Origin of the sequence: Streptomyces sp. NPDC005791 (assembly GCF_042871485.1) — a bacterium.
Taxonomy (GTDB): domain Bacteria; phylum Actinomycetota; class Actinomycetes; order Streptomycetales; family Streptomycetaceae; genus Streptomyces.
On the sequence record NZ_JBIAIP010000007.1, the window covers coordinates 246865 to 302913 of the forward strand.

General features: G+C 70.8%; 52 protein-coding genes, 1 tRNA gene and 2 pseudogenes (1 of these 55 only partly in view). 28 read left to right on the top strand and 27 right to left on the bottom strand.

Going from position 1 to position 56049, the window contains the following annotated elements; translation table 11 throughout:
- The first annotated feature begins 157 nt into the window (after positions 1–157).
- Positions 158–718 (top strand): RcpC/CpaB family pilus assembly protein, encoded by a 561-nt coding sequence (locus ACFYSH_RS16440; RefSeq protein ID WP_388753136.1) that lies wholly within the window; start codon positions 158–160, stop codon positions 716–718.
- Between the two features lie 295 nt (positions 719–1013).
- On the opposite strand, the gene ACFYSH_RS16445 is transcribed toward ACFYSH_RS16440, so the two are convergent.
- The gene (locus ACFYSH_RS16445; protein WP_359470109.1) at positions 1014–1241 is read right to left on the bottom strand and encodes a hypothetical protein; all 228 of its coding nucleotides are present in this window, start codon (positions 1239–1241) and stop codon (positions 1014–1016) included.
- Positions 1242–1379: 138 nt separating this feature from the next.
- Here ACFYSH_RS16445 and ACFYSH_RS16450 point away from each other — a divergent pair, with 138 nt between their 5' ends.
- On the top strand, positions 1380–2456 hold the full coding sequence (locus ACFYSH_RS16450) for a P1 family peptidase (RefSeq protein WP_388753139.1): 1077 nt from the start codon (positions 1380–1382) through the stop codon (positions 2454–2456).
- Positions 2457–2610: 154 nt separating this feature from the next.
- Positions 2611–3357 carry a DUF6227 family protein gene (locus tag ACFYSH_RS16455; protein ID WP_359470114.1) on the top strand — a complete coding sequence of 249 codons (747 nt, stop codon included), beginning with the start codon at positions 2611–2613 and terminating at the stop codon, positions 3355–3357.
- A 102-nt stretch (positions 3358–3459) separates the two neighbouring features.
- Here ACFYSH_RS16455 and ACFYSH_RS16460 read toward each other — a convergent pair whose 3' ends face one another.
- Positions 3460–5031 (bottom strand): MFS transporter, encoded by a 1572-nt coding sequence (locus ACFYSH_RS16460; RefSeq protein ID WP_388753142.1) that lies wholly within the window; start codon positions 5029–5031, stop codon positions 3460–3462.
- A gap of 61 nt (positions 5032–5092) precedes the next feature.
- Between ACFYSH_RS16460 and ACFYSH_RS16465 the strand changes: the two genes are divergently transcribed.
- A complete protein-coding gene (locus ACFYSH_RS16465; protein WP_359470119.1) occupies positions 5093–6103 on the top strand; it encodes a YafY family protein in 1011 nt (336 codons plus the stop codon).
- 115 nt (positions 6104–6218) lie between these two features.
- On the opposite strand, the gene ACFYSH_RS16470 is transcribed toward ACFYSH_RS16465, so the two are convergent.
- Positions 6219–7220: a sigma-70 family RNA polymerase sigma factor gene (locus ACFYSH_RS16470; protein WP_359470122.1), complete on the bottom strand. Its 1002-nt coding sequence runs from the start codon at positions 7218–7220 to the stop codon at positions 6219–6221.
- Between the two features lie 147 nt (positions 7221–7367).
- On the opposite strand from ACFYSH_RS16470, the gene ACFYSH_RS16475 reads away from it, so the two are divergent.
- Positions 7368–7949: a GNAT family N-acetyltransferase gene (locus tag ACFYSH_RS16475; protein ID WP_388753145.1), complete on the top strand. Its 582-nt coding sequence runs from the start codon at positions 7368–7370 to the stop codon at positions 7947–7949.
- On the opposite strand, the gene ACFYSH_RS16480 is transcribed toward ACFYSH_RS16475, so the two are convergent.
- The gene (locus ACFYSH_RS16480) at positions 7897–8679 is read right to left on the bottom strand and encodes a class III extradiol ring-cleavage dioxygenase (RefSeq protein WP_359470127.1); all 783 of its coding nucleotides are present in this window, start codon (positions 8677–8679) and stop codon (positions 7897–7899) included. The two genes, ACFYSH_RS16475 and ACFYSH_RS16480, sit on opposite strands and share 53 nt — an antisense overlap.
- A gap of 183 nt (positions 8680–8862) precedes the next feature.
- Between ACFYSH_RS16480 and ACFYSH_RS16485 the strand changes: the two genes are divergently transcribed.
- A complete protein-coding gene (locus ACFYSH_RS16485) occupies positions 8863–9375 on the top strand; it encodes a MarR family transcriptional regulator (RefSeq protein ID WP_359470130.1) in 513 nt (170 codons plus the stop codon).
- 36 nt (positions 9376–9411) lie between these two features.
- On the opposite strand, the gene ACFYSH_RS16490 is transcribed toward ACFYSH_RS16485, so the two are convergent.
- Together ACFYSH_RS16490 and ACFYSH_RS16495 are read right to left on the bottom strand one after the other, a co-directional pair.
- Entirely contained in the window at positions 9412–10932 is a 1521-nt protein-coding gene (locus ACFYSH_RS16490; RefSeq protein WP_359470133.1) for an MFS transporter, read from the bottom strand.
- 192 nt (positions 10933–11124) lie between these two features.
- Positions 11125–11742, bottom strand: a complete 618-nt coding sequence (locus ACFYSH_RS16495) for a TetR/AcrR family transcriptional regulator (RefSeq protein ID WP_388753325.1) — start codon at positions 11740–11742, stop codon at positions 11125–11127.
- A 308-nt stretch (positions 11743–12050) separates the two neighbouring features.
- Between ACFYSH_RS16495 and ACFYSH_RS16500 the strand changes: the two genes are divergently transcribed.
- Positions 12051–13328 (top strand): M6 family metalloprotease domain-containing protein, encoded by a 1278-nt coding sequence (locus ACFYSH_RS16500; RefSeq protein WP_388753149.1) that lies wholly within the window; start codon positions 12051–12053, stop codon positions 13326–13328.
- On the opposite strand, the gene ACFYSH_RS16505 is transcribed toward ACFYSH_RS16500, so the two are convergent.
- Together ACFYSH_RS16505 and ACFYSH_RS16510 are read right to left on the bottom strand one after the other, a co-directional pair.
- Entirely contained in the window at positions 13315–15063 is a 1749-nt protein-coding gene (locus ACFYSH_RS16505; protein ID WP_388753152.1) for a class I adenylate-forming enzyme family protein, read from the bottom strand. The two genes, ACFYSH_RS16500 and ACFYSH_RS16505, sit on opposite strands and share 14 nt — an antisense overlap.
- Before the next feature lie 164 nt (positions 15064–15227).
- On the bottom strand, positions 15228–15794 hold the full coding sequence (locus tag ACFYSH_RS16510) for a TetR/AcrR family transcriptional regulator (protein WP_388753155.1): 567 nt from the start codon (positions 15792–15794) through the stop codon (positions 15228–15230).
- A gap of 348 nt (positions 15795–16142) precedes the next feature.
- On the opposite strand from ACFYSH_RS16510, the gene ACFYSH_RS16515 reads away from it, so the two are divergent.
- Together ACFYSH_RS16515 and ACFYSH_RS16520 are read left to right on the top strand one after the other, a co-directional pair.
- Complete coding sequence (locus tag ACFYSH_RS16515; protein ID WP_388753158.1) at positions 16143–17051, top strand: MBL fold metallo-hydrolase; 909 nt, start codon at positions 16143–16145, stop codon at positions 17049–17051.
- Between the two features lie 271 nt (positions 17052–17322).
- Positions 17323–17395: transfer RNA gene (locus ACFYSH_RS16520), tRNA-Arg, on the top strand.
- A 353-nt stretch (positions 17396–17748) separates the two neighbouring features.
- Here ACFYSH_RS16520 and ACFYSH_RS16525 read toward each other — a convergent pair.
- Positions 17749–18021 (bottom strand): annotated as a pseudogene (locus ACFYSH_RS16525) (hypothetical protein); the annotation flags it as partial.
- Between ACFYSH_RS16525 and ACFYSH_RS16530 the strand changes: the two are divergent.
- Positions 17908–18666 carry a MerR family transcriptional regulator gene (locus ACFYSH_RS16530; protein ID WP_388753161.1) on the top strand — a complete coding sequence of 253 codons (759 nt, stop codon included), beginning with the start codon at positions 17908–17910 and terminating at the stop codon, positions 18664–18666. The pseudogene ACFYSH_RS16525 and the gene ACFYSH_RS16530 overlap by 114 nt on opposite strands.
- Positions 18667–18909: 243 nt before the next feature.
- Here the strand turns inward: ACFYSH_RS16530 and ACFYSH_RS16535 are convergent, their stop codons facing one another.
- Complete coding sequence (locus ACFYSH_RS16535; protein WP_388753164.1) at positions 18910–19347, bottom strand: NUDIX domain-containing protein; 438 nt, start codon at positions 19345–19347, stop codon at positions 18910–18912.
- Between the two features lie 30 nt (positions 19348–19377).
- A complete protein-coding gene (locus tag ACFYSH_RS16540) occupies positions 19378–19668 on the bottom strand; it encodes an SDR family oxidoreductase (RefSeq protein WP_388753167.1) in 291 nt (96 codons plus the stop codon).
- Positions 19669–19841: 173 nt separating this feature from the next.
- Between ACFYSH_RS16540 and ACFYSH_RS16545 the strand changes: the two genes are divergently transcribed.
- The 5 genes from ACFYSH_RS16545 (at position 19842) to ACFYSH_RS16565 (ending at position 25900) form a co-directional block, all read left to right on the top strand.
- Positions 19842–20156, top strand: a complete 315-nt coding sequence (locus tag ACFYSH_RS16545) for a hypothetical protein (protein ID WP_388753170.1) — start codon at positions 19842–19844, stop codon at positions 20154–20156.
- Between the two features lie 328 nt (positions 20157–20484).
- Positions 20485–23178: a LuxR C-terminal-related transcriptional regulator gene (locus ACFYSH_RS16550; protein ID WP_388753173.1), complete on the top strand. Its 2694-nt coding sequence runs from the start codon at positions 20485–20487 to the stop codon at positions 23176–23178.
- Between the two features lie 208 nt (positions 23179–23386).
- Positions 23387–25018, top strand: coding sequence for an MFS transporter (locus ACFYSH_RS16555; protein WP_388753176.1), 1632 nt, complete (start codon positions 23387–23389; stop codon positions 25016–25018).
- Positions 25019–25036: 18 nt separating this feature from the next.
- Positions 25037–25570 (top strand): hypothetical protein, encoded by a 534-nt coding sequence (locus tag ACFYSH_RS16560; protein WP_359470173.1) that lies wholly within the window; start codon positions 25037–25039, stop codon positions 25568–25570.
- Between the two features lie 132 nt (positions 25571–25702).
- Positions 25703–25900: a hypothetical protein gene (locus tag ACFYSH_RS16565; RefSeq protein ID WP_359470176.1), complete on the top strand. Its 198-nt coding sequence runs from the start codon at positions 25703–25705 to the stop codon at positions 25898–25900.
- A 47-nt stretch (positions 25901–25947) separates the two neighbouring features.
- Here the strand turns inward: ACFYSH_RS16565 and ACFYSH_RS16570 are convergent, their stop codons facing one another.
- Positions 25948–27366, bottom strand: coding sequence for a DUF2252 domain-containing protein (locus ACFYSH_RS16570; protein WP_359470178.1), 1419 nt, complete (start codon positions 27364–27366; stop codon positions 25948–25950).
- Between the two features lie 482 nt (positions 27367–27848).
- Between ACFYSH_RS16570 and ACFYSH_RS16575 the strand changes: the two genes are divergently transcribed.
- On the top strand, positions 27849–28112 hold the full coding sequence (locus ACFYSH_RS16575; RefSeq protein WP_359470181.1) for a hypothetical protein: 264 nt from the start codon (positions 27849–27851) through the stop codon (positions 28110–28112).
- A 122-nt stretch (positions 28113–28234) separates the two neighbouring features.
- Here the strand turns inward: ACFYSH_RS16575 and ACFYSH_RS16580 are convergent, their stop codons facing one another.
- Complete coding sequence (locus ACFYSH_RS16580) at positions 28235–28657, bottom strand: arsenate reductase ArsC (RefSeq protein ID WP_359470184.1); 423 nt, start codon at positions 28655–28657, stop codon at positions 28235–28237.
- A 93-nt stretch (positions 28658–28750) separates the two neighbouring features.
- Here ACFYSH_RS16580 and ACFYSH_RS16585 point away from each other — a divergent pair, with 93 nt between their 5' ends.
- Positions 28751–29059 (top strand): metalloregulator ArsR/SmtB family transcription factor, encoded by a 309-nt coding sequence (locus tag ACFYSH_RS16585; protein WP_359470187.1) that lies wholly within the window; start codon positions 28751–28753, stop codon positions 29057–29059.
- Positions 29056–30156: an ACR3 family arsenite efflux transporter gene (gene arsB / locus ACFYSH_RS16590; protein ID WP_388753181.1), complete on the top strand. Its 1101-nt coding sequence runs from the start codon at positions 29056–29058 to the stop codon at positions 30154–30156. Before ACFYSH_RS16585 ends, arsB begins: the two co-directional genes overlap by 4 nt.
- Before the next feature lie 24 nt (positions 30157–30180).
- Here arsB and ACFYSH_RS16595 read toward each other — a convergent pair whose 3' ends face one another.
- On the bottom strand, positions 30181–30546 hold the full coding sequence (locus ACFYSH_RS16595) for a metalloregulator ArsR/SmtB family transcription factor (protein WP_359470192.1): 366 nt from the start codon (positions 30544–30546) through the stop codon (positions 30181–30183).
- A 104-nt stretch (positions 30547–30650) separates the two neighbouring features.
- On the opposite strand from ACFYSH_RS16595, the gene ACFYSH_RS16600 reads away from it, so the two are divergent.
- From ACFYSH_RS16600 to ACFYSH_RS16610, 3 genes are all read left to right on the top strand, one after another.
- Entirely contained in the window at positions 30651–32048 is a 1398-nt protein-coding gene (locus ACFYSH_RS16600) for an FAD-dependent oxidoreductase (RefSeq protein ID WP_359470194.1), read from the top strand.
- 58 nt (positions 32049–32106) lie between these two features.
- Positions 32107–32514 (top strand): ArsI/CadI family heavy metal resistance metalloenzyme, encoded by a 408-nt coding sequence (locus tag ACFYSH_RS16605; protein WP_359470197.1) that lies wholly within the window; start codon positions 32107–32109, stop codon positions 32512–32514.
- Between the two features lie 133 nt (positions 32515–32647).
- Complete coding sequence (locus ACFYSH_RS16610; protein ID WP_359470199.1) at positions 32648–33397, top strand: ATP-grasp domain-containing protein; 750 nt, start codon at positions 32648–32650, stop codon at positions 33395–33397.
- Positions 33398–33425: 28 nt separating this feature from the next.
- Here ACFYSH_RS16610 and ACFYSH_RS16615 read toward each other — a convergent pair whose 3' ends face one another.
- Together ACFYSH_RS16615 and ACFYSH_RS16620 are read right to left on the bottom strand one after the other, a co-directional pair.
- Positions 33426–35249, bottom strand: a complete 1824-nt coding sequence (locus ACFYSH_RS16615; protein WP_359470201.1) for an MFS transporter — start codon at positions 35247–35249, stop codon at positions 33426–33428.
- Between the two features lie 202 nt (positions 35250–35451).
- Complete coding sequence (locus tag ACFYSH_RS16620; protein ID WP_388753186.1) at positions 35452–38139, bottom strand: D-alanyl-D-alanine carboxypeptidase; 2688 nt, start codon at positions 38137–38139, stop codon at positions 35452–35454.
- A 194-nt stretch (positions 38140–38333) separates the two neighbouring features.
- Here ACFYSH_RS16620 and ACFYSH_RS16625 point away from each other — a divergent pair, with 194 nt between their 5' ends.
- The 4 genes from ACFYSH_RS16625 to ACFYSH_RS16640 all read left to right on the top strand — a co-directional run bounded on the left by ACFYSH_RS16625 (position 38334) and on the right by ACFYSH_RS16640 (position 42679).
- Positions 38334–39053, top strand: a complete 720-nt coding sequence (locus tag ACFYSH_RS16625; RefSeq protein ID WP_359470206.1) for a GPP34 family phosphoprotein — start codon at positions 38334–38336, stop codon at positions 39051–39053.
- Between the two features lie 238 nt (positions 39054–39291).
- The gene (locus tag ACFYSH_RS16630) at positions 39292–40149 is read left to right on the top strand and encodes a helix-turn-helix transcriptional regulator (protein WP_359470208.1); all 858 of its coding nucleotides are present in this window, start codon (positions 39292–39294) and stop codon (positions 40147–40149) included.
- A 190-nt stretch (positions 40150–40339) separates the two neighbouring features.
- Positions 40340–40546 carry a DUF397 domain-containing protein gene (locus tag ACFYSH_RS16635; RefSeq protein WP_359470211.1) on the top strand — a complete coding sequence of 69 codons (207 nt, stop codon included), beginning with the start codon at positions 40340–40342 and terminating at the stop codon, positions 40544–40546.
- A 549-nt stretch (positions 40547–41095) separates the two neighbouring features.
- Positions 41096–42679, top strand: coding sequence for a sodium:solute symporter family protein (locus ACFYSH_RS16640; protein WP_359470214.1), 1584 nt, complete (start codon positions 41096–41098; stop codon positions 42677–42679).
- A gap of 100 nt (positions 42680–42779) precedes the next feature.
- On the opposite strand, the gene ACFYSH_RS16645 is transcribed toward ACFYSH_RS16640, so the two are convergent.
- From ACFYSH_RS16645 to ACFYSH_RS16655, 3 genes are all read right to left on the bottom strand, one after another.
- Entirely contained in the window at positions 42780–43895 is a 1116-nt protein-coding gene (locus tag ACFYSH_RS16645) for an ADP-ribosylglycohydrolase family protein (RefSeq protein ID WP_359470217.1), read from the bottom strand.
- 182 nt (positions 43896–44077) lie between these two features.
- On the bottom strand, positions 44078–44551 hold the full coding sequence (locus ACFYSH_RS16650) for a carboxymuconolactone decarboxylase family protein (RefSeq protein WP_359470219.1): 474 nt from the start codon (positions 44549–44551) through the stop codon (positions 44078–44080).
- Between the two features lie 274 nt (positions 44552–44825).
- A complete protein-coding gene (locus ACFYSH_RS16655; protein WP_359470221.1) occupies positions 44826–45932 on the bottom strand; it encodes an alkene reductase in 1107 nt (368 codons plus the stop codon).
- 58 nt (positions 45933–45990) lie between these two features.
- Here ACFYSH_RS16655 and ACFYSH_RS16660 point away from each other — a divergent pair, with 58 nt between their 5' ends.
- Positions 45991–46365 (top strand): MerR family transcriptional regulator, encoded by a 375-nt coding sequence (locus ACFYSH_RS16660; RefSeq protein WP_359470424.1) that lies wholly within the window; start codon positions 45991–45993, stop codon positions 46363–46365.
- A 33-nt stretch (positions 46366–46398) separates the two neighbouring features.
- On the opposite strand, the gene ACFYSH_RS16665 is transcribed toward ACFYSH_RS16660, so the two are convergent.
- Entirely contained in the window at positions 46399–46620 is a 222-nt protein-coding gene (locus tag ACFYSH_RS16665; protein WP_388753193.1) for a hypothetical protein, read from the bottom strand.
- Between the two features lie 200 nt (positions 46621–46820).
- Here ACFYSH_RS16665 and ACFYSH_RS16670 point away from each other — a divergent pair, with 200 nt between their 5' ends.
- On the top strand, positions 46821–47747 hold the full coding sequence (locus ACFYSH_RS16670; RefSeq protein ID WP_359470224.1) for an SDR family oxidoreductase: 927 nt from the start codon (positions 46821–46823) through the stop codon (positions 47745–47747).
- Positions 47748–47784: 37 nt separating this feature from the next.
- On the opposite strand, the pseudogene ACFYSH_RS16675 reads toward ACFYSH_RS16670, so the two are convergent.
- Together ACFYSH_RS16675 and ACFYSH_RS16680 are read right to left on the bottom strand one after the other, a co-directional pair.
- Positions 47785–48315: pseudogene (locus ACFYSH_RS16675) on the bottom strand (hypothetical protein); the annotation flags it as partial.
- A gap of 77 nt (positions 48316–48392) precedes the next feature.
- On the bottom strand, positions 48393–50969 hold the full coding sequence (locus ACFYSH_RS16680) for a bifunctional FO biosynthesis protein CofGH (protein WP_388753196.1): 2577 nt from the start codon (positions 50967–50969) through the stop codon (positions 48393–48395).
- 120 nt (positions 50970–51089) lie between these two features.
- Here ACFYSH_RS16680 and ACFYSH_RS16685 point away from each other — a divergent pair, with 120 nt between their 5' ends.
- Entirely contained in the window at positions 51090–51848 is a 759-nt protein-coding gene (locus ACFYSH_RS16685) for an HAD family hydrolase (protein ID WP_359470426.1), read from the top strand.
- 11 nt (positions 51849–51859) lie between these two features.
- Here ACFYSH_RS16685 and ACFYSH_RS16690 read toward each other — a convergent pair whose 3' ends face one another.
- From ACFYSH_RS16690 to ACFYSH_RS16710, 5 genes are all read right to left on the bottom strand, one after another.
- Positions 51860–52597, bottom strand: coding sequence for a FadR/GntR family transcriptional regulator (locus ACFYSH_RS16690; protein WP_388753199.1), 738 nt, complete (start codon positions 52595–52597; stop codon positions 51860–51862).
- Between the two features lie 214 nt (positions 52598–52811).
- Positions 52812–53588, bottom strand: a complete 777-nt coding sequence (locus ACFYSH_RS16695) for an ABC transporter permease (RefSeq protein ID WP_359470232.1) — start codon at positions 53586–53588, stop codon at positions 52812–52814.
- On the bottom strand, positions 53585–54631 hold the full coding sequence (locus ACFYSH_RS16700) for an ATP-binding cassette domain-containing protein (RefSeq protein WP_359470235.1): 1047 nt from the start codon (positions 54629–54631) through the stop codon (positions 53585–53587). Before ACFYSH_RS16700 ends, ACFYSH_RS16695 begins: the two co-directional genes overlap by 4 nt.
- Before the next feature lie 68 nt (positions 54632–54699).
- Positions 54700–55542 (bottom strand): DUF4097 domain-containing protein, encoded by an 843-nt coding sequence (locus tag ACFYSH_RS16705; protein ID WP_388753204.1) that lies wholly within the window; start codon positions 55540–55542, stop codon positions 54700–54702.
- Between the two features lie 128 nt (positions 55543–55670).
- Positions 55671–56049: the 3' portion of a toxin-antitoxin system HicB family antitoxin gene (locus ACFYSH_RS16710; RefSeq protein WP_359470429.1), read on the bottom strand. The gene runs 134 nt beyond the window's last position; the window shows 379 of its 513 coding nt (coding positions 135–513); its start codon lies off the right edge, out of view — the gene reads right to left on this strand; it ends in the stop codon at positions 55671–55673.

Here is a 56049-nt window from a genome sequence, read left to right on the forward strand (position 1 = left end):
CTCCGGCCGTCTCCCGCCGGCTCGTACGGGTGACCGGGTTTTCCACATCATGCGGGTCGTCCACAGACCGGAGCGGGATCTGTGCGGCAGGTGGATCGTGAGGGGGTCCGGCGGGAGATCCTCGTGGGGCGTCCACTCACGGCAGGTGGTGTCAGCCATGTCCTCTTCGGTGCCCGATTCACGTCCCACGCCTCCCGCACCGTGCGCGGTCCCGCTTTTCGGGCCGTTACGTGTGCGGGGCGGCGGCAGGCAACGACTCCGGCGGGTGCTGCGCGGACAGCGCCGGGCGCTGGCCGCGGGGTTCGCGCTGACCTCCGCCGTGCTCGCGGCGTCGGGGATGGGCGGTGAGGGAGGGGCGGCAGCCGTGCCCGGAGGCGCGCCACCGGGGCCTGAGCGGCCGGCCGTCCGGCTGGTGTCCGCTCCGGTGCGGATCGCCGACGCGGCCACGGTCGGGCTGCTGCGGCCGGGCGACCGCGTCGACGTGATCGCCGCGGTGGACGGGGCCACCGAGGCGAGGGTGGTGGCACGCGACGTTCGGGTGGCGAAGGTTCCGCGCGGTGCGGGTGACGGGCAGGCGTCGCTCCCGGAGGCCGGCGTCGGGGCGGACGCGGGAATCGGCGCCCTGGTGGTCCTGTCCGTGGAGCGGGACACCGCGACGGCCCTGGCGGGGGCGGGCGCCTCGGGGCGGCTCGCGGTGGCGGTGTCCCATGCCGCCTAGGGTGTGTTTCGAAAGTAGCGCCGTCCGCCCGAAGGGCGGGCCTGGCGGCGTCTGGTGCGTGCGATCGCAAGGCGGAGGGTCGCCCCGATACTGGATGTATCGGGGTGATCCCGACAACGCGGCGAGCGTGCGTGCCAGGCGTCGCCAGGCAGGCGGGACTTTCGAAACACGCCCTAGAACGCTTACGGCGTCGACACCGGTCGCTCAGTCGGCGGCCGGACCATGCGCGGCAAGCCGCACAGTCGGCCTTCCGGCCAGCCGCACGGTGAGCCGGAGCCCTCGCCGTCCTCCGGTGTCAGAGGTGATGGGGCGGTTTCTCGTCGAGGAAGCGCGCCAGATCGGCCGCGCCACCGCCGGCCGGAGCCCGCTCGCCCCACCCCTGATCCGTATCGTCCGAGGACTGCCGGTCCAGCGGATCGTCGAAGATCAGGGTCGGCGGCTTGGGCCGGGACTCCTGGGGCGGCCGCTCCTGCGGCGGCTGCGGCTTCGATTCTCGCGGTCCGGGGGTGGGGGCGGTACTCATACGTCCAGGGTACGGCCGGGCTCAGCGGTCCTTCGGATCGAGCAGCCACAGCCCCAGCACGACGAGGAACGACAGGCACAGGAAGCCGGCGCCCCACCATGCACGGCGCCACCGCACCCACGAGGAGCTGAACCCGACATGACCGAGGAACTTCCCGCCCCTGGCCCGATGGACGCGCTGACGGATGTGGCCGGGATCCGCGTCGGGCACGCTCGGGTGCCGGGCCGGACCGCCCTGACCGGGACCACCGTCGTCCTGGCCCCCGAGGGCGGGGCCGTGGCTGCCGTCGATGTACGCGGAGGGGGCCCCGGCACCAGGGAGACGGACGCGCTCGATCCGCGCAATCTGGTCCAGCGGATCGACGCGGTCGTCCTCACCGGCGGCAGCGCGTACGGTCTCGACGCCGCGTCCGGCGTGATGGCCTGGCTCGAGGAGCAGGGCCGTGGGGTCCCGGTCGGCGAGGATCCCTCACAGGTGGTGCCGGTGGTCCCGGCGGCCTGCCTCTTCGACCTGGGCCGGGGCGGTGACTGGCGGGCCCGCCCGGACGCGTCGACGGGCCGTGCCGCCGTGGAGGCGGCAGCCGCCTCCGCCACGGGCACCCGGGTCGCCGAGGGCACGGTGGGCGCCGGGACGGGAGCGGTGGCCGGGCAGCTCAAGGGCGGTGTCGGCACGGCGAGCGTGCGCCTGCCTTCGGGGGCCACGGTCGCCGCTCTGGCCGTCGTCAACGCGGCGGGTTCCGTCGTCGATCCGCGGACCGGGGTGCTGTACGGGGAGTACGGCGAGGGAGACCCGCCCGCGTACCCCACGCCCGCGGTGCACGACGCCGCGCGCCGGCGGCTGGCGGAGAGCCGGGGCGCGCGGGGAGACAAGGCGGAAGAGGCCGGCGATGTCTTCAACACCACGCTCGCCGTCGTCGCCACCGACGCCGACCTCACCCCGGCCCAGGCCCAGAAGCTCGCGGGCACGGCCCACGACGGGATGGCGCGCGCCATCCGGCCGGTCCACCTGCTCACCGACGGGGACACGGTCTTCGCGCTCTCCACCGGTCGGCGGCCACTGCCCCCGGAGCCCACCGCCGCCGCACTCAACGCCGTTCTGGCGGCCGGGGCCGACGCTCTGGCCCGCGCCATCGTGAAGGCCGTCCGAGCAGCCGAGGGCGTCGACGGCCCTGGAGGCTCGTTCCCCTCGTACAACGAGCTCTACGGCACGTCCTGAAGGAGCCGGGAACCTTTCGCACGGCGTCTCGAACAGGGCGGGAACTTTCTGCGTGCGCGGTACGTTTTTTGCGAACCCCGGTCACGATGTCAGACCCAGGGACTACGTTATGCACGCATCAGGTAACACGCGGCGACGGCCTGGAGACAGCACCTTGAGCGATCCGTACGAGACAACCGAGCAGCACCTCGAGCGACTCCTGCGATGCGCCCTCAACTCCTTCGACCTGTCCGATGCCACGGTCGACCGGCTCGGGACGGCACTGGCGCACAGCAGTGCCCTGCACTCGTCACACCACAGTGCGGTCCTGCACCGCGAGACCTACCGGCACAGCTATCTCCTCTCCGACGGCACCACGCTCACCCTGTGGGAGCTGGTGCACGGCGGCGCCAGGGAGGCCCCGTCCCCTGTCCGGCACGAGCTGTACGACGACGAGGGCGACGCACGGATCGCCGCCGCGCGCCTCACCGGCAGCTCCTGGGACGCACCCGCCCTCGGCGACGACAGCCTGCGGGAGGACCTGGAGGCGTTCACCCTGCTCCTGAGCGTCCCTCCGGCCCCACTCCCCCGCACGTACGCCCCGGACAATTCGGCGGACCACGCCCGCCGCGTCCTGCGTCGCGCGGAGAACGGCGACCGGCCGGGCGCCGGCACGGCAGGGCTGCTGCGTGCGGCGTTCGCCCACCACATCACCCAGGTCTTCGGCCGCCAGTACCGCGTTGACGGACGCGACGCCGGCTTCACGCTCTACGAGCACGCCTTCCTCCTCCTGGACGGCAGCGAAACGAGCCTGTGGGAGGTCGAGCACACGGCGACTCCGGACGGTCGCCACATGTGCGAGGTCTACGACGACGAGCAGACCGCACGCCTGGCCATGGAGAACCGCACCAGGATCTGCTGACCGTCCTCGCCTCACGCACGGCGCCCGGCCGGCACGGCCCGGAGGTTTCCGGGGCCGCGCCGGCCGGGCGCCGGAGGCGGTCCCCCCGTGACCGTCTACGGTTCAGCCGTTCAGCGCGGGCTCCTTCGAGAGCGGGCCGCCCTCGGTCCGCGTGGGCGGCAGGTCGTCCTCTCCGCCCTCCAGATGCACCTGGGGCCTGGCGGGCAGGGCGAACATCACGAGGAAGATCACCGCGAGCACCCCGGCCACCCACCACAGCGACTGCTGGAACGCGTCCACGAACGCCGCACCCATCGCTTCCGGCGGCAGCAGGTCGCTGATCGAGCCGAAGAAGACGACCGAGACGAGGCCGAGCCCCAGCGCGGTGCCCATCTGCTGCACGGTGTTGATCAGCCCGGACGCCGACCCGGAGTGCTCCTTCGGCACCCCTGAGAGCACCGCGTCCGTCAGCGGAGCCACGATCAGCCCCATGCCGACGCCCATGATGACGAGCGGGAGCGCCATCTGCCAGGGGCTGATGTCCAGTCCGTAACGCCCGGCCTCCCAGATGTAGAGCAGCAGCCCGGCGATCATCAGCAGCGCACCGGCCTGCAGCACCTTGCGGCCGAAGCGGGGCACCAGCTTCTGCACGGAGACCCCGGCGGCGCACGAGACGGCGATCGAGAACGGGATCCCCGTCGAACCCGCCCGCAAGGCGCTCCAGCCCAGCCCCATCTGCAGGTACAGCGTCCAGACCAGGAAGAAGATGCCCAGGGCGACACCGAAGGTCAACTGCACGGCGATGCCGGCGGCGAAGCTCTTCACCCGGAACAACGACAGCTCGATGAGTGGTGAACCGTCCCGGCTCGCCTTCCGGCGCTCGAACACCACGAGCGACGCGAAGACCAGGAGACTGGCAGCCATCGACACATGGCCCCACAGCGGCCAGTCCAGCTCGCGTCCCCGGGTCAGCGGGTAGAGCAGCATGAGGAGGCCGAGTGTCACCAGGGCCACACCGGTCATGTCCAGCCGGAGCGCCTTCGGCGCTTTGGACTCGCTGATGTACTTGCGCCCCAGCACCAGTCCGGCGATGCCGACCGGCAGGTTGATCAGGAAGATCGGGCGCCACTCGAGGCCGAAGAAATTCCACTCGGTGAGCAGCGCGCCCAGCAGGGGCCCGGACACCGCACCCAGCCCCACGATCGCGCCGAAGAGCCCGAAGACCTTGCCGCGCTCGTGCGCCGGGAAGGTGGCGTGCACGATCGACAGCACCTGCGGCACCATCAGCGCGGCCATACCGCCCTGCAGGATGCGCGAGGCGACCAGCATCTCCGGATTCACGGCGAAGCCGCAGAGCGCCGAGGCGATCGTGAAGCCGGCGATCCCGATGAGGAACAGCCGTTTGCGGCCGTGGATGTCACCGAGCCGGCCGCCGGTGATCAGACCGGCCGCGAAGGCCAGCGCGTATCCGGCGGTGATCCACTGGATCGATGTGAACGAGGCTCCGGTGTCCCGCGTGATGCTCGGGATGGCGATGTTGACGATCGTGACGTCGACCAGGTCCATGAAGGCCGCGGTCATCACGATCGCGAGTGCGATCCAGCGACGCCGGTCCGCCGGGTCCTGCGGCGTGGCCGGCCCTGTCGACGCCGTGCGGACGGCTGTCGTGGGCGGCAGAGATTCGGATGAGGACATGAGAGAAAGCTAGAGGCCCAACAGGTCAGGTATTGACCTGATGGACCGGCATTCTGGACCCATGACCGACACTCCGGCACGACTGCTGAATCTGCTGTCGCTCCTCCAGACACCGCGCGAGTGGCCGGGCAGCGAGCTTGCGGCGCGGCTCGACGTCACCCCGCGCACCATCCGCCGCGACATCGACCGGCTGCGCGAACTCGGCTATCCGGTCGAGGCCTCGCGCGGCTCGATCGGCGGCTACCGCCTGGTCGCCGGCACCGCCATGCCGCCGCTCCTGCTGGACGACGAGGAGGCGGTGGCCATCGCGGTGGGGCTGCGAGCCGGGGCCGGCCACGCCATCGAAGGCGTCGACGAGGCGTCCGTACGGGCCCTGGCCAAGCTCGAGCAGGTTCTCCCCTCGCGGTTGCGGCACCGGGTCTCAACCCTGCAGAACGCCACTGTGCCGCTCACTCGCGGCGACGGATCGACCATCGACCCCCGCACGCTCACGGTGATCGCCTCGGCTGTCACCGGGCGGGAACGGCTGCGCTTCGCCTACCGCTCGGGGGACGGCACCGCCTCCAAGCGGCGGACCGAGCCGTACCGGCTGGTGAGTACGGGCAGCCGCTGGTACCTCGTCGCGTACGACCTGGACCGCGAGGACTGGCGCACCTTCCGGGTGGACCGGGTGAGCGAGCCGTTCGCCACCGGGTCCCGTTTCACCCCGCGCGAGCTCCCCACCGAGAGCGGCGACGCGGAGGAGTTCTTCACCCGGTCGATGTCGCGCACGCAGCCCGAGCTGCGCCTCGACGTGACGTTCCGGGCCCCGGCGGGCTTCGTGACGGCACGGCTGCCCTCGACGCTGGGCCCGGTGGAGCCGACGGGTGAACGGAGCTGCCTGCTGCGCACGGTGTCCGCCGACTCGCTGGAGTGGGTGGCGCTGCGGCTGGCACTCGTGGACTGCGAGTTCGAGGTGCAGGGCCCGCCGGAGCTGGTGGAGCACCTGCGCGACCTGGGCTCTCGGCTGACTCGCGCCGCGTCACCCCGGCAGCGGACCGGCCATGGAGCAGATGAACCGGGGCGGACATGAACGAGCCCCGGCGCCGGGGGGGGTGGGCGCCGGGACTCGGCTCAGGGGACCGGAAAGGAGACCGGTCGTCGGGCCGGTGCGAACCGGCTTGATGGGGAGATTACGGGTTATCGGCTCACGCCGCAGCGTCAAAGCCCGTGTCGTGAGCCATTCGCTTCAATTCGAGCAATGCGTGCTTCTCGATCTGGCGGATCCGCTCCCGTGTCAGACCGTGCTGCTTGCCCACTTCGGTGAGGGTCCGCTCGCGGCCGTCCTCGATGCCGTAACGCATCTTGATGATGGAAGCGGTGCGGTTGTCGAGCTTGCCGATCAGGTCCTCGAGCTCCTCGCTGCGCAGCAGCGTCATCACGGACTGCTCGGGCGACACGGCGGAGGTGTCCTCCAGCAGGTCCCCGAACTGCGTGTCGCCGTCGTCGTCCACGGACATGTTCAGGCTGACCGGATCGCGGGCCCAGTCCAGGACGTTGCCGACGCGCTCGGCGTTGGAGTCGAGCTCGGCGGCGATCTCCGCGTGGTCCGGGTCGCGCCCGTTCTCACGGTTGAACTCGCGCTGCACCCGCCTGATCCTGCCGAGCTCCTCGACGAGGTGGACGGGCAGCCGGATCGTGCGGGACTGATCGGCGATGGAGCGCGTGATGGCCTGCCGGATCCACCACGTGGCGTACGTCGAGAACTTGAAGCCCTTGGCGTAGTCGAACTTCTCGACCGCGCGCACCAAGCCCGCGTTCCCCTCCTGGATCAGGTCGAGCAGGGGCAGCCCCGCCCTCGGGTAGCGCCTGGCCACGGCAACGACGAGCCGGAGGTTGGAGCGGATGAATATGTCCTTGGCGCGCTCGCTCTCGGCGACCAGCGCCTCCAGCTCCTCACGCTTCGCTCCGCCGGCGTCGCTCTCCACCACTCCGTCGAGGATCTGCTGGGCGAAGACGCCCGCCTCGATCGTCTGGGAGAGCTCGACCTCCTTGGCGGCGTCGAGCAGCGGTGTGCGAGCGATCTCGTCCAGGTACATGCCGACCAGGTCGCGATCGGCGATCTCCCCGCCCACGGCGCGAACACTGCTTGCCCGGTCGGTCCCGCCGGTGCTGGCGGACGAACGACGGGCGACGGCACGGGTTGCCATGCGTGCTCCCTTGCTGAGTAGGTCGCGACACCCTCCCGGGTGCCCTGCATCCGATGGAAACAACGACTGGAATCCGGACAGAATTCCCACGACGCGCATTCACTTTCGAGATCATGCAGTACCCTGTCCGGCGCCGGAGGAGGACAGATGCCACAGATACCCGCAGAAGTGCAGGTCAGGCCCGGCGTGGAGGCCGACCTACGCGCACTCACGGACATCTACAACCATTACGTCCTGGAGACCGCGCTCACATTCGACACTGCCTCCTTCACTCCGCAGGAGCGTCTGCCGTGGCTGCGCTCCCACCCGCAAGACGGCCCCCACAGACTCCTGGTTGCTCTGGACCCGGATACCCGCCACGACACGCCGCATGTCCTCGGGTACGCCACCAGCGGTCCGTACCGCCCGAAGGCGGCGTACAGCACCTCGGTCGAGGTGAGCGTGTATCTCGCCCCGGGTGCCACGGGCCGTGGCGTCGGCACGCTCCTCTACGAGGAGCTGTTCGAGGCGCTGGCCGGCGAGGACGTCCACCGCGCCTACGCCGCGATCGCGCGGCCGAACGAGCCGTCGGTCCGGTTGCACGCCGCCTTCGGCTTCCGCCACGTCGGCACGTACACGGAGGTGGGCCGGAAGTTCGGCCGGTACTGGGACGTGTCCTGGTACGAGAAGGTGCTGATCAGCCGAACTGGAGCGAGCGCTTCGCGAGACCCAGCCAGAAGCCGTCGATGACGCTGCGCGCCTGATCGAGCTCGCCCTCGGCCGCCCCGAGGGTGACGAACAGCGGCGCGAAGTGCTCGGTGCGGGGATGGGCCAGCCTGCCCGCGGGCGAGGCGTGCTCGAAGTCCAGCAGGGAGTCGATGTCCTGCGCCTGGAGCGCGCGGCGCCCCCAGTCGTCGAACTCCGCGGACCAGCCGGGGGTGCCCCCACCGGCGTGTCGCAGCGCCGCCAGGTTGTGCGTGAAGAAGCCGCTCCCGACGATCAGCACCCCCTCGTCGCGCAACGGGGCGAGCTTGCGCCCGATGGCCATCAGTTTCTGCGGGTCGAGCGTCGGCATCGAGATCTGGAGGACGGGGATGTCGGCAGCGGGGAACATCTCGACCAGCGGCACGTACGCCCCGTGGTCGAGGCCGCGGTCGGGGATGTCCTGGACCGGGGTTCCCGCACCGCGCAGCAGCTTGCGGACGTCGTCGGCGAGCTGCGGGGCCCCCGGGGCGGCGTACCGCACCTGGTAGTAGTGCTCGGGGAAGCCCCAGAAGTCGTAGACCAGTGGCACGGTCTCGGTGGCGCCGAGGGCGAGGGGGGCCTCCTCCCAGTGCGCGGAGACCATCAGGACCGCCTTGGGGCGCGGCAGCCCGGCCGACCAGGCGGCCAGCTCTCCGGGCCAGACCGGGTCGTCGGCGAGCGGTGGGGCCCCGTGGGAGAGGTAGAGGGCGGGCATGCGTTCCGCGGTGACTGTCATGGCACTCCCATTCCTCCGCCGATCAAGGTATGTGTGTTCCCTACAGGTACCGGGAACGGGCTACAGCGCGAGCACCGGAGATTCGGCAGATCGGTTCTTCGGGATCAGGTCCTTGAATCTTCAAGTTCCAACTACCGCAGACCTTAGCCCTATCTAGTTAAACTTTCAAGAAAAGGTCGTACAGTGGAGTACATGACCACGGCATCCCGCGGCGGGCCCCGGTGGCTCACCGACGAAGAGCAGGGCGTGTGGCGCGCCTATCTCCACGCCACCACGCTCATGGAGGACCACCTCGACCGCCAGTTGCAGCGCGACGCCGGCATGCCGCACGTCTACTACGGGCTGCTCGTCAACCTCTCGCAGGCCCCCCGGCGGCGTAAGCGCATGACCGAGCTGGCCAAGGATGCCAAAATCACCCGTTCCCGCCTCTCGCACGCCGTGGCCCGGCTGGAGAAGAACGGCTGGGTCCGCCGCGAGGACTGCCCCTCCGACAAGCGCGGCCAGAACGCGGTCCTCACCGACGAGGGCTACGACATGCTGGCGCGGTCCGCACCGGGGCACGTCGAAGCCGTGCGCCAGGCGATGTTCGACCGGCTCAGCCCCCAGCAGGTGCAGAGCCTCGGCGAGATCATGCAGGTCATCGCCACCGGCCTGCAGCCGGAGGGCACGGACGCGGATCTGCCCTGGCTCCGCTGAGCGGAACCAGGGCGGACCGGCTTCCCGTCGCCTCGCTCAGTGAGCGATGACCGGGATCTTGAACTCTTCCTCGGCGCCGTCCGACAGGCTTCCCGAGCCGTCGGCCGCGCCGGTGCCGGGGCGTCCGGTGTTGATCAGGGCCACCGCGATCGCGGAGGCGGCGACCAGGATGCCGACCGCCCACCAGATGGCACTGGAGAAGCCGGCGACCATGGCCTGCAGTTCGAGCAGCTTCGGGTCGCTCGCGCCGGCCGCGTGATCGGCGACGTACGCGGTGGTGGCACCGGCGGCGATGGTGTTGAGCAGGGCCGTACCGATGGCTCCGCCGACCTGCTGCGAGGTGTTCACCATCGCGGAGGCCACCCCCGCGTCACGCGGCTCGATGCCGTGCGTGGCGAGCGACATGGCCGGCATGAACGCCGTACCCATGCCCAGGCCGAGCAGCAGCTGGCCCGGCAGGATGACGGCTGTGTAGGAGGTGTTGATGTCCAGCTGGGTCAGCAGCAGCATGCCGATCGCCGCCACCAGGAACCCGGGGCCCATCAGCAGCCTCGGGGGGACCCGGGTCATCAGCCGGGCACCGATCTGCGTGGAACCGGTGATCATGCCGACGATCATCGGCATGAACGCGAAGCCGGTCTTGACCGGCGAGTACCCCTGGACCACCTGCAGGTAGTACGTCAGGAAGAGGAACAGCCCGAACATCGCGATGATGGCGAGGCCCAGCGAGAGGTAGACCCCTCCTCGGTTGCGCTCGGTCAGGACGCGCAGCGGCAGCAGCGGCGACTTCACGCGCGACTCGGTGACGACGAAGGCCGCAAGCAGCAGCACGGCCGCGACGAACATGCCGACGGTCAGCGAGTCCGACCAGCCGGCCGACTCGGCGCGGGTGAAGCCGTACACCAGCGCGACCAGGCCCAGGGTGGACAGGACGACGCCGGGGATGTCGAGCGGCGAGCGGTTACGGCCGCCGGCCGGCTCACGGATGACGAAGTAGGCACCGGCGGCGGCGATGATCGCGAACGGGATGTTGACGAAGAAGGTCCAGCGCCAGTTCAGGTATTCGGTGAGGAATCCGCCCAGGATCAGGCCGACCGCGCCACCGCCACCGGCGATGGCCCCGTAGATGCCGAAGGCCTTGGCGCGCTCCTTGGCGTCCGTGAACATCACGGCGAGCAGGGAGAGGGCCGCCGGGGCGAGCAGTGCGCCGAAGACACCCTGCAGTGCACGGGAACCGAACATCATCGCCTCGCCCTGCGCCGCACCACCGAGCGCGGAGGCGGCGGCGAAGCCGAGCAGGCCCACGACGAAGGTGCGCTTACGGCCCCAGAGGTCGGCGATGCGTCCGCCGAAGAGCAGGAGACCGCCGAAGGCGAGGGCGTAGGCGGTGATGACCCACTGCTTGTTGCCCTCGGAGATGCCCAGGTCGGTCTGGGCCGAGGGCAGGGCGATGTTCACGATGGTCGCGTCGAGCACGACCATCAGCTGGGCGAGGGCGATGAAGGCCAGCGCCTTCCAGCGACTGGGATCCGGAAGGGTTCCGGCTGTTTTGGACATGGGAGTAGCCACCTAAGGACACGAAGAGTTGCGGGGCCGGCGCGCGGGCCGGGAAGGGCCTGCGTACGAACCCGAAAAAGGGCGAGCGATACCGTGGCCGGACCCGCACGTCAGGTCCGGGCCGACTTCATAGGGCGGGTGGGGCCGCTGAGGGCTGAGGGTCTGTTGGGTCGGGTCTCCGGTGCGCGGGCGTCAGCGCCCGCCGCGAAGGTCCTCCAAGGTCGCCGCCGATCCGGGCAGTTCGGAGCGGGCCGGGGATTCCAGACCGTCCAGGAAGAGCTGCAGGTGGCGGTGGGTGAACCGGTCGATGTCCAGGCAGGCGATGCCGGGCAGCGGCCGGGTGAGCTGGGAGAGGGCGACGAGTACGTCACCGACGGCGATGTCGGTGCGCAGCCTCCCTGCGGACATGGCGCGCCCCACGAGCCCTTCGACGGCCTCTTCGAGGCGGCGGCGCTCGGTGAGCAGTTCGGGATGGGCGCTGTCGAAGCCGCCGGACAGCATCGGGCACAGGGCGCCGATCCGTTCGTCGGCCGCCGCGTGCACGAAGCGGCTGAGCGCGGCGAAGGGGTCGGACTCGGCCGCGACGGCCTCCTCCAGCCGGTCGGTGGTGCGGGAGGTGACGGCGAGGACCACCTCATGGATCAAGGCAGCCCGGTCGGGGAAGTTCCGGTAGAGCGTGGCGTTGCCGACTCCGGCCCGCCGTGCGACCTCGTCCAGCGGCACATCCGGCCCGAACTCGACGAACATCTCACGCGCGGCCGTCACGATCCGCTCCCTGTTGCGCAGCGCGTCGGCCCGCGGACGGGACATGCGACGCCGTACGGCGCAGGAGGCGGGTTCGGCGACGGACTCCACAGTCACGGCCCTTCCCTTCGATGTGGACGGCGGCCCTCCGGTACAACCGGGGACCGTGTCCCCGTTTCGCGAGGACACAGGTGCAAACGGGGAAGGGATCCCCGGTTATTTCCCGCCTCCATGTGACCTGAGTCACACGATGATGCCGAGGGAAACCCTCCATCGGCGCACCCAGCGAGCGGCCCCCCGCGTCCCGGACCAGGCTGATCGCCAGAGCGCAGTCGGGGCCGGCCGGCTGCCGCGGACCCCGAAGGCGCCGCCCCATGCAGCAGCCCCGCCACCGGATACGCGGACACCGTCACCCCCTCGCGCTCGCCGGAGCGACAGCCCTGGTCATCGCGACGACGGCTTCGGCCAGCTCCACCCTCCACGTCACCGGCCAGGTGGCCGCCGGGCCGGTGGCGGCGCCGCGCGGGACCGGCCTCGCGCCGTGCCGAATACCCACCGCCATGGGCGTACAGATGTCGGAGGGCATGCCCACATCTCCTGACTACGCGCGCTCCACCGGCCGGATCAAAGCGCTCAACCTGATGATCGACTTCCCCGACGCGCGGGCGCCCGAGCCGGCCGCCGACCGGCTCGCTGAGTTCTTCCCGCAGACCTCCGACTGGTTTCGCACCAGCTCCTACGGCCGGCTCTCCTACGTACCGGAAGCACCCGTGAAGGACTGGCTGCGGATGCCGCTGCCGTTCGCGGAGTACGGCATAGAGCGCGGATCACCGTACGAACCGGGCTACCGCGAGCTCGTCAAGGATCTGGTGGCCGTCGCCGACCCGAAGATCGACTTCTCGGCGTACGACCTGATCAACGTACTGGTCACCCCGAACGCCGGACCTTCCGCACTGGACACCGTCCTGTCCGTGACCTTCTCCGGCAACGACGACGCCCCGTCCGCCGACGGCATCCCGCTCGCCCACACGTCCTTCGTCTACAGCCGCCAGGACGACGGATCGGGCTCCTACGCGGAGACCGGCTACCGGGTCCTGCCCCACGAGAACGGCCATGTCTTCGGGCTTCCCGACCTCTACACGATGGAGGGCGGGGGCTCCGTGGGGCACTGGGACATCATGTCCGAGGACTGGGGGGCCAACAACGACCTCCTGGGCTGGCACAAATGGAAGCTCGGCTGGCTGGACGGCGATCAGGTCAGCTGCGCCGCCATGCCCGGCACCAGCGAGCACGTCCTCGGACCACTGGCCACGACGGGCGGCCCGAAGCTGGCCTTCGTACCGGTGAGCGCGCAGTCCGGCTACGCGGTGGAGGTCCGTACGGCGGACGGCAACGACGAAGCGGTCTGCCGGCCCGGCGTCCTCATCTACAAGGTGAGCTCCGACGTGGACACCGGTCAGGGGCCGGTCTCCGTCGAGGACAGCACCGAGGACAGCGGCGGCTGCACCCGGCGGCCGAACGTCCACGCCGAACTCTCCGACGCCCCGTTCGAACCGGGCGAGACGTTCAGCGACCGGGCCAACGGCATACGCATATCGGTGACGGGCAAGGACCCCGACGGGAACTACCGCGTACGCATCACCCGGCCGTGAAGCCTGGCCCCGGGCCCTCGCGCGCATGCTCCGCGTACTCCTGGACGGCGCCGCGCAGCTCCCGCTTGAGGACCTTGCCCGTGGCGTTGCGCGGCAGCGGCTCCCGTGTCACCAGCACATGGGCCGGGACCTTGAACGCGGCCAGACTCCGGCCCACGTGGGCCCGCAGGGCGTCCGCCGTGACAACGGCTCCGTGGCCCACCCGCACGACGGCCGCGACCTCCTCGCCCAGCACCGGATGCGGGACGCCGAGCACCGCCGCGTCCTCGACGTCGGGATGGCCGTACAGCGCGGCCTCGACCTCCACGCAGTACACGTTCTCGCCGCCCCTGATCACCAGGTCCTTGATCCGGTCGACGACGGCCACCCGCCCGTCCCGGACGACGGCGAGGTCCCCCGTACGGAACCAGCCCCCGGTGAACGCCTCGGCCGTCGCCGCCTCGTCGCGCCAGTAGCCGCGCACCAGGGACTGGCCGCGCAGCCACAGCTCCCCGGTCTCGCCCTCCGGGAGCTCCTCGCCCGCAGGACCGGCGACGCGCACCTCGGTGACCGGCGTCGGGGTGCCGACGGAGTCCGGGTGAGCCCGGTACGCGGCGCCGAAGTTGGCCAGCACCCCACCGCTGGTCTCGGTCAGGCCGTAGCCGGTGCGCGGCTCGATCCGTTCGCCGTACCGGGCCGTGAGCCGGGTGACCAGATCCGGCGGAGCCGCCGCACCGCCGGTGTTCAGCCCCGTCAGGCTCTCCAGGCCGCCACCCGCGCGGTCCGCCGCCGCGAGCAGTCGGAGCGCTGTGGCGGGGACGCCCGCGTAGTGGGTGACCGCGTGCCTGCGGATCAGCCGGTGGGCCTCGTCGGCGTCCCACCGGGGCATCAGGACGAGGGTGCCGCCGGACGCCATCGCCGCGTACAGGCTGGTGAAGGCGGCGACGTGGAAGAACGGGAACGTCATCAGGGTGACCGGCGCGGGCCCCTGGCCCGGGATGACCCCACGGCCCAGCGCCGAGGCCGCCGCCTGGTAGCGCGGGTTGAGGGCCGCGCCCGCCTGGGCGAGGTGGGTGGCCACGGCGCCCTTGGGCCGACCGGTGGTGCCGGAGGTGTAGAGGATCGTGGAGTCGTCCTCGGGCCGGATCTCCACCTCGGGCGGCGCGGCCGCCGGATCGGGCTCCGGCAGGTCCGCGTACCGCTCGGCGGCGACCCGGGGCGGCAGTTCCCCGTCCCCGTGGAAGACGACGAGGCGCGCCCCCGCGGTCCGGACCCGGTCCACGACCTTGGGCAGCTGCTCCGCGTCGACCAGCAGCACCTTCGGCTCGCAGTCGTCGAGGGCATGACCGAACTCCGCCTCGGTCCACCATCCGTTGAGCGGTACGGCGACGAGGCCGGCCAGCTGGACCGCCCAGAACGCGATCTGCCACTCGGGGTGATTCCGCATCGCCACCACGGCCCGGTCACCGGGGCGGAGCCCGTACACCTCGGTGAGCCGCCGGGCCAGCGAGGAAGCGGCAGCGAAGAACTTCCCGTACGACAGGACCCGTTCACCCGAGACGAGGAACGGCTGGTCGCCGTACGCCCAGGTGGGCTCCACGAACTCGCGGAGGGTGCGCGGCCCGTTCGCGTAGACGAGCGGCCCGTGCTCCGCCCGCACCACGGCGAACGGCGCCCCGGGGCGCGTCAACGACGCCTCGATACGGGCGAGCGCTGCCGGGTCGGGCGGACGGCTGGGGTCGTCGGTGTGCGGCACGAACGGCCTCTCCACGTACGGGGTCAGCGATCCGGCGACGCTATGCCCGCGCCCCGCCCTCGTCAACCGGTCGGGGCCGACCCCACGGGTGGACGGGCAGTCCGCGCTCCGCCCAGGCGGCGAAGGGGGTGGAGCACGGGACCACCCGCCCGGCGGTCAGGTCGTCATGAGGTGCTGGCGCCACCGAGAAGTGCTGTCACGAGCCGACGGGCATACGCGTCGTCCAGCCCGTCGGGGCGGAACAGGATGCGGTACATCAGAGGGGCGACGACATGGTCGATGATCCTCTCGGTGCCGGGCGCCTCCTCTCCTCGCTCGGTCGCGCGAGCGAGGATGGCCTCGATCTGATCGGCGGCATAGGCCGAGCACCGGTCGGCGTTGCCGCCGTCCGGTGCGCCGAGCAGGGCATCGCGAATGTACGCGCGGCCGGCAGGGGAAGCCATCTCGTCCAGGAACTGCCCGGCCCAGGCCTCGAGGTCGGGCCCGAGGGCTCCGTGGTCGGTGGGTGCGGCGTCGGGTCTCAGGCGTTCGACCGCCACATCGGACAGCAACTCCTGCAGGTCGCCCCAGCGACGGTAGATCGTCGACGGCGTCACACCTGCGCGCTGGGCGACCATCGGCACCGTCAGTGCATCCCGCCCCACCTCGGAGGTGAGTTCACGTACGGCGGTGTGCACTGCTTCCTGCACCCGGGCACTGCGCCCACCCGGACGCACCATCTGCCTGCTCATATACCGAACCTAAGGCTAAATCGTTGCTTTTGACAAGCCAGTGATCCGGTGATCGCCTCTCGCATGCGATCCGCCTGCCGCCCGCTCCGCCCACCGCCTCAAAAGCTAAAAGATTGCGTTAACCACCCCGTGCGCCTTATGCTCCCAAACGCTAATCCATTGCTTTTGGGTTGAGGGGGCATGACCCGTTCCGCTACACGTACTCGCTCCAGGCCCCGACCGCACGGCCGCGTCACGCCTTTCGTGCTGGACGCCTCCCTCCTGTACCTCCTGTGCCGAAGGGCAGGACCCACCCCCCAGGTACCCGACGACCTCCCGTAACGACGGACACCGAAGGACACGCTGACCATGAGCACTGCACCGACCCCCGCCGCCGCTCCCGCCTGGACCGTGGGCGACGTCACCGTCCACCGCATCGACGAGATCCTTCTGCCGCCCGTCACCGGACCGTGGCTGCTGCCCGGCGCCACCCCCGCTCTCGTGACCGCGCAGGACTGGCTGCAACCCCATTTCGCGGACGACCAGGGGATCCTCCACATCGACAGCCACAGCTTCGCCCTCACCCTCGGTGACCTGCGCATCCTGGTCGACACCGGCATCGGCAACGGCAAGCAGCGGGCCAACCCCGCCTGGCACAACCTGGACACGGGCTTCCTCCACGGCCTCACCGCCGCCGGATTCCCCCCGGACTCGGTCGACCTGGTGATCCTCACCCACCTGCACGCCGACCACGTCGGCTGGAACACACAGGAAGTGGACGGCAAGTGGGTTCCCACCTTCCCCAACGCCCGCTACCTGACCTCCCGCACCGAGCGGGAGTTCTGGGCCGGTCACGACATGGAGGAGGCGCGCGAGCAGATGTTCCGGGACTCGGTCGTCCCGGTGGAGGAGGCCGGGCTGCTCGACCTCGTCGACGTCCCCGCAGAGGGCGTCGAGATCACTCCCGGCCTGCGTCTGCTGCCCACCCCCGGCCACACGCCCGGCCACGTCGCCGTCGAGCTGACCAGCGACGGCCGGACGGCTCTGATCACCGGCGACTGCATCCACCACCCCGTCCAGCTCGCCCACCCCGCCATCGGCGCCTGCGTCGACATCGACCCGCGGCAGGCCGAGACCTCGCGCCGCTCGCTGCTCGACTCACTCGCCGACACGGACACGCTCGTCCTGGGCACGCACTTCGCACCGCCCACGGCCGGCCATGTCGTCACCCACCAGGGTGCTTACCGGCTCTCGCCCATGCCCGCCGACTCGCGCTGACCGGGCGACTGTTGTGACGGCCCCGAGACAGGCCATGCCCTTTCCGGCCGGCACGATGATCCGAGAAAACGGCCTGCCCGGCGCCCCCACTACCGAGGCGGAGGAGGATCCTGCAGGTCGCCCACGCGCGGGCACTCCCGTCCCCTGCACAGGGCCCCGCACACACAGCGCCCCCCGCGCGCCCAGTACGCCACCCGCTACACTGGCCGCGGCAGACCGGCCCTCACCGGTCGGTCGCCATCCTGTCCACGACATGCGTCGACAGATCCCGGCCTTCGTAGCTCAGGGGATAGAGCACCGCTCTCCTAAAGCGGGTGTCGCAGGTTCGAATCCTGCCGGGGGCACAGCGCGTTACCGCTCCGACCTGGGGTTTCTCCCCCCAGGGAGGGGTCTTACTCGGCCTCGGACTTCCCGTCCGGGGCCGTTTGCGTGAGCGGTGCGTGAGCGGACGGGGAGTCGCCGCCCCAATCCGTCCCCACGGATCAGCATCGTCCGGCACGGACTCGTCGGTCTCACCGAGCTGGGCGCCCGCTGCAGGCCCGCTGTCCTTGGAGGAGAAGTGCGCCCGCGGCACGAGCCGGGCCGCGGCCTCCGCGATCGCCAGATCCGCCTCGGGGAGCAGGCTCGTGCACGTGTCCGACGTGATGGTGATCGAGGAGTGGCCGAGCATCTCCTGGATGTCCTTCAGACCGGCACCGGCCGCGTGAACCAGCGTCGCGGCACCGTGACGGAGGTCGTGGAGCGGAATCCTGGGGGAGTCCGGGTGAGGGGTTGCGGTTGCCGCTGCGGCAGCTTCTACCGTCCTGAGCAGGGCCGGAGAAACCGGCCCGGTGACGCGATCGTGAGGGAGACAGCGATGGACTGGCCTATCGCGGAGGTCGCTCGGATGTCGGGCGTGACCGCCCGGACCCTGCGGCACTACGACGACGTCGGCCTGCTGCCGCCCGCCCGGGTCGGGGCCAACGGCCACCGCTACTACGAGGAGCACCAGCTGCTGCGGCTGCAGCAGATTCTCGTGCTGAGGGCGCTGGGCGTAGGGCTTCCCGAGGTCGGCCGGATCCTGGCCGAGCAGGTCGACGAGGTGGACGCTCTGCGTGGCCACCTCCGGCGGCTGCTCGCCGAGCGGGACCGGCTCGATGCCCTGGCCGGCACCGTCTCCCGCACGATCGCCGAACTGGAACAGTCCAGAAAGGACGGCAACCCCATGACTGTCAACCGACCGGAGAACCTGTTCGAGGGCATCCAGCCCTCCCAGTACCAGGAGAGCCTGCACGGCTTCCCCGAGCACGCCGAGGAAGTCGCCCGCAGGGTCGCCGTGATGACCCCGCAGGACATCGAGGCCGGACAGCGCGAGCGCACCGCGCAGATGATCCGGCTGGCGGAGCTGATGGCCGCCGAGCACCCGGCCGACGCCGAACCGGTACAGGCCGAGATCGACGCGCAGTACCGGGCCCTGACCCAGCTGCGGACCGTCTCCGCTGAGGAATACCGCGCCATCGGACGCTCCTGCGTGGACAACGACGCCTGGTGCGCCGCGTATGAGGCGATCGCACCTGGCCTGGCCGCTTACCAGCGCGACGCCATCGAGGCGTACGCCACCACTCGGCTCAGCTGACCCGGGAACCGGGCCGCCCCAAGGACCAGCCCGCGGAAGCAGGTGGCCCGCCCCACCGACAGGCTCACCTCGCCCGGCATCTCACTGCCGAGCGAGGTGCTGCCCGCCCTCATGAACATCGCCCCCTGCCCCGAGCGAGGGCCTTCCAACGAGCTGAACAATCGCTGCCCTCACTCGCGAGCAAAGCCAACCGGGTCCTGCGTGCTGAGCACGGGCCCCGGTGGCATGCTCGCGTTGTATCGCTCAGGCCGTGACAACACCTGAGAGAGAGCCGTCGCCGAGGGCACCTCGGAGCACGTGGGCGATCTCCTCGGGCTTGAGATCGATGCTGTCGATCCCCTCCACAGTCAGCGGGACCTCCTCCAGTGCGTATTCGCCCCGGCCCTGGGCACTGAACTCGGGCCCGGTGCGGTCATCGAAGGACCAGGTCGCAATGCGGGTGAGATAGAACAGCTGACGCTCATCGTCGGACTCCATCGTGTGGAGGAGGCGGACGATGTCCGCCTTCCCTGCGATCTCCTCGTGGATCTCCCGGTGAAGGGCAGCTTCCCGGGACTCGTCTTCGGCTTCGACACCTCCACCGGGAAGCACCCAGTACACGGGAACTCCAGGCTTGGTACGGCGGATGACCAGCATCGTGTCGTGCTCGGTGACGAGGACGGCTCGGACTCGTTCGATCATTCGGCTCTGTCTCCTTGCTTGTTGACGGTCTCAGTGCATCAGCCAGCCGCCATCGACGTGGACTGATTGCCCAGTGATGAACGATGCGGAGGGCCCGACGAGGAACGCCACGAGTGCCGCCACATCTTCGGGCCGCCCCCGGCGGGGTACACACTGGCGCTTGATCTGGTCCTCCGTGCTGGCGCGATGGCGGGCGGGGATCGCGGTCTCGGCCTCGACCTGGATGGCGCCGGGCAGGACCGTGTTGACGCAGACTCCGTACGGGCCCAGTTCACGAGCGAGGGATCGAGTGAGGCCCAGGAGTCCGCATCTCGGCACCACACCCAGCGCCTACCGAAGCACCTTCAGCGAAACCTGACGGCAAATCCGGGTTCCGTATCGGTTGTCCTGGGCAAAGACGGCCGGCACCTGCGAGCCTCCCTGCTGCGCTCGCAGAGCACTTCCGGACGTCTTAGCCTGAAATCAAGGGACCTCGAGCGCAAGGGAGCCCTGAGATGCACTTCGTCCTGCTCGCGACCCATGATCCCGAAGTCTGTCCGACCGCCAACGCGACGACGCGTGACCTGATGCTCAAGACCGCTCCCGACATGCCTAACCTCGCTCAGAAGGCAGGCGTCGACATCGTGGCCGGTCCCTTCGTCAACCGTGAGCACACGATCGTCGTGGTCGTGCGGTCCGACACGGCCGAGAATGTCGACCGCTTCCTGCTGGAGGCTCGCCTCCCTCACTGGAACCGCGTCCGCGTGCTGCCGTCGCTGACCATGGAAGAAGGTCTCGCCGACATCCAAGCGCATACGCCGATCTTCTGACCCGGCCTCAGGATGTGGCGGCGCTTCGGTGCGAGGGCCGACCCGTCGTCGTGCTGTCATGGTCGGCTCCCGTTCACCGCACGTACGAGGCCAGGAGCCGGCGGACCCGTTTCCGGTAGTGGTCTCGACCGTCCCGGGGCCGGGCCGGCAGCCGCGGTTGGGTTCGGGCGATGTCCAGGTGCGAGCCCAGGGCGGAAGCAGGGGCGCGCGCGGCGCGTGAGCGGCGCCTGATCCTGCCTGCGTGGCGGCGTGCCGCGCACCGACGTGGGAGTGCTGGGATGCTGTGAGGAGACAGCGCTGCCCGCACGCGAAGCTGACGGACAGGGTGGTGAGCGCCACGGCCGAGAACGACGACGACGCCCCGAGCCTCACCGTCCCGTGCGCCGACCCCCGTGGGGATCCGTTCCTGCGTACTCGGTTCGCCCTTCCCACGCGGTCGGCCACGTTCCTGCGGCGGCAGCGGCTCGTCGACCATCTCGACCACGGTCTCAGGACGCCGTTGACGCTGGTCAACGGCGCCGCCGGGGCAGGGAAGACCCTGTTGGCGGCCGACTGGGCCGACGGGCTGCGGGAGCCGGTCGCCTGGCTGACGGTCGAGGCCGGGGACCATCGGCCCGGGGTCTTCTGGGCCTACGTCTTCGAAGCGCTGCGTACCTGCGGGGCGCGGGTGACCGGCGTCGCCGGAGCTCCTGCGGACTCCGGCGGCGTAGGACGCGGGTTGCTGACCTCGCTCGCCGCCGAGCTGAACGCCCGCGACCGCCCCGTGGTCCTCGTGCTCGACGAGTACGACCGGATGACCGCCCCCGAGGTCGCGGAACAGCTGGACTTCGTCCTGCGCCACTCCGGACAGGGACTGCGTCTCGTCCTCGTCACCCGCATCGAACCGCTGCTTCCGTTGCACCGTTACCGGGCCGCCGGCGAGCTGACCGAGATTCGCGGCGCCGAGCTGTCCTTCACCACCGCTGAAGCAGACACGCTGCTGCGACTGCACGGACTGCGCCTGCCCGTGGACGCCGCGTCCGCCCTGGTGGAGCGCACCCAGGGCTGGGCTGCCGGGCTGCGCCTGTCCGCTCTGGCGGCCCGGGAGAGCACCGACCCCGAGCGTTATCTGAAGGAGTTCGAGGCGGGTCACAGCACGGTCGCGGACTTCCTGCTGGCCGAGGTACTCAGGGGCAGGACGCAGGAGACCCAGGACCTGTTGTTGCGCGTCAGCGTCCTGGACCGGTTCTGTCCCGGCCTGGCCGACGCCCTGACCCTGCGGACCGACGCCGAACCCCTCCTGGCCGGGCTGCACCGTGAGAACGCGTTCATCGAGCGGCTCGGGCACTCCTGGTACCGGATGCACCCGCTCTTCCGGGAGATACTGCGGGCTCACCTGCGCGAACGCATGCCCGGTGTGGAGCCGGAACTGCACCTGCGGGCCGCGCGGTGGCTGCGCCGTTCCGGCTTCCTCGCGGAGACGCTCACCCATGGCGCCGCCGGCGGCGACTGGGATCTGGCCGCCGGCGCCCTCGTCGACGACCTCGCGATCGGCCAGCTGTTCACGGGCCTGCGCTCGGACGCTCTGGCTCAGCTCTTCGCCGGAATGTCGCCCGAAGCCGGAAGCGCGGCGAGCGACCTCGTGCGGGCGGCCGGCGCCCTGGCCCGGCGCGACCTCGATCATGGCCTGGTCCGCCTGCGGCGGGCACAGGAGCAGCTGTCGGACGCCGACGGCTCTCCCGGCCCGGCAACGGCACGGCTGAGCTGCGCGCTGCTGGAAGCGCTCGCCGCCCGGCTCACCGGATGTCCGCCGAGGGCCGAGCAGGCCGCTGTGGCTGCCGAGGAGCTCCGACGGGACGTACCGGACCGCCTGCTGGACGAGCACCCGGAACTGACCGCGCTGCTGATGACACATGTGGGTTCCGCGCGTCTGTGGGAAGGGCGTTTCGAGGACGCGCGCGCCCTGCTCACCCGCGTGGCCGGGGCGGTCCCGAGCGGGGCCGCCACCGTCCTGCCCCGTGCGGAGTCGATGGGGCACCTGGCCCTGCTCGACTACCTGAACGGCTGGCTCGGCCGGGCGGAGCGCAGGGCCCTGGCCGCGGTGTCGGAGGGGGAGCGTGCGGGCCTGCCGAAGCCTCCCGGTGCGGGCCTCGGCCGACTGGTCCTGGCCGCGGTCGCCGTGGACCGCCAAGAGCTGGCTCGGGCCCGGAGCCTGCTCGACTCGACGGCCGGGCTTCCGGCGCGGGAGCACGATCCGGTGGCGACGGCGGGGCGGGCGCTCGTCGCGTCGCGCCTTCTCCTCGACAGTGGCGACCTGTGCGCCGCCGTCGAGACGGCGGCGCCGGACGTATCCGCGGCCGTGGTGTCCCCCTGGGCGGAGAGCCACGCGGCAGTCGTCCGCGCTGCCGCGCGTCTGGCCGAAGGACGGCCGGACGAAGCCGTGCGGTTTCTTCACGGCGTCTCGGGCGACCAGCCGGTGTGCGCCGTGGAAGCGGCGGCGATCCAGATCGCCGCAGGACGCCCCCAGGCCGCCATCGACCTGCTCGGCACCATCCGTGCCGAGGAACGCACCGGCCCGGTGGTGAGGGTGGGTGCGACGCTGGTGCGGGCCCGGTCGGCGCAGGAGTCGGGCGACTCGGCCACCGCCCGCGCGCTCGTCACGCGGGCCCTTCTCGATGCCCGGCGCGAGCGCCTTCGGCGGCCCTTCCTCCGAGCTGGGGACTGGATCAAGCCGCTGCTGGCCACGGACTCGCTACACGAACTGGCCCAGGACTGGCTCGCGACCGACCGACCGCGGCGGCGGCACGGTGAACGACTCAGGACCGCACCTGGTCCCGCACCCCTGGTGGCGGTGGAGCTGAGCACACGCGAGCGCGACGTCCTGCGCCGGCTGGCCCGCATGATGACCACGGAGGAGATCGCAGCCGACCTGTACGTGTCGGTCAACACGGTGAAGACCCACCTCAAGAGCGCGTACCGGAAACTGGCCGTGAACCGGCGCAGCGACGCCGTACACCGGGCGCGCGACCTCGGCCTGCTGTGACAGGGCACCTGAGGTGCGTGCGCCCTGCTCGCGGCAAGCGTGCCGGGGCGGCCTTCCCCCGTAAGGGGTGAGGCACAGGGCGCCGCAGTCGGCTCCGATGGAAGGTACGTACGCCGGAGCGGTGACGGGAGTGGCGCGGCGCGCGGCCGGTCGCCGCCGGACCGCCTCCGCCCCGGCGCACCGGGCCGACCGGGCGAGGTGGGATGACGTGAAGCACTGGCGGGCACTGGTGGTCCTGGGTGCGGCCCAGTTCCTGATGGTGCTGGACACCTCCGTCATGAACGTGTCGATCAGCCAGTTGGTCGAGGACTTCGACACGGAGGTCACCGCCATCCAGGCCGTCATCACCCTGTACGCACTGGTCATGGCGGCCTTCATGCTCGTCGGCGGCAGGTGCGGTGACGTCCTGGGGCGACGCCGGATGTTTCTCCTGGGGCTGGCCGTCTACGGTCTCGGGTCGGCCGTGACCGCCGTGGCGCCCACGCTGTGGGTGCTCACGCTGGGATGGTCCGTCATCGAAGGGCTCGGTGCGGCCATGGTGCTGCCGGCCATGGCGGCCCTGGTCGCGGAGTCGTACCGCGGACGGGACCGGGCCGTCGCCTACGCGGTCATCGGCGGCCTCGCCGGGGCGGGTATCGCGGTCGGCCCGTTGCTCGGCGGCTGGATGACGACGTACCTCACCTGGCGGTTGGTCTTCGCCGGCGAGGTCCTGGTCGTCGTGGCCGTGCTGCTGTGCCGGCGGGTGATCGCGACGCCCGCCCCGGCTGGACACCGGCCCCGGTTGGACGGGGCCGGCGCGGTACTGTCCGCCACCGGTCTGGCTCTGGGCGTGCTCGGGGTTCTGCAGAGCAGCAGCTGGGGCTGGGTGGAGCCCCGCAACCCACCCTTCACCGTCTTCGGTCTCTCCCCCACATTGTTCGTCGTGGGCGCCGGGGTCGCCGTGCTGGCCGTCTTCCGGTCCTGGGAACGGCGGCGGGAGAGCCGAGGTGCCGACCCTCTGGTACACCTGGCTCTGCTGAGTAGGCCCGTGCTGCGCTCCGGCCTGACGATGCTCCTGAGTCAGAACCTGATCCTGCTCGGCCTGTTCTTCGCCATCCCCCTGTATCTGCAGGTGGTGCAGGGCTTCGACGCCTTCGAGACGGGGCTGCGCCTGCTTCCCGTGTCCGCCGCCATGTTGGCGACCTCCCTGTGCGGATCCTCGCTGGGACGCACGGTGGGACCACGGCGGGTGGTGCGGCTCGCCCTGGTGATCCTGGCGGCGGCCGTCGTGTGGTTGCTGGCCACCATCGACCCGGTCGTCGACGACGCGCAGTTCGCCGGGGCCATGGCCGTGCTGGGAGTCGGCGTCGGTCTCCTCGCCTCGCAGCTCGGCAACATCGTCCAGTCCGGCGTAGGCGAGGAGGAGCGAAGCGAGGCCGGAGGGCTTCAGTTCACGGCCCAGAACCTCGGTTCGGCGCTGGGCACGGCGCTCATCGGCTCGATCCTGGTCGGCGCGTTGGCCAACGCCTTCACCACCCAGGTCGCGGACGACCCGCGGCTGTCCCCGGCCGCCCGCGAACAGGTCGGGGTCCGCCTGCAGGCCGGCATCACCTTCGTCTCCACCGAGCAGGTGCGTTCCGCGGCCGAGCGGGCCGGGTTGCCGCCGCCCGAAGTCGATGCCGTCACCGACTCCTACGCCTCCGCTCAACTGGACGGGCTGAAGGCGGCGATTCTCGCCACGGGAGGCGTCGCGCTCGCCAGTTTCCTGGTCACCACCCATCTGCCGGCCGGCCGGGCAGGCCGCCCGCCCGAGCCCGCCCACGGCGCCGGCCCGGCGGGGACGACCGGATCAGCGAGCTGAGCCCGGAAGGGGATGCTGATGTCCAGAGGCATGATCGGGGCCGGGCGGACCACGGACCGGCGGGAGCGCCGGGCCGACCACCGGGCACGCACGGACTACACCGGCGGCGTCTACGGCTCCATGCTCGCGGCCTCCGTCGTCATCGGCGCGGGCTCCCTGGGGTCCTTCCCCCGAACCGAGTCGGTCCTCCTGCTGTTGCTCACCAGCCTGGTGTTCTGGATCGCCCATGTCCATGCCGAGCTGTTCGGCGCACGCCTCACCCAGCACGCCTTGGACCGTCGAGTGATCCTGCGCGTGTGCCGTGACGAGTGGCCGATCGTCAAGGCCGCGGTACCGCCGGCCGCGGCCATCGCCGTCAGCCCCTTGCTGGAGCTGGACGTCCAGGGCGCCCTGTGGCTGGCGCTGTCCGTCGCCGTCGCCGGACAGGTCGGCTGGTCCGTCGCCGCGGCACACCGCGCGGGTGCCTCACGGCGGCTGATGGTGACCACCGCGTCGGTCAACGTACTGCTCGGCCTGGTGATCGTCGCCGTCAAGGTCGTCCTGACGCACTGAACCCGGCGCTCCCGGTCACCTGTACCGGGTGAGGTCGCCGGAAGGCGACGAGGCGGATGATCGTCCTGGAGAGCACCGTCCCTGACGGCACCCCGGGCGGTGTCCGGAGCCCGTCCGGTGGAAGGACCGCTCGTGCGTTACGAGATCCGAGTCGAGGGACACCTGTCGCAGACGCTGGCCAACGCCTTTCCGGAACTGGACCACGTGGTGATGTCCGGCCAGACCGTCCTGTTCGGCACGGTCATCGACGAGGCCCACCTCTACGGGCTGCTGACGCGTTGCCAGTCCCTCGGCCTGCACGTCTTGGAGATGCGGCAACTTCCGGAGTGACGCCGAAGGACGTCCGCGCCGGCGCGGACGTCCTTCTCGGGCCGGTCTCACAGCTGTCCGGCCGTGATCCGGCCGGATCGGCAGGCCGCCCGCAGGGCTTCGTGGTCGCGTTCGTTCTGGTCGGCGTAGGACTGGGCGAACTCGGTGAGTGCGCGGTCGAAGCGGTCGCTGCCGCCCATGTAGGCGGCCAGCGCGACGGGGTCGCCCGAGCGGGCGTGGGCTCGCGCCAAACAGCCCCCGCAGAGCCGGCCGAAGAGGGAGAGCAGGTCCGGCCCCATGGTCTCCGGTCGCGCGATGCCCTTCCAGTCCCACAGCTGGCGCACGTAGAAGTCCCGGCCCTTTCCGTCAAGGCCGGTGACGTGGGTCCAGCCGAGGAAGATGTCGCTGGTGGTCTGGATCAGACGTTGTCCGGTCACCACCCGGCGGCCCTGGTTGTTGTAGCGTTCCCCGGCCGTGTAGGCAGCCAGCACCGACTCCGAGGCTTCCTTGGCCTGGAGCAGCAGCGGATCGTCGTCGTCCTTGCCGAGCAGGAGCAGCACCCAGCAGCGGGTGCCGACGCTTCCGACACCCACGACCTTCCGGGCCATGTCCACCAGGTGGTAGTGGCGCAGCAGGTGACGGCGCTCGGACGGCAGCGTCCGTGCGTAGCCGTTCACGACGGACCGCAGCTCCTCCTCCCGGCCGGCCTCGGACGGGTCGGCCAGCAGATCGCCGAGCGGGGTGATCAGCGGTGGGTCCGGTGTGATGCGCCGGCCCTCGGCCGTGACGCGGGTGAGCTTGGCGAACGCCTTCGCATGGGTCCGCGTACGGGCTTTCGCAGCGGCATCGCGAAGACGGTGATCCGCCCCTTCTGTCTCCTTCCCCGCCTCCGTCGCCAGCAGTCGCCGCACATGGTCGGCATCGTCCTGGGCGTACCAGACGTCGAGGGTGGACATGCCGGCGAACTCACGCATCCGCTGCCGGTAGGCCCGCACACAGGACCGCACGGTGCGGTTCTGCTCCTTGGTCGAGAATCCGTTCGCCCGGGCCGCGATCACCAGTCCGGTCGCCAGGCGCTTGACGTCCCACTCGAACGGTCCGGACAGGGTCTCGTCGAAGTCGTTGATGTCGAAGACCAAGCGGCGTTCCGGTGAGGCCAGGAGCCGGAAGTTCAGCGGGTGGGCGTCCCCGCACAGCTGTACCTGCAGCCCGCTGTCGGGAAGCGGTGCCATGTCCGCTGCCATCACCGCCGCCGCACCGCGGTAGAAGCGGAACGGCGACTCCAGCATGCGGCCGTAGCGGATCGGTACCAGTGCGGGGACACGCTCACCGGACTGGTGCTCCAGCAGGTGGATCGCGTCGACTCCCCGTTGCCCCGTTCCGTACCAGCCGTGACACGAACGCGAAGCCCGCTTGCGGGCCTTCCGGCCGTACGCGGCCCGCTCGGCCGGTGGCAGGGACGCGGTGAAGGCGCTGGGCATGGTCATGTCCCGGCCTCCGGCTCCGCGGGGCCCCGGAGCCCGCGAGGAGGGGTCGGCCCGGACGGGGCTCGGCCGCTGTCACCTGCGGTCATATCGCTCATCTCACGTCTCTCGGCTCGTCCGGGGCCGGCGGACCGCTCGTGCCCGTATGCCATCTCACGGCCCCGACGGAGTGACGGGATCACCCCTGGCGGGTGACCCGGGTCTTCGGTGCCGGCCTGCCCCTCGCGCGGTCAGGCACCTGGGCCTGCACGTGCCGGCGTCCGAGGCGCCGTGAACCGACGAAGGGTTCCGCAGAGCGAAGGAACTGGTCCTGAGCGGTCACGGTCGGGCGGAACAGGCCGACACGGCCGGCACCGGCGCTTCCGCTCGTTGAGCACCCGCATCTCGGCGAGGCGGAGGAGAAGGGCCGCCGCGGTCACCTCGGTGGCGTGTTCCGTGAGGGAAGAGGACGCTGAGTGTGGGGGACCGTGAGGGAGAGACTCGTGATGACTCGGACCAGCACAGACAAGACGCACGACCCGTTCTTCTCCCGGCCCGGCGTCCGCCGGCTCATACCGTTCGCCGTGATCACCGCGATCGCCCTGGTCTTCATCTTCGAGAACCGCTCGAGTGTCGAGATCCGCCTGCTGATACCGATGGTGACCATGCCCCTGTGGGGTGCCCTTCTGATCGCCTGGGCCCTCGGCATGCTCGCCTGCCTCTTCACCGTGCGTCGACGGTCGAACCGGCACTCGCGACACCCCAGGTGACGAGAAACGGCGTGGACCCCGCGTACCGCCCTGTGCACCCGGTGCCACGAAGTGGCAGTGGACGCCGCCTCGCGGCAGGCCGCGTCAACGACTCCGCTGAGCCGTCACCCCACTCCCCCCGTTCAGGCCGCGCCCTCCGGTGCGATCTCCTCGATCAGGCCCTCCACCAGCACCTTGATCTCGTCGCGGATGGGGCGGACGGCTGCCACCCCCTGGCCGGCCGGGTCCTCCAGCGGCCAGTCGAGGTAGCGCTTGCCCGGGAAGACGGGGCAGGTGTCGCCGCAGCCCATCGTGATGCACACGTCGGACTCGCGGACCGCGTCGACGGTGAGGATCTTCGGGGTCTCCGCGGAGATGTCGATGCCGGCCTCCGCCATCGCCTCGACCGCTGCGGGGTTGACGGAGGCGCCGGGATCCGAGCCGGCGGAGCGGACCTCGACGCGGTCCCCGGCCAGGTGGGCCAGCCAGGCGGCTGCCATCTGGGAGCGGCCGGCGTTGTGGACGCAGACGAACAGGACGGACGGCTTGCCGGAGGACTCTGCCATGGTGATCGTTCTCTCTCGTCGGTCGACGGACCAGCCGCCGATGACTTCAGCCCTCGCTGGTATCAGCGGATAATGATGTGACAGTATCAGTGCATGCTGACTTCAGTCGATCCTGATCTGGTCCGGGTGCTGGGCGATCCGCTCCGCCTCCGGATCGTGACCCTGCTGGCGCGCGAGACCCTCTGCACGACGCACCTGGTCGAGGAGACCGGCGCGAAGCAGACCAACCTCTCCAACCACATGAAGATCCTGCGCGAAGCCGGCGTGGTGGAGACCGAGCCGTGCGGCCGCTTCACCTACTACAAGCTGCGCCCCGAGGTCCTCGCCGGCCTCTCCGAGCAGTTCGCGGCGCTGGCCGAGTCCGCTCGCAGCGCCTCCGGGAACAAGAGGGCCTGCCCGTGACCACCGAGCGCACCACGACGGCCCCCGCCACCGGTCGGACCGGTGGCGACGACTCGATCGTCCAGAAGCTCTCCACCCTCGACCGCTATCTCGCGGTGTGGATCCTGCTCGCCATGGCCTTCGGCCTGGGGCTGGGCCGGCTGATCCCCGGGATGGACGACGCGCTGGCGAGGATCGAGGTCGGCGGCATCTCCCTGCCGATCGCGCTCGGCCTGCTGGTCATGATGTATCCGGTACTGGCCAAGGTCCGCTACGACAAGCTGGACACCGTCACGGGCGACCGCAAGCTGCTGGTGTCCTCGCTGGTCATCAACTGGATCGTCGGACCCGCGGTCATGTTCGCCCTCGCGTGGATCTTCCTCCCCGACCTGCCCGAGTACCGCACCGGCCTGATCATCGTCGGGCTCGCCCGCTGCATCGCCATGGTCATCATCTGGAACGACCTCGCCTGTGGCGACCGTGAGGCCGCAGCCGTGCTCGTCGCGCTCAACTCCGTGTTCCAGGTCGTCGCGTTCGGCGTACTGGGCTGGTTCTACCTCGACCTGCTGCCGCAGTGGCTGGGCCTCGGCAACGGACAGGGCCTCGACGTCCCCGTGTGGCACATCGCGCTGAACGTCGTCGTCTTCCTCGGCATCCCGCTGCTGGCCGGGTTCCTCACCCGCCGCATCGGCGAGAAGAAGATGGGCCGCCGGTCCTACGAGGCGAAGTTCCTGCCCAGGATCGGCCCCTGGGCCCTGTACGGCCTGCTGTTCACGATCGTCATCCTCTTCGCGCTCCAGGGGAGGACCATCACCTCGCAGCCGCTGGACGTCGTGCGCATCGCGCTGCCGCTGCTCGTCTACTTCGCGGTCATGTTCTTCGGCAGCTTCCTCCTCGGCAAGGCCCTGGGGCTGGCCTACGACCGCACCACGACCCTGGCCTTCACCGCCGCGGGCAACAACTTCGAGCTGGCCATCGCCGTTGCCATCGCCACCTTCGGCGTCGCGTCCGGCCAGGCACTCTCCGGGGTGGTCGGCCCCCTCATCGAGGTCCCCGTCCTGATCGGACTCGTGTACGTGGCACTGGCCTGGCGCGAGAAGTTCCCCTCCGCCGACTGACCCGCGGCAGGCGCGCGCCGGAGGTCAGCTCCGCAGGTCGAGCATGGCGGACATGGCCGCCACGACGGACGGGGCGACCTGGTAGTAGACCCAGGTGCCGCGCCGCTCGGAGGTCAGCAGCCCGGCCTCGCGCAGCTTCTTCAGGTGGTGGGAGACGGTCGGCTGCGAGACGCCGACGTCGGAGATGTCGCACACGCACGCCTCGCCGCCCGGGTGGGAGGCGACCTTGGAGAACAGGCGCAGCCGGACCGGGTCGGACAGCGCCTTGAACATCACGGCCATCTTCTCCGCGTCGGCCTGCGACAGCTCCCCGGCGGTGATCGGCGGGCAGCACGGCACCACGGGATCAGGCTCCAGGACCGACAACTCCACACCCTCGTATTTCGACATGCATCTATGTTGACACTCGTCGATGCGAGTGGCAAGCTGCAGATATAGACAGCAATCGAAACAGCGGCCGGGCGCGGTCGCTCACCCCGGAGGACATCACTGCCATGACCATCACCGCAGACCTTCCGGTTGTCGTCATCGGCGCCGGCCCCGCCGGACTGGCGGCCGCCGCCCACCTGGTCGAGCGCGGCATCGAACCGCTCGTCGTGGAGACCGGGCCCACCGCCGCCACCGCTGTGCGCGACTGGGCGCACGTACGGCTGTTCTCCACCTGGGGCGAACTCGTCGACCCGGCGGCCGAGAAGCTCCTCGCACCGACCGGCTGGACCGCGCCCGACGCGGGCACCTACCCGACGGGAGGGGACTGGGCCGGGCAGTACCTCCAGCCCCTCGCCGATCTCCTCGGGGACATGGTCCGCTACGGCGCCACCGTCACCGGTGTCTCCCGCCTCGGCCGCGACCGCGTCGTCGACGCGGAACGGGAGCAGCAGCCCTTCACCGTCCGCCTCACGCTCACCGACGGCACCGAGGAGCGGATCCTGGGCCGCGCCGTGATCGACGCGTCCGGCACCTGGTCCACCCCGGGCCCGATCGGCGCCGACGGGCTGCCCGCCCTGGGCGAGCACGCCGCCTCCGCCCGGATCTCCTACCGTGTCCCCGACCTCAGGGACCCGGCCGTCCGCACCCGGTACGCCGGCAGGCGCACCGCTGTCATCGGCTCCGGGGCCTCCGCGTTCACCGCCCTGGCCGCCCTCGCCGACGTGGCGAAGGACGCGCCCGGTACCCACTCGGTGTGGGTCCTGCGCCGCGGCATCAGCGGCTCCACCTTCGGCGGCGGCGCCGCCGACCAGCTCCCCGCCCGTGGCGCACTGGGCCTGGCGGCCAAGGCCGCCGTCGACCACGGGTACGCCGACGCCGTCACCGGCTTCCGCACCGAAGGGGTCGAGCGCACCGACGGCGACCGCCTGGTCCTCGTCGGTGAGGACGGCCGGCGCCTCGACCCGGTGGACGAGGTCATCGTCCTGACGGGCCTGCGCCCCGACCTCTCCTTCCTCTCCGAGCTCCGCCTCGGCCTGGACGAGCGTCTGCAGGCGCCGGTGGAGCTGGCCCCGCTCATCGACCCGAACCAGCACTCCTGCGGCACCGTCTACCCGCACGGTCACCGCGAGCTGTCCCACCCCGAACAGGGCGTCTACCTGGTCGGCATGAAGTCCTACGGCCGCGCCCCCACCTTCCTCGCCATGACCGGTTACGAACAGGTCCGCTCCGTCACCGCCGCCATCGCGGGCGACACCGAGTCCGCCGACCGCGTCGAACTCACCCTCCCCGAGACCGGAGTGTGCGGCGGCGCCGGTCTCTTCGACGACCCGGCCGCCACCGGGCAGGCCGACGAAGGTGGCTGCTGCGCTCCGGCGCCCGCTCCCGTGCGGCTCGGCGTCGGATCCGCCCTGCCGGCCGCAACCGCCGGGGACCCGGCCGCCGGCGGCTGCTGCGGGTCCTGAACCACCGCGTCCCGGCCGATGCCGGCCGGGTACGTCCACCCATGTCAGGAGGATCGTCATGTCACGCGTACAGCTCGCCCTCCGCGTCCCCGACCTCCCCGCCTCGATCGCCTTCTACAGCAAGCTCTTCGCCACCGAACCGGCCAAACTGCGCGACGGATACGCCAACTTCACCATCACCGATCCACCGCTCAAGCTGGTCCTCGTCCAGGGCGCACCGGACGTGGACACCCGCCTGGATCACCTCGGCGTGGAGGTCGCCACCACCGACGCCGTCCACGACGCCACCGCCCGCCTCGCGGACCAAGGGCTGACGACCGACGTCGAGAACGACACCACCTGCTGTTACGCCCTCCAGGACAAGGTCTGGGTCCACGGCCCCGGCCAGGAACCGTGGGAGGTGTACGTCGTCAAGGCGGACGCCGACTCCATGACCGGGCAGAAGCACAGCGCCTGCTGCCCGTGACCCCTGGCTCGACACCTGCGGCGTCGGTCTTCGTCCCGTCTGCGCTCGACAGCCCGTGCAAGCCCGACCCGGCACGGGCTGTCGAGCGATATCCGGTGGGACCGCCCCGTCCCGCTGCGGCAGGATGCGTGCCATGCCGCTCGTACTCCCGCCGCGTCTCACCGCCTCCGCCCTGCTCCTGCGTGACACCGCGCGGCGACGGGGTCTGCGGACCGTGCAACTGCCGGATCACACGGTGCCCGAGGCGCTGTGCGGCGGGAGCGCGCATCTGCACGCCGGTCCTTCCTTCGCCGACGCCGTGGCCCCGGCGCTGGGCATCGCCCCGCTCGAGGCCCCCGCCGACTGGCTGGCCCGGCTGCCCGCCGCACTGGTCCGGCGCGAGATCCGCGCGGTGCCCATCCGCGAGGCGTACGGTCTGCGCCGCCCCGTGTTCGTCAAGTCGCCGAACGACAAGAGCATTCCGGCCCTGGTCTACACGGACGGGTCCCGGCTGCCCGGGCCGGACGCGGTCGATCCGGAGACGGTGGTGCTGGTGAGCGATGTCGTCGCGTTCGGCGAGGAGTACCGGCTGTATCTGCTCGACGGGCGGATACACACCGGCAGCCGGTACGCCATGGCGGGACGGCTCGCTCCGGCTCCCCTGTCCACCGCGGCACACGCGTTCGGTACGGAGCTGCTCGCCGTCGCCGGGAACACCCTGCCGTCCGCGATCGTCGTCGACGTCGGGCTCACCGACGCGGGGCGGTGGGCGGTCATCGAGGCCAATGCCGCCTGGGCCGCCGGATGCTACGACTCCGACCCGGACCTCGCCCTGGACGTCGTCCTCAGGGCCGCCGGTCCCGCCGCCCACCTGACGGAACGGGACAGCCCGTTCGTCCGGTGACGCGGCGCCGGGGGCCTTGCCCCCCGGCCTACTGCCGCAGTTCCTCGGGGCACGGGGTGCCCGGCTGCAGCTGGTACGGCGCCGCGAGGCGGTAGACACCCGGACGTGGTGCGAGGAGCTCGGTCCACTCGTCGCCGTCGCCGTCCTCCTCCACCCTGATCAGGCAGCCGTGGGCGTTGGTGAAGTCCTTCGGGGCGCTCCCGTCCTCCGCCGAGCGCAGCTTGGACGCCTCCGTCTCCTGGGGCCGCTCCACGGCCTTGCCCTCGTCGTCCACGACGGCGAGCCACCGGGAGTACGGGATCCGGATCAGGACGCGGCCCGCCGACCGCACGTGGATCGTCAGCTCGTCGTCGCCGGCCTTCTCCACCGTCGCGGGCGGGTCGGCGAGCGGTACCGGGTCCAGGACCCGGAACAGCTTCCAGTTGGCGTCGCTCCAGACCGCCTGCAGATAGGGCTGCCCCTCCTCGACGAGCGCGGCCTCCTGCTCACCCCCGGAGTCCGGCTTCCCGGTCGGCAGCACCACGTAGTGCACGGCCCAGCGGTCCAGCCACTCGCGGTAGTTCACGGCGTCGAGGGTGTCGTCGTAGAAGAGCGGGTTGCGCTTCATGTCGGCCTGCCGGTTCCAGCCGCGGGCCAGGTTCACGTACGGCGCGAGCGCCGAGGCCTCACGGTGACTGCTGGCGGGCACCACCTCGACCCGGCCCCGCTCCGCCCCGGCGTTCTGCAGCTGGTTGACCAGCGGGGCCAGTTCACGGTTCCAGGAGGCGGTGGGTGCCGTGCGGACGATGTCGTCGACGCCCTTGAAGCCGATCCAGAAGTTCAGTCCGGCGAAGGCGAGGACCAGGGCGTACCAGCGACGGGTACGCGGGGCCGTGTAGGGCAGCGCGGCCAGCAGGGCGACACCGGCGAACAGCATCGCCATGCGCGACACGTTCGACCCGATCTGCGAGTCGATGACGTACGTGAGGAGCGTCCCCACTCCGTACACGGCGGCGGCCGTGCGCACGGTGTGCCAGTCCCGAGGCACGAGGAAGAACACCAGGACGGCGAAGAGGAACGGCAGTGACAGGGTCCCGAACGACATCGGCTGCGTACCGGAGAAGGGGAACCACCACGAGGACAGGGCCACGACCAGGACGGGCGGCAGGCCGACCGCGTACGCGCCGGGGCGCCGTTTGTTCAGGAAGAGCGCCGCCGCGACCACGCCGAGGAACAGTCCGGCGACCGGGCTGCCCGCCGTCGCGAGGCCGGCCAGCGGCGCGGCGACACCGGCCTTCGCCCACCGCCTGTACCGCCAGCGGTGAGGCCAGCAGAAGACCGCGGCGACGGCACCGAGCGCGAACATCATGCCGAGCCCGAACGTCACCCGGCCGGAGAGGGCGTTGCAGAGGTACGCGAAGACCCCGGCGAGTGCGCACGCGAGGGGGTTACGGACGGCGGGCACCCGCACCAGGATCAGGGCGGTGAGCGCCGAGGACACCGTGCCGGCGACCATCATCGTCGTACGGACGCCGAGCACCGACATCAGGTAGGGCGACACCACGCTGTACGAGACCGGGTGCATGCCCCCGTACCAGGCCAGGTTGTACGCCGTGCCGGGATGGCGGCCGACGAACTCGGCCCACGCGTCCTGGGCGGCGATGTCGCCACCGCTGTTGGCGAAGAAGAAGAACCACAGGAGGTGCACGGCCGCGGCGACCGCGGTCGTGAGGAGGACCGGGTGACGCCGGAGGCGGCCCCGTATCGAACCGTCGGTGCCGCCGTTGTCTCCGGCGGCCTGGGCCGGGATCCGGACGGAGACGCCTTCGGCAGTCGGTTCCGTGTCCGCCCGTGTCGGCTCAGCGGTGGTCACTGCGACTCTCCCCGTCCTTGCCCGGCCTGCCGAACCGTCCATGCGCCGCACGGGCCCCACCCGTGCCCGGAGGGCGCGTCCCGGCACCCATCCGTTGCCTTCGGGACGCTAGCACGGGGCTTTTTCTCCGCGCTGCCCTATCGACGGACGGCCCCTGTCCGCTCCCTGCCCCCGGGTGGCCCGGGGGCAGGGAGCGGGCCGGTCAGGTGATGCGGGTCAGCTTGTCGCCGAAGCCCGGCTCCGTCATCCCGCTCTGCAGGGCGACCGGGGCCGAGACCTTGCCCGTCCCGGTCCCGACCGTCACCTCGCCGACGACGGTGCCCGCCTCCGCCGCGTGGGCGGGCGTCCTGCCGCCATCGGTCAGCTTGAGATCGACGGCGAGCCCGCCCCAGCCGACGGCCTTCAGGTCCTTCGTCGCGACCACGGGGGTCTGCCCGCCGAAGCCGTTGTCGACGTGACCGACGACCTGGCCCTTCTTGACGACGGTGGCGGAGTCGACGCCCTTCTGCGCCGCCTGGATCAGCTTGAGGCTGTTCTGGATGGAACGCTCCAGCTTGGCGTACAGGGTGCCGTCGGTGTCGGCGCCCATCACGGCACCGATGATCCGGCGGGTCTTGCCGTCGATGACGGTGTCAGCCGTCCAGAGCAGGTTGCCGCCGGCGGGGGTCGACGATCCGGTCTTGATGCCGTTGACCCCGGGCTCCAGAAGGATGGTGTTGTTGTTGTAGATCTTGCCGACGCCGGGGATCTCGGCCTGCGGCATGTTCACGATCTCCCGGAAGACGTCGTTCTGCATGACGGCCTTGCCCAGGGTGATCTGGTCGGCGGCCGTGGACATGGTGGACGACTTCAGGCCGCTGGGGTCCGTGTAGGTCGAGTTGGTCATGCCGAGGTCCTCGGCGGCCGCGTTCATCTTCGCGACGAACGCCTTCTCCGTCGTGGCGTCCCAACGGGCCAGCAGTCGCGCCACGTTGTTACCGGAAGGGATCATCAGCATCTGGAGCATCTGGCGCTCCGTGTACGTGTCGCCCTCCTTGATGCCCGCCGTCGACTCGTCCGCGTTCGCGGCCTCCTCGGCGGCCTGCTTGTCGACCGTGATCTGCTCACCGGTCTGCTTGCCGGTGATGGGGTGCCCCTGCAGGATCACGTAGGCGGTCATCACCTTGGCCATGCTCGCGATCGGCGCGGACTTCTCCTGGCCGTACGAGCCGATGGTGCCGACGCCCTCGACCTCCACGGCGCCCTGCCCCTCCTCCGGCCACGGCATGTCCAGCTTCTCGCCGGCGAAGGTGTACGTCGGGTCGGCGGAGAGGGTGAGGGTGGGGGCGGGCAGCGGGCGCACCGACTGCGCGATCGCAAAGATGATCAGGACGAGCAGGGCGAGCGGCGTCCAGATCTTGACCCGCCGGACCGCGGTGCGGACCGGGGTCTCCGGGGGCGGCGGGGTGTTCGTCAGCTCGGCGAGGAGGTCGAGCGGCGGCCTGGGCGGCATGGGCTGCTGCCTGGTGCGCTCGGCCTCGACGAGACCGGCTCCGGGACTCGCGGGCGTACCGGGTCCTGCCGCGACGTCCGGGGTGACCGTGGGGCCGACCACGCCCGCGGGGCGTACGTCGTCCGAGCGCAGCGGCACGAACTTGCTGGTCCGCTCCGCGGGAGCCTCGGGGGTCCCGGTGGCGCCGGAGGGCTTGGCGGCCCAGGAGGCGGGCTTCCGCCCGTCCTCCCGCCCGGTCTCCGTCGCCTTCTCCGTCGCCTTCTCCGTCGCCTTCGGCGGGAGCTTCAGCGCGGTCGTCGGCTGATCGACGCCTTCGGCGCGCGGAGCCTTGAAGACGGCGGTCGGATGATCGATTCCTCGACCGTCGGACGCGGCGTCCGCCTCCTCCTCCGGGGACGTCTCCTCGCGGGTCTTCGGGATCCGGGGAGCATCGCCGGAGGCACCGGCGGCCGGCGCGTCGTCCGTACCGGCGGACTCGTCGGAGCCGGTGGGCTCGTCGGAGCCGGTGGGCTCGTCGGAGCCGGTGGGCTCGTCGGAGCCGGTGGGCTCGGCGGAGCCGGTGGGCTCGGCGGCTTCGGCGGTTTCGTCGGGCGCTTCGGCGCCGGTGGGCTCGGCGGTTTCGTCGGGCGCTTCGGCGCCGGTGGACTTCTCGCTGTCGCGGTCGGCCGGGGTCGCGGCGTCGTCGGCTGCCGCCGGGGCGTCGTCGGTCGCCGCCGCCTCGGCACCTTCCGACGTCTCGCCGTCGGCGCTGTCCGCCTTCCCGTCGCCGGCGGCCTGGCCGTCACCGCTGTCGCCGGACGCGTCGCCGGCGGCCTCGGACGACGTGTCCGAGGCCGGACCCTCGGCCTTATCGCCCTGACCCGCGGTTCCGTCCTCGGTTCCGGTCGCCACCCACGCCGCGACCGCAGCACGCAGCCGGGTGTCGGTCGGGGGCGCCTCGGCATCCGATGCATCCGGTCCGGCGCCGGCGTCCGCCTCGGAGCCGGAGTCGGAGCCGGAAGCGCCCTGCGGCCGCTCGTCGGGCTCGCCCTCCGCGTCCGCCCCGACGTCGCTATCGGCGTCGGAACCCGAACCGGCCTCGGCGTCCTCCGCCTCGACGCCGGCCTCCTCGGCCCCTGCGGCCTCCTCGCGGGCCGTGGAGGCCCCCTGAGGGCCTTCTGCGCCCTCGGAGGCGCCGGAGGCGCCCTCGGGGGCGTCCGCCGTCGCGGAGGACGGCATACGGAAGACCGCGGTCCTGCTGTCCGCTCCGCCGCCCGCCGCGCCGTCCGTCACGCCGTCCGCCGTTTTCGCGCCCGCCGCTGCGGACGGTTCGCGGAACACGGCGAGACGCGGATCGCGTTCCTCAGCCGTCCCCGACGACTTCCGCTGCTCCGATTTGCCGGGGGACTCGCCCGCCACCGATACCTCCTTGTTGCGCCGCGGGGACATGCCCGCACTGCCCGAACCATCTACCAGTGTCCTGTGTGAACCCTTGACCGAGCCGCTAGACGAGAACGACATACCTAACGGTTCCCTTACAAAGCACCCAGGCACCCTCGACAGACCAATGTGAGAGGGGTCACCCTGTCACTCATCCACGCGGGGAGGCATGGATGGGCAAGGGCCGCAGAACAATTCCGGAGGAGCTCCTGCTGCTCGCTCTGGACCCGACCACGGGTACCACAGCGCAGCCGCAGTCGCTCGACCTCGGCCTGGCCGGGGCACAGCTAGTGGAGCTGGCTCTGGCAGGACGGATAGCCCCTGACGGGGATCGTATCGCCGTGGTGATGCCACGGCCGACAGGAGATCCGACTCTGGACTCCGCACTGGAACTGCTGCGCCGTCGTGGCAGTCCGGTCCGGGCCGTCCACTGGATCGGCGGGCCCCGACTGGGACTTCGCCAGATCTATCTCGCCCATCTGGAGCGGTGCGGCATGGTTCACGCCGTGGCGGGCCAGATGTGCGGGGTGCTGCCGACGACTCGCTACCAGGCGACGGACACGGCGATCAGCCGGGACATCAGAACTCGGCTGGACAGTGCGATCCGCACCGGCGTACCGCCGGACCCGCGGACCGCGGCGCTCGCCGCACTGGCCCACGCGGTCGGACTCGGCAAGCACCTGTACCCCGGGAACGAGGGGCGCTCATCGCGCTCCCGGCTCCGGGACCTGATCAGACACGACCCGATGGGCGGTCTCGTGGCTCACGCCGTGATGGACGTCCAGAACGGTGTGGCCGTCCAGCCACGCCGCAATCAGCAGACGGCGAGCGTGCCGTTGCAGCCGCAAGCGCAGACGCGTCGCGGCAGCATGGCGCACACCTCCGTCCACTGACAGCACGACCGCGCGGACACTTGCGCGGAGCACCGCATACCGCCGCGCCGACGTCCCCATGACCCGGTTCGGGAGCCGCACCAGGCGCGGGGCAGCCGGATCCACCGGCTGCCCCGCGCTGTTGCGTGCGGTGATTACGTGTGGTCATTTCCCAGCGGACCCGGGGGCGCGGGTGGCAATCTGCTGAGCAGCAGATACGCACAGCTACACAAGCTGCATAGCCGGAGGTGCCGTTTCCGTGCCGACCAACGTCAATCCCACCGTCAGGCGACGCCGGTTGGGCCAGGAATTGCGCCGCCTCCGCGAGCTCAAGGGCATGACGGCCGAGGAGGTGGCGGAGCGGCTGCTGGTCTCGCAGTCGAAGATCAGCCGGCTCGAGAACGGCCGCCGCTCCATCAGCCAGCGCGACGTACGCGATCTCTGCGGGGTGTACGAGGTCGAGGACCACCGCATCGTCGACTCGCTGATGCAGATGGCCAAGGACTCCCGCCAGCAGGGCTGGTGGCACGCCTTCGGCGACATCCCGTACAGCGTGTACATCGGCCTGGAGACCGATGCCGAGTCGCTCCGGGTGTACGAACCCCAGGTCGTGCCCGGGCTGCTGCAGACCCGGAGGTACGCGGAGGCCCTGATCAACGGCGCACTGCCCGAGGCGCCGCCGGCCGACATCGAGAAGCGGGTGAACGTCCGGGCCCGCCGCCAGGACCGCGTCAACGCCCCCGAGCACCCGCTGCGCCTGTGGGCCGTCATCGACGAGTCCGCGCTGCGCCGGCTCGTCGGCGGCAAGCAGGTCATGATCGAACAGCTCGAGCACCTCATCGAGCAGTCCAAGCTGCCCCATGTGACCGTGCAGGTACTGCCCTTCGACATGGGGGCACACCCCGGCATCAACGGCCAGTACGCCATTCTGGAGTTCCCCGACGCCGCCGACTCCAGCGTCGTGTACATCGAGGGGGTCACCAGCGACCTCTACCTGGAGAAGGCGAACGACGTACAGCGCTACAGCGTCATGTACGAGCACCTGCGGGCCCAGGCGTTGAACGTGGACCAGACCCGTCAGTTCATCGGTGACATCGCCAAGGGCTATACCCGCTGAAAACCGCACACGGATGAGGTGGGGGCGGGAAGATACACCGCCCCCACCTCACAGCGGAAGACCCGCACGGAATATGCCATCCGGTCGAGTGAACGGCGCCACCACTAAGCGATGTTGGCGAGTAGCGTCGATCACGCCAACAGGAACGAAGTTGGTGCCACTTACATCAACTCTCTGAACCGGAGTGAACATGGCTATTCTTCAGGGTGCTACGGATAACTGGACGAAGTCGTCGTACTCCGGCGGCAACGGGGCGTGCGTCGAAGTGAAGTCGCCCGTCACGCAGGCCATCGCCGTACGCGACTCGAAGGCCCCCGAAGGCCCTTCGCTCTCCTTCGTGTCCGGAGCATGGAACACCTTCGTGCGCGACGTCGCGTCGGGCCCGGTCAGCGCCTGACCTGCACGTCGCTTCACACGCGCCGCACCACATCCGGTGGTCGCGCACGACCGCCAGGAGCCCTCTCGACTGGTCCGCCGTCCTGGCCGAGGGGGCTCGGCCCCACCACCGGACCCGGCGCGGCCCGCCCGACGTACCGCACACCTCACGACCTCAGCAGTCAGCACGACAGCGCGCTCGGCGCCATCAGTGTGTAGGCGTCACGTCGTGCAGCTTCCCCCTTTTCCGGCCGCACGGGACCCGCATCCCGTGCGGTCGTTCTGCGTTCTCGGGCCTTCCCTGCCTTGCGTGGATCCCTGCACAGCCTGACGAAGTGCCCGCTCATCGTGTGGCCGCGATCACGTGCACGACAACGCCTAGCAAGGTCAATAAAAAGTAAAATCGTTCGTCTTGCTGATCTGCGTTCACATCCCTGATCGAGAAAACCTTGACCGTGAACCCGGACAGGCGGTTCAATCCCCCAAGTCCCGTTCCCGCACGGGGCCCCGCTGAACGGCCGTACCGACGAAGTGCGTTCCCGTTCACAAGGCGGACCCCTGGAGGGGGCACATGAACAGTCTCGACTGGGCCGTGCTCATCGGATACTTCGGTGTGATGGTCGCGATCGGACTCTGGTCGCACAAGCGCGTGGACAACGTGAGCGACTTCTTCACGGCCGGCGGCAAGATGCCGTGGTGGCTGTCGGGCATCTCGCACCACATGTCCGGGTACAGCGCGGTGATGTTCACCGGCTACGCCGGCATCGCGTACCAGTACGGCGTCACGTCCTTCGTGACCTGGTCCCTGCCGATCGCGATCGGTATCGGCATCGGCGCGAAACTCTTCGCGCCCCGGCTCAACCGACTGCGCTCGCGACTGCACGTCGCCTCGCCGCTGGAGTATCTGAAGAACCGCTACAACGTCCCGACCCAGCAGGCCCTGGCATGGTCCGGTCTGCTGCTGAAGATCGTGGACGTCGGCGCCAAGTGGGCCGCCATCGCCACTCTGCTCTCCGTCTTCACGGGAATCACCCTCACCCAGGGCATCTTCATCACCGGTGCCATCACGGCGGTCTACTGCACGGTCGGCGGGCTGTGGGCCGACGCCCTCACCGAACTCGGGCAGTTCATCATCCAGCTCTTCGCCGGTCTGGCCATGCTGGTGATCGTCATGAGCAAGCTCGGCGGTTTCAGCTCACTGTGGACGGTCTGGGACAAGCTGCCCGAGGGGCACACGGAGCCGACGGCCGGCCCGTACACGGTGACCTTCCTCCTGGCGTACCTCTTCATCAAGACGTTCGAGTACAACGGCGGCATGTGGAACCAGGCCCAGCGCTACATGGCCACGGACTCCGCACGCTCCGCGACCCGTTCGGCCTATCTGTCCGCCGCGCTGTGGCTGGTCTGGCCGGTCGTGCTCTTCTTCCCGATGTGGGTGGCCCCGCTGCTCGTCGAGGCCAAGAAGCCCGACGCCTCGGACAGCTACGCCCTGATGACCGAGCAGCTGCTGCCGCACGGACTGCTGGGCCTGGTCGTCGTCGGCTTCTTCTCGCACACGATGGCCATGTGCTCCTCCGACGCCAACGCCATCTCGGCGGTCTTCACCCGGGACATCGCACCGGTCTTCTCCAAGGCGGCCCGCACCTGGAGCAACCGCAGCGGACTCATGGCCGCTCGGCTGTCCACGCTCGCGTTCCTCGGCCTGTCCATGGCGCTGGCGACCCAGATCAACTCGCCGACGTTCAAGGACATCATCTCGGTCGTCATCAAGTGGGTGGCCGGACTGATGGGCCCGATCGCCATCCCGTTCATGCTGGGCCTGCTGCGCAGGTTCCGCCGGTCCGGTCCGACGGCGGCGCTCACCAGCTGGGCGGCGGGACTGCTCGCCTTCTTCTTCACCAACTACAACCTCGACGGTTCGGTGAAGACGGACGTCGCCCTCCAGTACCAGGTGGCCCTGCCGCTGGCGATCTCCCTCGTGCTCTACATCGTCATCGGGTTCATCAAACCCGAGGACACCCCGGAGCGCGACGCACTGATCGAGACGATCAACACGGACGACGGGGGCCCGGACGGCGGAGTCGCGGCGGCAGCCGTGCCCGCGCAGAGGCCCGGCCCGGAGAGCACGGGGGTTCCCGGGGGCGTGAAGGACTGACCGCGCCGCACACGGGGGCGCGGGAACGGCGGGCGGGCGCGGCGGCGCCCGCCCGCCTCTGTCTTCCCGGACCCGCACGCTCGGTCCCGCCGACTCCCGCTCAGTCCCGTGGGTAGCGGGCCAGCCAGCCCGGAGCGACGGCGGTCGGGCTGTGCAGGGCGGGCCCCTGGGTCATCTCCATCGCGAAGTCGTCGGAGAGTTCCAGGAGGGTCGAGCGCCCCTCCAGCTCCGCCAGCCAGGCCGGAGGCAGCGCCGTCTCACCGTGCAGCGCCCCGAGGAGGGCCCCGCACACGGCTCCTGTGGCCGCCGACGGCCCTGAGTGGTTCACGGCGAGTCGCAAGCCATGGCGTACGTCCTCGCCGACCAGCGCGCAGTACAGCGCCACGGCGAGGACCTCCTCCGCCGAGTCGGTGTCGCCGAGCGCCTCGATGAGGGCGGGCCCGGGGATCCCCTGCCGTACGGAGCCGAGGGCCTGCCGGAGCGCCTCGGTGACCTGTTCGTTGCCCGGGCGTTCGGCGAGCAGGGCGAGGGTGCGCTGGACCGAACCGTCCAGGGTCTCGCCACGGGCCAGCCCGTGCACCATGACGGCGAAGGCCCCGGCGGCGAGCTGCGCGGTGGCGTGGCCGTGGGTGTGTGCGGCGCACTCGACGGCCAGCTGGAGGACGAGCTGGGGGTCCCAGCCGACGAGCAGCCCGAAGGGCGCGGAGCGGGTGAGCGCCGCCGAGTCCCGCGCGGCGGGGTTCTTGGGCACGGCGAGCGTGCCCATCGTGGCGTCACCGAAGCCGACGAGGCACTCCCGGGTCGGGGCGCGGCGGGTGTACAGCCACTCCTCCCTGGCCAGCCAGCCGTTGTCCTTGCGGCGTTCGTCGGGCCCCCAGGCGCTCTGGGTGGCCGCCCAGCGCAGGTGTGCGCGGTGCACGTCGGTCGGTGGATGCCAGGCGCCGGTGTCCCGGCGGACCTGGGCCCGGATCAGCCCGTCGACGGTGAAGAGGGTGAGCTGGGTGACGGCCGTGACGGCGCCGCGCCTGCCGTGCGCGGGGACGAAGTCGGCCACCCCGTCCACACCGTGGGCGGCGCGTATCGCCTCCAGGGTGAGCCCCGAGACACCGGCCCCGAGGGCGTCCCCGAGGGCGCCGCCGAGCAGTGCTCCCCGCACTCGGCCGCGGAAGTCCTGCTGCTGGGCACGGCCCCAGACAGCTGTGGTCCCTGTGCTCACCGTGCCCCTTCCGTCCGGCCTGCCGGTGCGACTGCGCAAGCACTGTAATCGAACAGGAAGGAGCGGTTCAGGGCCGGAACGGAATGTACGGACTGGTACGCGAGAGCACGTCCGCGCGGCATTCCTCATGGTTTCCGGCCCGTCCCCCGCGGCCGGGGAAGCCCCGGCCGCAGGGGGCGCGATCAGCCGAACATGCCGGGCCGGTAGTCACCCGCGGGCTGCTGGACGATGACGTTCAGGCGGTTGTACGCGTTGATGACGGCGATCAGGGCCACCAGGGCGACGAGCTGGTCCTCGTCGTAGTACGTGGCGGCGTTCGCCCACACCTCGTCCGGCACCCCACCGGCCGCGTCGGCGATGCGGGTGCCCTGCTCCGCCAGCTCCAGGGCGGCGCGCTCGGCATCGGTGAAGACGGTGGCCTCGCGCCACACGGCGATCAGGTTGAGCCGGAGCGCCGTCTCGCCCGCCTCCGTGGCGTCCTTGGTGTGCATGTCGGTGCAGAACCCGCACCCGTTGATCTGGCTGGCCCGGATCTTGACCAGCTCCTGGGTCGCGTGGGGCAGCCCCGAGTCGGTGACCACCTTCCCGGCCGAGTTGATGTGCTTCAGGAAGGTGGCGGCGGCCTTGTTGCCGAAGAGGTTGAGACGAGCGTTCATGATCAGCTCCTGAGCTGTTGCCATCGCTTACACCCCCTCGACGGATCGGCCTCCGCGGAATGTGACACGACCCCATGTGACCTGGGTCTCGCGCGGGTCCCCCCTGGCGTTCCCCGCACCCCGCGACCCGCAGCACGTCCCGCTGCGACTCCGTCGTCCGTACCGAGCGCGAACCGCACGGCCCGCTCCCCCCGCCGCCTGGTCGGCGAGCACGGATCGGCCCCGCCCTCCTCATCGCCGCACCCGCGTGGACCGCCTTCGTCGCCCACGTGGGTCACCCCACGGCGTCCAGCGTCGGATAGTCCGTGTAGCCCGTCTCCCCGCCCACGTACATCAGGTACGCGTCCCGGACCTGGTTCACCGGGGCGCCCGTACGCATACGGCGGATCAGGTCGGGGTTGGCGAGGAAGGGGCGGCCGAGCGCGATCACGTCCGCGCCGGCGGCCAGCAACGACTCGGCGTGGGCGAGACCGCCGTCCTCCGGGATGTGGTCCTTCGGCAGGACGGGGTTGGCGATCAGCGTGCCCGCCCAGTCCTTCCGGATCCGCTGGAAGACGGAGTCCTCCGGGTCGGCGTACCCCACGTGCAGATAGGCCGGGCCGCTTCCCGCCAGGGCTCCGAGGAGCGCCGGGTAGATCTCCTCGGTGTCGCCCTCCACCATGCCGTTCACCGTGCTCCACGGCGAGACGCGCAGCCCCACCCGCTCGGGACCGATCTCCGCCGCCACGGCTTCGACCACCTCCACGACGAAGCGGATGCGGTGCGCCACGGGCCCTCCGTAGGCGTCGGTCCGCCGGTTGGTCCCCTGGCCCAGGAACTGGTGGAGCAGATGGCCGTTGGCGCTGTGCACCTCGACGCCCTCGAAGCCCGCGTCGATGGCGTTGCGGGCGGCGGAGGCGAAGTCGGCGACGGTGGAGGCGATGTCCTCGGTGGTCATCTCGCGGGGTACGACCGAGGGCACGCGCCCGGCGGGGGTGTGGATCGTCTCCGGCAGCGCGATCGGCGAGGGGGCGACGGGGGTCAGTCCGCTGGTGTCGGGGTGGCCGGCGCGCCCGCCGTGCTGGATCTGGAGGAACATCCGCCCGCCCTCCGCACGGACCGCTTCGGTGACCCGGCGCCATCCCTCGACATGGGCCGGGCGGTGGATCGCGGTGATGTGCGGGTACGTCTGACCGACGGCGTTCGGCGTGGACGCCTCGGCGATGATCAGCCCGGCCGTGGCGCGCTGGGCGTAGTACGTGGCCATGAGCGGGGTCGGGACGCCGTCGGCGGTGGCGCGGTTCCGGGTCAGCGGGGCCATCACGAGGCGGTGGGGAAGAGTGAGGGGGCCGAGTGTGACGGGCTCGAAGAGCCTGGCTGAGGAAGTGGCTGCGTTCGTCATGCCGGAACGGTAAGAATTGACACCGGTGTCAGGTTCAAGCCCCGGAGGCGAGGAATTCATGCGGATCGGCGAGCTGGCCACACGTACGGGCGTGAGCGAGCGTTCCCTGCGCTACTACGAGACGCAGAACCTGCTGGTGGCGGACCGCACACCCGGAGGCCACCGCGACTACTCCGAGAACGCGGTCGACCGCGTGATCCGCATCCAGGAGTTCTACGCCGCCGGGCTGTGCAGCTCGAAGATCGCGGAACTCCTGCCCTGCGTACGGGACGCGGACGGCGGGCCCTCCGAGATCGCCACCCCGCGCCTGGTCAGCGACCTCTCCGTGGAGCGCGACCGCATCGACCGGAAGATCGACGAACTACGCCGCTCCCGGGAGGTCCTGGACGACGTGATCGCCACGGCGGCGGGCGAGACCACGCACGGCGACTGAGCCGCCCCGGCGGCCCGGTCCCACGGCGGCACTTCAGAGATCGTCGGGCAGGAACCGGAAGTGGACGTGTCTCCCGGCGAGTGGACGCAGGGCCCGGAAGTCCCGGAGGTCCCTCGTCAGCACCGCTTCGGTGTCGTACTCCGCCGCCAGGGCCACATTCACCGCGTCCACAAGATCCAGGTTCAGTGTGCTGTACCGGGCACTCACGGCCGGCGCCGCGTCGAGCATGTCCGGCGTCGGGGACGCCGGCACCACCCGCAGCTCTCCGATGCGGGCTGCCGACGAACGGAGCCCAGCCCTGGCTGATGCTCCCTCCGGCGGTCCGGCTGAGGAAACACGTCCGGGAATCAGGACACAGGGTGTCTGGTTCCGCGGCGAGCATGGTGTCACCGGCCGCCGTCCATGACCTTCATGGACGGGTCGTCCAGCCGGACGAAACCCGATCAAGGAGTTCCATGCCCGTCACACCGAAACCGGCCCTCCACGGAAAGATCGCCCTGGTCGCAGGCGCCACCCGGGGCGCCGGGCGCGGCATCGCCGTCCAGCTCGGCGCGGCGGGTGCGACCGTGTACGTCACCGGGCGCACCACCCGTGAACGGCGCTCCGAGTACGACAGGCCCGAGACGATCGAGGAGACCGCCGAGCTCGTCACCACCGCGGGCGGGACCGGTATCGCGGTGCCGACCGACCACCTGGTGCCCGAGCAGGTCCGTGCGCTGACCGAGCGCATCGACGCCGAACAGGGGCGGCTCGACGTACTCGTCAACGACGTCTGGGGTGGCGAGCGGCTGTTCGCGTTCGACAAGCCGGTCTGGGAGCACGACCTCGACGACGGGCTGCGGCTGCTCCGGCTGGGCGTGGAGACGCACGCGATCACCAGCCACTTCGCGCTGCCCCTGCTGGTGCGGCGACCGGGCGGGCTCGTGGTCGAGATGACCGACGGGACAGCCGCGTACAACGGAGCGAACTACCGCAACTCCTACTTCTACGACCTGGCCAAGAACAGCGTGCTGCGCATGGCCTTCGTGCTGGCGCACGAGTTGGAGCCGCACGGCGGGACGGCGGTGGCGCTCACCCCGGGCTGGATGCGCTCCGAGATGATGCTCGACGCCTTCGGCGTGACCGAGGAGAACTGGCGCGACGCGCTGACCGAGGTGCCACACTTCTGCATCTCGGAAAGCCCGTCGTACGTGGGCCGCGCGGTCGCCGCTCTGGCCGGTGACCCCGGCCTCCGACGCCGGAACGGTCAGTCGCTGTCCAGCGGGCAGCTCGCGCAGGAGTACGACTTCACCGACCTCGACGGCTCCCGCCCCGACTGCTGGGCCTACCTGGCCGAGGTCGAGGGCGCCGGCAAGCCGGCCGACGCGACGGGGTACCGCTGACGGTCAGGCCGGGCCGTCGCTCCGGTTGAGGAGCCGCCTACCTTTCGGCGAAGACGTCCTCGACCGACCGGGCGGTGGGGGCCCGCAGAAGCCAGCGGTTCAGGGTGTCGAGGTCACCGCAGGTGGTGATCCTGCCGCGCGCCTCGTCCGAAACGTCGACGCCCGCTTGCGCGAGGAAGAGCAGGATGCCCTGCGCGATGCCTTCCGTGCGGCCCTCGTCCCGGATTTCCTCTGCCATGAAGGACTTGTAGAAAGAGAGGTCCACGGCCACCAGGTTCCTCCACTGTTGTGCGGCCGGGCGGTTGCCCAGGCCTTGTGCGGTGAATTCGACAAGGGGATCGGCGATGCTTTCCGGTACGTCCCGCAAAGCGCTGGACAGCGTTTTCAGTATGGCACCGATGTCCGGATCGGCGGCATGTGTGATCGCAGCCAGCGTGGTGAGCGCCAGATCCTTGCGGGCCTCGGCGACATCGGTGATCACCGGCATGTTGTGCGGGCCTGCGACGAGTGGGCGCAGGGTGAGCGCGGGCCACTGCCGGGGGCCGATGGGGACCGGGCGGGAGGCCCATGATGTATGCAGCGGCAGTTGCGAGCAGCTGCTTCCGGGGCCCGACCGCGCGGCTCCGGAAGCAGCCCCCGCCCCGCTCAGCCCTCCAGCACCGGCAGCAGCTCCGGCAGGTGCCCGTCCGAGGCCGCCGCGGCCGTGACGCGTTCCTCCGGGACCTCGCCGTACAGGGTCGTACGCGGCTTCGCCGGCCGGCCCGCCAGGTCGGCGATGGCGACGAGGTCCTGGATCGAGCGGTACGAGCCGTAACTGGAGCCCGCCATCCGGGAGATGGTCTCCTCCATCAGGGTCCCGCCGAGGTCGTTGGCGCCCGAGCGCAGCATCTCGGCGGCCCCCTCCGCGCCGAGCTTCACCCAGCTGGTCTGGATGTTGGTGATGTGCGGGTGGAGCAGGAGGCGGGCCATCGCGGTGACGGCCCGGTTGTCGCGGTCGGTGGGGCCGGGGCGGGCGATGCCCGCCAGGTAGACCGGCGCGTTGGTGTGGATGAACGGCAGGGTGACGAACTCCGTGAAGCCGCCGGTCTCCTGCTGGAGGCGGGCCAGTGTCCTGAAGTGGCCGAGCCAGTGCCGGGGCTGGTCGACGTGGCCGTACATCATCGTGGACGAGGAGCGCAGGCCCGTCTCGTGCGCCGTCCTGATGACCTCGAGCCAGTCGGCCGTCGGCAGCTTGCCCTTGGTGAGGATCCAGCGGACCTCGTCGTCGAGGATCTCCGCGGCGGTGCCGGGGATCGAGTCGAGCCCGGCGTCCTTCGCGGCGGCGAGCCAGTCACGGATGGACAGGCCGGTGCGGGAGGCGCCGTTGACGACCTCCATCGGCGAGAAGGCGTGGACGTGCATGCCGGGGACGCGTTCCTTCACCGCCCGCGCGATGTCGAAGTACGCGGTGCCGGGCAGGTCCGGGTGGATGCCGCCCTGCATGCAGACCTCGACCGCGCCGACGTCCCAGGCCTGCGCCGCACGGTCGGCGACCTGGTCCAGGGAGAGGGTGTAGGCGTCGGCGTCCGTACGCCGCTGGGCGAAGGCGCAGAAGCGGCAGCCGGTGTAGCAGACGTTGGTGAAGTTGATGTTCCTGGTGACGATGTAGGTGACGTCGTCACCGACCACGTCGCGGCGCAGGGTGTCCGCGATCCGGCAGAGCTCGTCCAGCGCCGGCCCCTCGGCGTGGAGCAGGGCGAGGGCCTGGTCGTCGGTGAGCTTCGTGGGGTCGTCGGCGGCCTGGCTCAGGGCCTGGCGTACGTCGGTGTCGATGCGGGACGGCACCATGCCGGGCGCGGCGGCCTCACGCAGGGCCTCCCAGTCGCCGTACACCGCGTCGAAGTCGTCGCGCCGGTCGCCGGTGCGGCCCTCGGTGTCGATGGTGCGGTGCAGGTCGGTGCGGCCGGAGGCGTTGAACCCCTCGTCGGGCTCCTGCCAGGGCAGCCCGGCCGGGATCGTTCCCTCCTTGGCGAGGCCCGTCTCCGGGTCGGCGAGCGCCCGCACGTGCGGCAGGAGGCGGGGGTCGAGCCAGGGCTCGCCGCGCTGGATGAACTCGGGGTAGATGGTGAGGCGTTCACGTAGCTGGAAGCCGGACTCGGCGGTGCGGGCCGCGAGCTCGTCGATGTGCGGCCACGGGCGCTCGGGGTTCACATGGTCCGGGGTGAGGGGCGATACGCCGCCCCAGTCGTCGATGCCCGCACCGATCAGCAGGGCGTATTCGGCGTCCACCAGATTCGGCGGGGCCTGGATGCGGGCCGAGGGGCCGAGGATGTGGCGGGCGACGGCGATCGCGGCGGCCAGCTCCTCCAGTTCGGCGTCCGGCATCCCGCGCATCGCGGTGTCCGGCTTGGCGCGGAAGTTCTGGACGATGACTTCCTGGATGCCGTGGTAGGCGCGGGCGATCCTGCGCAGCTCGAAGAGGGAGTCGGCACGCTCCTCGTAGGACTCGCCGATCCCGATCAGGATGCCGGTGGTGAACGGCACGTTGGACCGGCCGGCGTCCTCCAGCACCCGTAGCCGGACGGCCGGCTCCTTGTCGGGGGACCCGTGGTGCGGACCGCCCTTCTCCGACCACAGCCGGGTCGCCGTCGTCTCCAGCATCATGCCCATGGAGGGGGCTACGGGCTTCAGCCTCTGCAGGTCCGTCCACGTCATCACACCGGGGTTCAGGTGCGGCAGCAGCCCGGTCTCCTCCAGGACCCGCACCGCCATGGCGCGTACGTACGCCAGGGTGTCGTCGTACCCCTCGGCCTCCAGCCATTCCCGCGCCTCGGGCCAGCGGTCCTCGGGGCGGTCGCCGAGTGTGAAAAGGGCTTCCTTGCAGCCCAGTTCGGCACCCTTACGGGCGATGTCGAGGACCTCGTCCGGCGACAGGAACATCCCGTGGCCCGCGCGCCTGAGCTTCCCGGGCACGGTGACGAAGGTGCAGTAGTGGCAGGTGTCACGGCAGAGCCGGGTCAGCGGGATGAAGACCTTGCGGGAGTACGTGATCACTCCCGGCCGGCCCGCGGCGTCAAGACCCGCGTCCCGGACCCGGGCGGCGGACGCGGTCAGATCGGTCAGGTCCTCCCCCCGCGCCTGGAGCAGGACGGCGGCCTCGGCCACGTCGAGTGCGACACCGTCGCGGGCCCGCCGGAGGGCGCGCCGCATGGCGTTGGTCGTGGGGCGCTGAGGATCGGTCATGATCCGAGCATACGAGCGCCACGATCAGCGCGGACCAGGGCCCGTTCCCGGTGTAACCGCCCGTCCGGCACTGGCGCCTTGGCCGTTATGTCCCTCTTGCCCCGTAGGGTCGGAGAGGTGATGGAAACGATTGTCTTCGACATCGGAGAAACCCTCGTCCGCGACGACCGGTACTGGGCCTCGTGGGCCGACTGGCTCGGGGTCCCGCCGCACACGGTCAGCGCGCTGGTCGGTGCCGCCGTCGCACAGGGCCGCGACCGCGCCGACGCCCTGCGCATCCTGCGCCCCGGCATGGACGTCGGCGAGGCCTCCCGGGCCCGCGCGGCGGCCGGGCGTGGCGAGCACCTGGACGAGAGGGATCTCTACCCCGACGTGCGCCCCGCCCTGGCCGAACTGCGCGCGCTCGGCCTGCGGGTCGTCGTCGCGGGCGACCGGACGGTCCGGGCCGGTGCGCTGCTGCGGGCCCTGGATCTGCCGGCCGATCTGGTCGTCACCTCGGAGGAGTGGGGCGTCGACAAGCCGGGCCGGGAGTTCTTCGCCCGCGTCATGGAGGTGTCGGGCGCGTCACCGGAGGCGACCCTGTACGTGGGCGACCACCCCGCCGACGACCTCTTCCCGGCGAAGTCCTCGGGGATGCGGGCGGCCCACATCCGCCGCGGGCCGTACGGTCACTGGTGGGCGGACCACCCGGACGTCGTGGAGACGGCGGACTGGCGCGTCAACGCACTGACCGAACTCCCGGCGCTGCTGGGGGGAGCCGGACGGCGCAGGCCACTCACCGCCCCACCCGAACAGGCGTCCCAGCTCGAACAGGCAGCCCCGCCCGAGCAGGCACCTCCACCCGAGGAGGCGACATCGCCCGAGCGGGCGCGTACCTGAGTCCCGGACCCCTACTCGTCGCCGCTCAGCGACAGCCTCAGCCGGTCGCTCGCCCGTCTCATGTGCTCGGCCATCGCCGCCTCCGCCCCCTCCGGATCCCCCGCCCGGATGGCGTCGAGCACGGCCCCGTGCTCGTGCAGCGTCCCGCAGACCGTGCCCTCGATGTCGCCCGCCCGCTCCATCCACACCTGGAGCAGCGCCCGGATGGAGTGCAGGATGTCGCTGAGCACCGTGTTGCGCGCGATGTGCGCGGTCTCCAGATGGAAGGCGATATCGGCGTCGATGAACGCCTTGACGTCCGCACCCGCCTCGCGCATCCGCTCCAGGTGGGCCTCCAGCCGCTCGACGTCCTCCTCGGACGCCCGGTCCGCGGCCAGCCGCGCCGACATGCCCTCCATGAAGGTGCGGACCTCGACCAGGTCCTGCGTGCGGCGCTGACCGAGCATCAGACCCCAGTTGATGGCCCGCGGCAGGAACTCCGAGGTCCCTTCACGGACGTACGAGCCCGAGCCCGGCCTGATCTCGATGACGCCCAGGACGTCCAGCGCCGACAGCGCGCCGCGCACGCTGGAGCGCGCGACACCGAGGGCGTCGGCGAGCTGACGCTCCGCGGGCAGGCGCGTGCCCGGCTTCAGGTTTCCCTCGGACAGGTGGTCGAGGAGCCGCTTGGCCACCTCACTGACCGAGGACTCCCGTACGACGGGGCGCAGAAGTGACGTGAAATCGGGCGCTTCGGGCTGCGTGGACACGCTCACCAGTACATCGGACGGAGCGGCGGAACCCCGGAGCGGGCGGACGACAACGCGCTCATCGGCCCAGGAGAAGAGCTCAGGAGAGCGACCTACGAGGGCTGGCGCGTGATGTTCCTGGGCGTGTCCGTCCCGGCGGTCCTGCTGGGCGTCCAGGCCCACGCAGCACCGCCGGACGGGCGGCTGATCGGAGCCGGTGGGGCCCCTTCCTCCGCTACTTGGGGTCGCGGTCGAACTGTGCCTTGGACCAGCCGTAGCCGAGGAGGGTGAGGCCGAGGCACCAGGCGAGCGCGATCCACCAGCTGTTGCCGATCTCGGTGCCGAGGAGGAGGCCGCGCAGGGTCTCGATGGCGGGGGTGAAGGGCTGGTACTCGGCGATCGGCTGGAACCAGCCCGGCATGGCGCTCAGGGGGACGAAGGCGCTGGAGATGAGGGGCAGGAGGATCAGCGGCGTCGCGTTGTTGCTGGCGGCTTCGGCGTTGGGGCTGCCGAGGCCCATGCCGACCGCGATCCAGGTGAAGGCCAGGGCGAAGAGGGAGAGCAGGCCGAATGCCGCGAGCCATTCCAGGGCGGTGGCGTCGGTGGAGCGGAAGCCCATGGCCACACCGACGGCGCCGACGACGATGACACTCAGGATGGCCTGCATGACGCTGCCGGCGACGTGTCCGAAGAGGATGGAGTTCCGGTGGATGGCCATGGTGCGGAAGCGGGCGATGATGCCCTCGGTCATGTCGGTGGACACGGACACGGCGGTGCCGACGACGGTGGAGCCGATGGTCATGAGCAGGACGCCGGGGACGAGGTAGGCGACGTACGCGGAGCGGCCCGCACCGCCGCTCATGGTGTCGCCGAAGATGTAGACGAAGAGGAGCAGGAGCATGACCGGGGTGAGGAGCAGGTTCAGGGTCATGGAGGGGTAGCGCCTCGCGTGCAGCAGGTTTCGCCGCAGCATCGTGGACGAGTCGCGTACGGCGAGGGAGAGGGAGCTCATCGGACGTCCTCCTTGGACTGGCTGGACTGGCTGGACTGGGTGGACCGGGTGGGCCGGCTGGACTGGGTGGGCACGGTGGTGCCAGTGGTGAGGGCGAAGAACACGTCGTCGAGGTCGGGGGTGTGGACGGTGAGTTCGTCGGCCTCGATGCCGGCCGAGTCCAGCCAGTCGAGGATGGAGCGGAGTTCGCGCTGGCTGCCGTCGCTGGGGATCTGCAGGGCGAGTGCGTCGTCGTCGCGGGTGGCTTCGCCGAGTGCGGTGGCGGCGTTTCGGTAGGCGGCCGGGTCGGTGAAGCGGAGGCGGATGTGGCCGCCGGGGATGAGCCGTTTGAGTTCTTCGGCGGTGCCCTGCGCGGCGATCTTCCCGTCGTTCAGGACGGCGATGCGGTCGGCGAGTTCGTCGGCCTCCTCCAGGTACTGGGTGGTGAGGAAGACGGTGACGCCGCCGGCCACCAGCTCGCGGATGATCTGCCACATGGTGTGGCGGGAGCGGGGGTCGAGGCCGGTGGTCGGCTCGTCGAGGAAGATGATCCTCGGATCGCCGACCAGGGTCATCGCGATGTCCAGGCGGCGTTTCATCCCGCCGGAGTAACTGGCGGCCGGCTTCTTCGCCGCTTCCACCAGGTCGAAGCGTTCCAGGAGTTCGGCGGTGACCCGCCTTCCCTCCCGCTTGGACAGGCGGTGCAGGTCCGCCATGAGGAGCATGTTCTCCTCACCCGTGATCAACCCGTCCACCGCCGAGAACTGCCCCGTCACCCCGATCGCGGCACGCACCCCGTCCGGTGACGTGGTGACGTCGTGACCCGCGACCTGTGCCTCTCCGCCGTCGGCGGTGATGAGGGTGGAGAGGATCTTCACGGCGGTGGTCTTGCCGGCACCGTTCGGTCCCAGCAGGGCGAACACGGACCCGGCCGGGATGTGCAGATCGATGCCGTCGAGGACGGTCTTGTCGCCGTAGGACTTGCGCAGCCCCATGACGGAGACGGCGGCGGACGACTGCGGATCACCGGCTTTTCTGGACGTGGACATGACAGAGTTAGGCATGGAGTACCCCGTTCGATGGTTGAAGTGGCTGGTGCGTGGGTGTGTCGAGGTGCGGAGTTCTTCCGGGCTCAGGCCCGGGCCCGACGGATGTCGATGTTGCCGTGCCGGGTACGGGCGCGGATGGTGACCGCGTTCTCGGTAGCCTCCGGGGACTCGGACGCGGTCAGCGCGTTACGCACCTGCCCTGAACGCGAGTTGACGTCGAGCCAGGCAGCCGCGCCCTCGCGGACACCGACCTCGATGACGCCGTAGTTGGTCTCCAACTGGACCGTTCCACGTGCCACTTCGCCCACACGCAGGGTGCCGTGCGCGGTGATGGCGGTCACCGAGTCCTCGGCGCGGCGGATGTCGATGTCACCGTTCGCGCCGCGCACCCGCAGCTCGCCGGTCACGACACCGACGTTCGTGGAGCCGTGCGAGTTCTTCAGGACGGCGGGGCCGTCCACGAGACCCACGCGCAGGCTGCCGGAGCTGGTGGTGATCTCGGCCGCACCCTGGACCCGCTCCACGGTGATCGAGCCGTGCGACGCCGTCAGCTCCAGCGGGCCGGTGGTGTCGAGGCGGACGTCACCGACCGAGCTCTTCACGCGGACCTCACCGAGCCGGCCCTCGCCGAACACCTGGACCCAGGAGCCGGTCGTGTCGATGCGCGAACCCGCGGGCAGTTCGACCGTCACGTCGAGGACACCGGTGCGGCCGAACAGACTGGACTTGGGCGTCCGGACGGTCAGGGCGCCGTTCGCGTAGGTGACCTCGGTCTGGGCGGCCGTCCTGTTGTCCAGGTCCTTCTTCGGGTCGCGGGGCCGGACCTCGACGACGGTGTCGAGGCGGTCGCCCGCGATGAACTGGATGGAACCGGCCTCCACGTGCGCCGTGGCCGAGATCGGTTCGGGAGTGTCGAAAGAAGGCATGGCTGTCCCGTCCTCTTGGGTCGTCAGGTCGTCCCCGCTGGTGGGACGCGATGGGTGGTGACGCAATGGTGCGGATGGCGCAGTGGTGCGGATGGCGCAGTGGTGCGGATGGCGCAGTGGTGCGGCCCTCAGCGGACCCAGCCCGTGAAGCTCTGCCCGATGGTGCGAGCCCTCTCCGGCGTACGCGGCCGGGCGTCACCGTCGACCGCGGCCGACACGGCGCGCACGAGCCACGCGTTGACCGACAGACCTTCGCGGGTCGCGGCCTCCTCGGCACGGGCCTTGAGGGAGGACGGCAGGCGCAGGTTGACGCGAGCGGTGCCACCCTCGTCGCTCTCGGCCGGAGCCCTGAGCGGTTCGACGGGTGCGGCCGGCCCCACAGCCACTCCGTCGTCGGTGGGCGGCGCGGTCACCACGAAGTCGGGGTCCAGCCCTCGCAGCCGAACGTCGACCGAGCCGGGAGCGAGCTCCCGGGTGATCTCGTCCGCCGCGGCGGAGAGCACGTTG

Bases quoted from the DNA above. Each gene is read 5' to 3' on its own strand.
- ACFYSH_RS16440 (WP_388753136.1), top strand. From the start codon at position 158: ATGTCCTCTTCGGTGCCCGATTCACGTCCCACGCCTCCCGCACCGTGC.
- ACFYSH_RS16445 (WP_359470109.1), bottom strand. From the start codon at position 1,241: ATGAGTACCGCCCCCACCCCCGGACCGCGAGAATCGAAGCCGCAGCCG.
- ACFYSH_RS16450 (WP_388753139.1), top strand. From the start codon at position 1,380: ATGACCGAGGAACTTCCCGCCCCTGGCCCGATGGACGCGCTGACGGAT.
- ACFYSH_RS16460 (WP_388753142.1), bottom strand. From the start codon at position 5,031: ATGTCCTCATCCGAATCTCTGCCGCCCACGACAGCCGTCCGCACGGCG.
- ACFYSH_RS16465 (WP_359470119.1), top strand. From the start codon at position 5,093: ATGACCGACACTCCGGCACGACTGCTGAATCTGCTGTCGCTCCTCCAG.
- ACFYSH_RS16470 (WP_359470122.1), bottom strand. From the start codon at position 7,220: ATGGCAACCCGTGCCGTCGCCCGTCGTTCGTCCGCCAGCACCGGCGGG.
- ACFYSH_RS16475 (WP_388753145.1), top strand. From the start codon at position 7,368: ATGCCACAGATACCCGCAGAAGTGCAGGTCAGGCCCGGCGTGGAGGCC.
- ACFYSH_RS16480 (WP_359470127.1), bottom strand. From the start codon at position 8,679: ATGACAGTCACCGCGGAACGCATGCCCGCCCTCTACCTCTCCCACGGG.
- ACFYSH_RS16490 (WP_359470133.1), bottom strand. From the start codon at position 10,932: ATGTCCAAAACAGCCGGAACCCTTCCGGATCCCAGTCGCTGGAAGGCG.
- ACFYSH_RS16495 (WP_388753325.1), bottom strand. From the start codon at position 11,742: ATGTCCCGTCCGCGGGCCGACGCGCTGCGCAACAGGGAGCGGATCGTG.
- ACFYSH_RS16500 (WP_388753149.1), top strand. From the start codon at position 12,051: ATGCAGCAGCCCCGCCACCGGATACGCGGACACCGTCACCCCCTCGCG.
- ACFYSH_RS16510 (WP_388753155.1), bottom strand. From the start codon at position 15,794: ATGAGCAGGCAGATGGTGCGTCCGGGTGGGCGCAGTGCCCGGGTGCAG.
- ACFYSH_RS16515 (WP_388753158.1), top strand. From the start codon at position 16,143: ATGAGCACTGCACCGACCCCCGCCGCCGCTCCCGCCTGGACCGTGGGC.
- ACFYSH_RS16530 (WP_388753161.1), top strand. From the start codon at position 17,908: ATGGACTGGCCTATCGCGGAGGTCGCTCGGATGTCGGGCGTGACCGCC.
- ACFYSH_RS16535 (WP_388753164.1), bottom strand. From the start codon at position 19,347: ATGATCGAACGAGTCCGAGCCGTCCTCGTCACCGAGCACGACACGATG.
- ACFYSH_RS16545 (WP_388753170.1), top strand. From the start codon at position 19,842: ATGCACTTCGTCCTGCTCGCGACCCATGATCCCGAAGTCTGTCCGACC.
- ACFYSH_RS16560 (WP_359470173.1), top strand. From the start codon at position 25,037: ATGTCCAGAGGCATGATCGGGGCCGGGCGGACCACGGACCGGCGGGAG.
- ACFYSH_RS16570 (WP_359470178.1), bottom strand. From the start codon at position 27,366: ATGACCATGCCCAGCGCCTTCACCGCGTCCCTGCCACCGGCCGAGCGG.
- ACFYSH_RS16575 (WP_359470181.1), top strand. From the start codon at position 27,849: ATGACTCGGACCAGCACAGACAAGACGCACGACCCGTTCTTCTCCCGG.
- ACFYSH_RS16580 (WP_359470184.1), bottom strand. From the start codon at position 28,657: ATGGCAGAGTCCTCCGGCAAGCCGTCCGTCCTGTTCGTCTGCGTCCAC.
- ACFYSH_RS16585 (WP_359470187.1), top strand. From the start codon at position 28,751: ATGCTGACTTCAGTCGATCCTGATCTGGTCCGGGTGCTGGGCGATCCG.
- ACFYSH_RS16595 (WP_359470192.1), bottom strand. From the start codon at position 30,546: ATGTCGAAATACGAGGGTGTGGAGTTGTCGGTCCTGGAGCCTGATCCC.
- ACFYSH_RS16600 (WP_359470194.1), top strand. From the start codon at position 30,651: ATGACCATCACCGCAGACCTTCCGGTTGTCGTCATCGGCGCCGGCCCC.
- ACFYSH_RS16605 (WP_359470197.1), top strand. From the start codon at position 32,107: ATGTCACGCGTACAGCTCGCCCTCCGCGTCCCCGACCTCCCCGCCTCG.
- ACFYSH_RS16610 (WP_359470199.1), top strand. From the start codon at position 32,648: ATGCCGCTCGTACTCCCGCCGCGTCTCACCGCCTCCGCCCTGCTCCTG.
- ACFYSH_RS16625 (WP_359470206.1), top strand. From the start codon at position 38,334: ATGGGCAAGGGCCGCAGAACAATTCCGGAGGAGCTCCTGCTGCTCGCT.
- ACFYSH_RS16635 (WP_359470211.1), top strand. From the start codon at position 40,340: ATGGCTATTCTTCAGGGTGCTACGGATAACTGGACGAAGTCGTCGTAC.
- ACFYSH_RS16640 (WP_359470214.1), top strand. From the start codon at position 41,096: ATGAACAGTCTCGACTGGGCCGTGCTCATCGGATACTTCGGTGTGATG.
- ACFYSH_RS16650 (WP_359470219.1), bottom strand. From the start codon at position 44,551: ATGAACGCTCGTCTCAACCTCTTCGGCAACAAGGCCGCCGCCACCTTC.
- ACFYSH_RS16655 (WP_359470221.1), bottom strand. From the start codon at position 45,932: ATGACGAACGCAGCCACTTCCTCAGCCAGGCTCTTCGAGCCCGTCACA.
- ACFYSH_RS16660 (WP_359470424.1), top strand. From the start codon at position 45,991: ATGCGGATCGGCGAGCTGGCCACACGTACGGGCGTGAGCGAGCGTTCC.
- ACFYSH_RS16670 (WP_359470224.1), top strand. From the start codon at position 46,821: ATGCCCGTCACACCGAAACCGGCCCTCCACGGAAAGATCGCCCTGGTC.
- ACFYSH_RS16680 (WP_388753196.1), bottom strand. From the start codon at position 50,969: ATGACCGATCCTCAGCGCCCCACGACCAACGCCATGCGGCGCGCCCTC.
- ACFYSH_RS16685 (WP_359470426.1), top strand. From the start codon at position 51,090: ATGGAAACGATTGTCTTCGACATCGGAGAAACCCTCGTCCGCGACGAC.
- ACFYSH_RS16695 (WP_359470232.1), bottom strand. From the start codon at position 53,588: ATGAGCTCCCTCTCCCTCGCCGTACGCGACTCGTCCACGATGCTGCGG.
- ACFYSH_RS16700 (WP_359470235.1), bottom strand. From the start codon at position 54,631: ATGCCTAACTCTGTCATGTCCACGTCCAGAAAAGCCGGTGATCCGCAG.
- ACFYSH_RS16705 (WP_388753204.1), bottom strand. From the start codon at position 55,542: ATGCCTTCTTTCGACACTCCCGAACCGATCTCGGCCACGGCGCACGTG.